The sequence below is a fragment of the Burkholderia sp. Bp8986 genome, from assembly GCF_003854225.1.
Taxonomy (GTDB): Bacteria; Pseudomonadota; Gammaproteobacteria; order Burkholderiales; family Burkholderiaceae; genus Burkholderia.
In genome coordinates this window covers 1-55198 of record NZ_QTQM01000021.1, presented here as the reverse complement: position 1 = coordinate 55198, position 55198 = coordinate 1, and the positions used below count along the sequence as shown (strand labels likewise).

Here is a 55198-nt window from a genome sequence, read left to right as displayed (position 1 = left end):
AAGCGGGTGTCGGAGTCGGTCGGCGCAGGTGGTGAAGGGGAGAAGGTTCGAAGGTGCGAAGGGGCGAAGGTGCGAAGGTGCGAAGGTGCGAAGGGGCGAAGGGGCGAGGCGGCCGCGTGTGGAAGATCGGCGACTTCGGCGGCGTGCTTCATGCGTTGCCGGGCGGCATGAGCGCCGCGCGCCGAAAAGCACAACGGCCAGATTTGCCGGTAGCGGCAAACCTGGCCGTTGGCGTGACTGCCGCCGAACGCGTGTTACTCGAACGTTTCGAGCGCGAGCAGTTCGTCGATCGTCTGCCGGCGGCGGATCAGCCGCGGCGTGCCGCGATCGACGAGCACTTCCGGCGCGAGCGGCCGGCTGTTGTAGTTCGAGGACATCGACGCGCCGTAGGCGCCGGCATCGTGCAGGAACAGCAGGTCGCCGATCTGCGGCTGCGCGAGCTTGCGGTGCGTGACCACGCCGCCCGCGTCCTGCGTGAACACGTCGCCGGACTCGCACAGCGGCCCCGCGATCGCGATGTCGACGAGCGGCCGGCCGGCCGGCAGCGCGCCGTCCTGCGTGTGGACGGACACCGCGTGGTAGCTGCCGTACATCGACGGACGCATCAGGTCGTTGAAGCCCGCGTCGATCAGCACGAAGTCGTGCTTCGGACGGCGGTTCACGGCCTGCACTTCGGTGACGAGCGTGCCGGCCTCGGCGACGAGGAAGCGGCCCGGTTCGATCTCGATGCGCACCGCGTGGCCGAGATGCCGTTCGATCCGCTTGCGCGCGGCATCCCACTGGCTGAAGTAGTGACCGACGTCGACGCGCGGCTCGCCGTCGCGATACGGAATCGACAGCCCGCCGCCGGCGGAGATCGCTTCGATGTCGTGGCCGAGCGACGTGACGAGGTCGACCATCGCATCGCACACCTGCGACAGGTGGCCGTAGTCGACGCCCGAGCCGATATGCATGTGGATGCCGACCAGCTTGAGCCCGTACTGGCGCACGATCTCGATCGCGCGCGGCACGTCGTCGATCCAGATCCCGTGCTTGCTCTGCGGGCCGCCGGTGTTGGTCTTGTTGCTGTGGCCGTGGCCGAAGCCGGGATTCACGCGCAGCCACACGCGATGGCCGGGCGCATGCTCGCCGACGCGCGCGAGCATGTCGAGCGAGCCGGCGTTCACGGTCACGCCGTGCTTCAGCACGGCCGCGAGCGTCGGACGGTCGATCAGGTCGGCCGTGAACACGACGCCTTCCGGCTCGCCCGCCGGACTGAACCCGGCCGCGAGGCTGCGCTCGATCTCGCCGAGCGACACGGCGTCGACGCACGCGCCTTCCTCGCGCATCAGCTTCAGGATATGCAGGTTCGAGTTCGCCTTCTGCGCATAGCGGATCACGTCGAACTGGCGCAGTTGGGCGATGCGGTCGCGGATGACGTCGGCGTCGTACACCCACAGCGGGGTGCCGTATTGCTGCGCGAGCGTCGCGAGCTGGCGGGAATCGAGGGACATGGCGGATGAATCGGATCGAATGAACGGACAGCGTGAATGATGCGCCTGAATGGCTATACAGTAAAATGCCTGTTTGTCGACATTCGATTCACTTTTGATATAGGCTGCCATGCTCACACACCGGCACATCGAGGTCTTCCGCGCGCTGATGGTCACCGGCAGCACGACGCGCGCGGCCGAGATGCTCTATACGTCGCAGCCCACGATCAGCCGCGAGCTCGCGCGGATGGAGCAGGTGGTCGGCTTCGCGCTGTTCGAGCGCTCGCACGGCCGGTTGCGGCCGACGATGGCCGCGCTCACGCTGTTCGACGACGTGCGGCTCGCGTATGTGGGGCTCGAGCGCGTCGCGGCGACGGCCGCGCGGCTGCGCGAGTTTCGCGACGGCCAGTTGTCGGTGATCGCGCTGCCGGCGTTTTCGCACGCGATCCTGCCCGGCGCATGCCGGCGTTTTCACGACGCGCATGCGGGCGTCAGCGTGTCGGTCGCGACGCAGGAGTCGCCGGTGCTCGAGGAGTGGCTGACCGCGCAGCGCTACGATCTCGGGCTGACCGAGCACGACGTCGCGCCGGCCGGCACCGTGCTCACGCCGCTGCTCGAAGTCGACGAGGTGTGCGTGCTGCCGGACGGCCATCCGCTGCTCGCGCAGCGCGCGATCGATCTCGCGGATCTCGCCGATCGCCCGTTCGTGAGCCTGTCGCTGAACGACCCGTACCGGATCCTGATCGACGAGGCGTTCGCGCAGCTCGGTGTCGCGCCGCGTTCGGTGGTCGAGACGCCGTCGGCCGTGTCGGTGTGCGCGTTCGTGCGGCAGGGGCTGGGCGCCGCGATCGTCAATCCGCTGACCGCGCTCGATTTCGTCGGGCGCGACCTGCACGTGCGGCCGCTCACGCGCTCGTTTCCCTACCGCGTCAGCGTGATCGTGCCCGAGCACCGGCCGAAGAGCCTGCTCGTCGACGCATTCGCCGAAGCGCTGCACGGCGAAGCGCAGGCGATTCGCGAGCGGCTCGCCGCGCTGCCCGGCTGACGACGGCCGTATGATGGGCGTTTCGCTGCGCGCAGCCTGCTTCTCTTCGTCATCTTCACGGAAACGGAACCCGTCATGACCGACGCTTCATCTTCCCCCGGACAACCGACGCTCACCGGCGAGCGCATCGCGCTGCGGCCGCTCGAAGCATCCGACCGGCAGGCTTTGCTCGATGCGGCGGCGGACGGCGAGCTGTGGAACCTGAAGGTCACGGTCGTGCCGGGCGAGGAGACGGTCGACGCCTATCTCGACACGGCGCTGCAAGGCCGCGTGGCCGGCACCGTGATGCCGTTCGTGATCGTCGAGCGTGCGTCGGGCCGCGTGATCGGCAGCACGCGTTTCTGGAAGATCGACCGCAAGAACCGCAAGCTCGAGATCGGTCATACGTGGCTGAGCGCATCGGCGCAGCGCACGCGCGCGAATACCGAAGCGAAATGGCTGCTGCTCGCGTATGCGTTCGACACGCTGCACTGTGTGCGCGTGCAGTTCACGACCGACGAGCTGAACGAGAAGTCACGCGCGGCGATTCTGCGGCTCGGTGCGAAGCAGGAAGGGATCGTGCGTCACGAGCGGATCATGCCCGATGGCCGCAAGCGCAATTCGGTACGCTTCAGCATCATCGACGACGAATGGCCGGAGGTGAGCGAGCGGTTGCGGGCGAAGCTCGCGACCTGACGCGAGGCGGGTGCCGCGTGCGTCGCGCCGCCGCAAAGGGGGCGGCGACGCGACGAGGGGGGAAGCCGCGTGCCGCGCGCGAGGCGCGGCGGGGCAGCGCGTTACTGCGCCGATGCGAGGTGATGACGCTGCGCGAGCTTCTGCGCGGCCGCGTAGTGCGCCTGCAGGATCGGCAGCGCCTGGCGTGCGACTTCCTTCAGCTTCGTGTCGCGGCCCGACGCGATTTCGGCCTGGAATGCCGAGATCGTCTTCTGCTGGCCGGCGAGCGCGACCTGCTCGATATACGCCTTGTCGAATTCCGCGCCGCGCAGGGTCTTGATGCTGTCCAGCACGGCCGTGTCGGGATCGTTGGCCGGCACGTCGACGCCGCGCGGGCTGGCCGCGCGCATCGCCTGGATGATCTTCTCATCGTCGGTCGACACGCGTTGCGCGAACGCCTTCACCTGGCTGTCCGACGTGCGCGAATCGGCGATGCGTGCGGCGTCGTGCTGGGTCGACACGGTTTTCGTGCCGTCGTTGATGAAGGCCTGGTCGGCTTCGTGGATGCGCGTCTGCGTGGCGGCGGCCGGTGCGGACGGCGCCGGTTGCGCGGTTTGCGCGGTCGCCGTCACGGCGACGAGAAGCAGGCCAGCGGCAGACAATGCAAGGCGCGAGACTTGGGGGAAGCGGTTCATGGGACCTCCTTTCGATCGGGGCTCTGATTAACGGACGGATCGCGTGATCCGCAGCTGTGCGAGAGACCGGGCGCGCCCGGGCCGGGCTCGATCGCCGCTCTGCCGCGGCGGCGTTCGAAGTGTTTCCCGGCCCGACTGATTCTAGGAGAGCGCTCAGGTAGCAGGTGCAACCGCGCTGTGGTTTGTGTAACGGTTGGTAAGACGAAACGATGGATGCGCGCGCGGCCAGGTAGGGCGTACCTGTTGCGTGCATCGTGGCGGCAATTTTTGCGTGCGCGGCGTGCGTGCGATCGCTGCAATGCGCGCGCATGTCATCTACGTTTCATCGTTTCGCGGGCGGGTTGTTTCGCGATTCGTCGAATCGAGCGCGCGATTCGTACGGCGTCCTCACACGCGATCGAGCAATGCGTCGAGACGCGGCAGCAACGGCGTCGCGCAATGCGCCTGCAGCGCGTCGGGCGCCGTGTAACCCCATGCGACACCTTGGAATGCGATACGCGCGCGGCGCGCCGCTTCGGCATCGCGGATCTCGTCGCCGACATACAGCACGTCGTCGGGCTGCATGCCGGCTTCACGCACGAGCGCGCGCAGCCGGCGCGCCTTGCCGAACAGCGGAATGCCGCACGCGAACGTGTCGACGCAGCGGCTCGCTTGCGGGCCGAGCCGGTCGCGCACGATGTCCTCGGTGTTCGACGTCGCGATCGCGATGCGGATGCCGCGTGCGGCGAGCGCGTCGAAGGTCGCGTCGACGCCGGGGAACAGCTTTACGTGCGCGATGCGCGGCCGCATCAGCCGGCGCATGTCGAGCGTCACACGCGGCACTTTCCACATCGGCACCTCGAGCGCGCGGATGATTTCGCGCGCCGACATGCCGCGCAGCGCCGGGCGCAGCTCGGGCGTCGCGTCGCGAAAGCCGTGCAGGCGCGATGCCTCCGTGAGCGCCGCGAGAAAGCAGTCGAGCGAATCGGCGAGGGTGCCGTCGAAGTCGAACGCGATGAGTCGATAAGGCATGAAGCGATGCCGCGAGTTGATCGAGCCGGTGACGATATCACCGAATCGGGACGCGTGGCCCGCGCGAGCGGTTGGGGCCGTAGCGAAGCGGGAGCGTTGGACAGCTTCCTTGCATCGACCGGAATGCCTCCCGCGAAACGCGGTGCATGACATAACGGGCATGAAAGCCCGGTATGCTGTCGACGCTATCGTTTCCCCCGTTTCCTTCGTCTGGACTTCCCTGAAATGAAAATCGCCCGTGCCCGTTCTGCGATGTGGATGCTCGGTGTGTTCGTCGCGTTGACGTCCGTGACGCCCGCGGCCGCCGCCGCGGAGAAGCGCTGCGGATGGCTCGAGAATCCGACGCCGGCCAACTGGTGGCTCGTCGACAAGGACAACAGCTGGACGCTGTCGACCCAGGGCAGCCCGCCGGTGCCGGGCCTCGACGAGATGCCGGACATGTCGACGCGCGGCTGGGTCGTCACCAATGCGGGGATGCACGGTTACGGTTGCGCGTGCCTCGACCTGGAAATCGACCCGCGCACCCGCGCGGTGACGCGGATCGTGGCGGCCCGGCCGCTGCCGCTGAAGCGTTGCAAGGCCGATCGGGCGTTGCCGGCGCCTTGAAGAGGCGGGGACGGCGGCGGGATTGGTGCTACGCGTAGTGGTAGCGGCAGGACACGATGCTGATTTGAAGATCGTCCGCTTCGTAGACGAGGCGGTTCGTATCGTCGATGCGGCGGGACCAGAACCCGGACAGATTGGCCTTCAGCGGTTCGGGTTTGCCGATGCCTTCAAACGGCGTCCGTTGGGCTTCGCGAATGAGCTGGTTGATGCGCTTGAGCGTCTTGCGGTCTTGCCCTTGCCAATAAACGTAGTCGTCCCGCGCGTCGGAAGTAAAGAGCACGCGGCGTACGCTCATTCATCGTCCCCCGCCAGCTTGTGCTCTTTCGTCTTGCCCTTGCGCAGTTGCGCGATCGAGCGTTCGAGGTGGGCAACGTTGGCCGGCGAGCGGAGCAGATGAACCGTCTCCATCAGGCTGTCATAGTATTCCTGCGACATGATGACCGCGTTCGGCGCATCGCGACGCGTGATGAGCGTCACGTCCGCGTCGTCGACGACCTGGTCGATGACCGTCTTCAGATTGCTGCGGGCATCCGAAAAGTGAATCGTGCGCATGATTCGCCTCACTTGTACTTTGAACTGTACAAGTATGGCATGGGCGTCCATTGTACGGAATGTTGTACATGTCGAGGCGGCATCGCTTGTCGCCCACCCCGCACCGCGCTATCGTTGCTGCTCCCCCAGCCGACCGGAGAGCCGACGTGCCCGCAGCCACCCCCGCCCCGCTGAGATTTTCCACCGACAAGCGCGAGCTCGACATCGATGCGATCTTCGATTTCCTGCATCGCGATGCGTACTGGTCGCAGGGCATTCCGCGCGACGTCGTCGAGCGCGCGATCGACGGCTCGCTGTGCTTCGGCGCGTATGTGGGCGACCGGCTCGTCGGATTCGCGCGGCTCGTGACCGACCACGCGACGTTCGCCTACCTGTGCGACGTATTCGTCTTGCCGGCCGAGCGCGGCAACGGCTATGGCCGCGCGCTGATCGACCACGTATTTGCGCAGCCGATGGTGCAGGGCCTGCGCCGCATCATGCTCGTGACGACCGACGCGCACGAACTGTACCGGCCGGTCGGTTTCGGGCCGTCCGCGAATCCCGAACGGCTGATGGAAATCCGCCGCCCCGATATCTACGCGAAACGCTGACGCGCGGCGAGCGCATACAATACGCGCTTTCGTTTTTGCCGAAGGGAAGCAGATCATGACCGAACAGGAAGCCGAACAGCTCGCCACGCATCGTCACTACAAGGGCGGGCTGTATCGCTACATTGGCGTCGCCCGTCATTCCGAAACCGAGGAGTCGGTGGTCGTGTACGAGCATCTGTGGCCGCATGCGCGCGGCTTGTGGGTGCGGCCGGAAGCGATGTTCAACGAGAACCTGCCGGACGGCACGCCGCGTTTTCGCAAGCTGCGCGACTGAACTGAGCACGCCCGCCGATCGCACGACGAGCGGTGCCGGCGCCCGGCCTAGCCGGCGGCGCCCGGCGTGTCGCGCGGCGCGGACTCCCGGTGCATCGCCAGCGCGAAGAAGCGCCGGATTTCGTCCATCAACTCCGCACGCGCCGATGCGAAATCGAAGGCGCGCCGGTTGTCGTGCGCGAAGCGCCGGCGCCACTCGTCCGCCGCATGCCGTGCTTCGCGTGCGCGCAGGTCGTCGAGTTCGGGCGTGCGCAGTGCGTGGTCGGCAATCAGCGTCACGCCGTCGCGGCTGACTTCCAGCAGGCCACCCGCGACGAGCAGCCGGCGGTGCTCGCCGCCCGGTGCGGCAACGAGCGTCACGACGCCGGGCCGCAGCCGCGTGAGCAGCGGCGCGTGATGCGGGTAGATGCCCAGCTCGCCGCTTTCCCCGGGCACGACGACGAAATGTGCGTCGCCCGAATACAGCACGTCTTCCACGCTGAGGATGTCGAGCTTCATCGACGTCGGCATGCGTGCCTCCTTCAGACCGCCGCCGCGCCGGCGACGATCTCGCACAGCTCGGTGGTGATCTGCGCCTGGCGCGTCTTCTGGTACAGGTGCCGCAGCTCGCGCAGCACGCGATCGGCGTTCTCCGTCGCGGTCTGCATGCTGAACATCCGCGCGCACTGCTCGCACGCGTAATTCTCGACGACGGCCTGGTAGAGCGTCGCCTCGACGTAGCGCAGCAGCAAGGTATCCACGGCCGGTTTCGGCGCGGGCTCGTACAGATAGTCGGATGTCGCGGTGTCGCCGGGCGGCGTGCCGGTGTCGAGGCCGGTGAGCGGCAGCACCGCGTCGATGCGCGGCGAATACGCGAGCGGGCTCGTCAACCGGTTGTACGCGATGTGCAGTTCGTCCAGTTCGCCGTTGACGAACGCGGTGAGCGGCACGAGCAGCGCGCCGAGCAGCTGCTCGAAGTGCGGCGAGGCGGCGAGGCCGCTCGCGCGGGCGGTGATGGTCGCGCCGTGGCGCATCAGCGGCGCAATGCCGCGTGCTCCGATCACGCTGAGTTCGCACGCGACGCCGGCGCGGTTCCAGCGTTCGAGCGCATCCACGCATTCGACCAGCAGCCGCGTATTGAGCGGGCCGCACAGCCCGCGATCGGTGCTGACGACGATCAGGCCGACGCGGCGCACGGGCGTGCGTCTCGCCATCAGCGCGGAGACGTGGCCGGACCGGTCGCGCAGCACGCGCTCGGCCATCTCCCGGATGCGCGCCGCATAGGGCCTGAAATCGCGCGCCCGCCGCTGCGCGCCCGCCATCTTGGTGCGAGCCATCATTTCCATCGCCTTCGTGATCTTGCGCGTGGACGAGGTACTGCTGATCTTCGAGCGGATTTCGCGGATGTGCATGTGAGGCGGGGAGGCAGGTCGCCCGGTGTCGCCGGTGCGCTGTGGCGACGCGATGTCGGCCGCGAGGCCGGCAGCGAGGTCGGCGGATATCGCGCCGCGGCCATCGAACTGTCATCGCGCGATTTCATGCTATCGGGATTTCACCTGAAACGATTGACGACGATCAAGCGATCGCTTCCGGTTACGGACCAGAATGGTTTCGCCGATCGTCGCACCGGGCGTTCGATGACCGATTGCCGTCTGCATCGGAAGATCGTTGCGAACGCATCGAAGGACGCAAACGTCATGCATACGACACGGTCGTGCGCGTGACGTGCGATTCGCCGCGGGTGCAGCGCGGACGATCGTCGCGCAGCCCGCGTACGGCTTTTTCCCTTCACGTTCCCAGTAGCCAGGAATTCGATGAATTCAATGAATTCGAGCGATACCGATACCGTCCCGCCTTCCGCGACGTCCGCCAGCGCGCCGGCGTTGCCGATCTTCTGGCCGATGGCCGCCGCCGCCGCGATGGTCCGGCTCGGCTCGGCACTCACCGCGCGCAACCTGCGTTTCGTCGCGGAAGAGGAGAGGCTGCATTGCGAGCCGCATCCGGCGCTGGCGTCGCCGAACCGCGCGCTGCTGGAACTGCGCACGATGACGTTCCGCGATTATTCGGTCGCGCCGGCGCACGGGCTGCCGACGATCGTCGAAGCGCCGTATGCGGGGCACAGGGCGATGATCGCCGACTATCAGCCGGGGCAGAGCCTGATGCAGACGCTGCGCGAGCACGGCGTGACGCGCGTGTACCTGACCGACTGGCGCTCGGCGACCGAAGACATGCGGGACCTCGAGATCGACCAGTACCTGGCCGAGCTGAACGTCTGCGTCGACGAGCTCGGCGGGCGCGTGAATCTCGTCGGTCTGTGCCAGGGCGGGTGGATGTCCGCGATGTATGCGGCGCGCTTTCCGCACAAGGTCGCGAGCCTCGTGCTCGCGGGCGCGCCGATCGACACGGATGCGGGCGACGGTCCGATCAAGCAGATGGCGCACACCTATCCGACGTCGTTCTACGAGGAACTGGTGACGATGGGCGGCGGCCTGATGCGCGGGCGTTTCATGCTGCGCGGCTGGAAGAACATGCATCCCGACCAGCACTATCTCGCCGAGCACGTCGACCTGTACGAGCACCTCGACGATGCAGACTACCTGCGCAAGCGCGAAGCATTCGCGAACTGGTACGAAAGTCCGATCGACCTGCCGGGGCGCTGGTATCTGCAGGCGATCGTGCAGATCTTCAAGGAGAACCGGCTCGCGAAGGGCACGTTCGTCGCGCTCGGGCGGATGCTCGACCTGAAGGCGATCACGTGCCCCGTTTATCTGCTTGCCGGCGCGGCCGACGACATCACGACGCAGGAGCAGGTGTTCGCCGCGCAGGACCTGGTGGGAACGCCCGCCTCGCAGGTGACGCGCCAGCTCGTGCCGGGCGGGCATATCGGGCTGTTCATGGGATCGCGCACGCTGAAGGACGTGTGGCCGGGCATTGCCCGCTGGATTGCCGCGAAGCGGTAGCGGTTGCAGCGGAGGCCCACCGCGCGGTGGGCATGCGCGGCAGCGACTCGATGCGTCGGCGCGTCGATGGGTCGATGCGGCAGTGCGTCGATACGGCAACGGTGCCGGCGCGCATGCATGCGGCGGGCGAGCGGTCGCGCCGCCGCGGCAGATCAGCCGCCGAGCAGTGCGTCCGCGAGCGCTGTCGGCGCGTGCCCGACCGTGACTTCCGGCGTGCCATGCCACGCCGCCAGCCGTTTCACGGCCTTCGCGACGTCGGCCGCGAGCCCCGTGCCGAACCGCACGCCCGGCTCGATATGCACCGTCTTCAACTCGAACGTGCCGAGCGCGCGATGCGCTTTCGCGTCGACGCGCCCGATCAGTCGGCCGCGATGCAGCACCGGCAGGCAGAAGTAGCCGTAGCGCCGCTTGTGCGCGGGCGTATAGCACTCGATCGTGTAGTCGAACCCGAACAGCGTCGAGGCGCGCCGCCGGTCCCATACCACCGGATCGAACGGCGACAGCAGCGTCGTGACCGTCGAGCGCAGCGTGTCTGCCGCGGCGGCCGGCAGCAGCGCGTCGAGCGAGCGATGCACGTAGGCCGGCTCCTTCCAGTCGGCGACCTCCACCGGGATCAGCTCGCCCGCTTCCGCGAGCCGCTCGAGTTCCGCGCGGTACGAACGGCGCGGCAGCCGGTAGTAATCGGCCACCCAGTCCGCGCGCACGATCCCGAGTGCGCGACACGTGTAGTCGAGCAGCGAGGGCAGCACCGCGTCGCGCGGCGGCAGGTCGCGCGCATCGTCCCAGTCGGGCAGCACGCGTTCGCGCACGTCGTAGATGCGCTGGAAATTGCGGCGCTCGGACACCATCAGGTGGCCGGTCGTGAACAGCACTTCCAGGTGTTTTTTCTCGGGCTTGCGGTCCCACCATCCGTTGCCTTTCACCCCGTCTTCCCGGATGAAATCGGCGGACCGCACGGGGCCTTCGTCGCGAATCCGCGCGAGCAGCCGCTCGATCTCGGCGCGGTTCTGCGCGTGCCAGTCGGCCGCGTATTTCCAGCCCATCCCTGACGGATCGAGCATCTTGTAGCGCATCAGCCCGAATTGCTCGACCGGCAGGAAGCACGCTTCGTGCGACCAGTATTCGAACAGGCGCGCCTCGGCGAGATGCTCGTCGAGCCACTGCGGGGCGAAGTCGCCGAGACGGCTGAACAGCACGAGATACGGACTGCGCGCGACGACATGAATCGTATCGATCTGTAACTGCGCCATCCGGCGGATCGTGTCGAGCACGTCGGCCTTGGTGGCCTTGCGGCGGGGCGGGGTCAGCAGGCCCTGCGCGGCGAGATGCAGCGCGCGGGCGGCGGCGGGCGAGAGCGTGAGCATCGGAGCGGCGGCTGAAGGTGGCGGTCGGGCACCACTTTATCGCGAAAGCGGCGCACGTGTGCGACGCGCGCACGCGCCGCGTCTGACAATGCTTGACAGATGCGCGGCGCGACTTTCCCTATAGTGCAGTCATGGCGCGACGAAATGTGCGCGCAACGATTCGGCTTCCGACGCACATATGTCCATGGCACGCAGGAAGCAGATCCGGGATTCTCAACCCCCAACGAGAGACCCGGAGCCCTGAGCGGACATCCATGCGGCTGTGCACCGGCCCCGTGTGGATGTCCGCTGATTTTTTTGTTGTTTCGCTTTTCCGCCGCCAGCCTTTTCCCGCCAGCCAGCCCGTTCATTGCCGCTTGCCGCGCGCGACCTCGTCGCCGGCGCCGGGCGGCAGCCGCCGCGTGATCGGAATCGATGCGAACGAACACAGCCCGACCACGACGAACGCGGGCCAGAAATCCGACCACACCATCGTCTGATGCCCCTGCAGCCAGTGCGACAGGTGCAGCACGAGGCCGGCGACCGTCACGCCGAGCCCGAGCGACATCTGCTGCACGACACTGCCGAGGCTCGTCGCGCGGCCTGCATCGGCCTGCGAAATATCCGCGTAGATCATCGAATTCAGGCTCGTGAACTGCAGTGCGGGGAAGATCCCGCCGACCAGCACGATCATCCAGATCGCCCAGGTCGCCATGCCCGGATGGAACACGCCGTAAGCGGCGATCGCGAGCCCGGCGAACGCGGCGTTGTAGATCAGCACCGTGCGAAAGCCGAAGCGGCGCAACGTATGGGTGGCCGTCGAGCGGCTCACCGCGCCGCCGAGTGCCGATGCGCAGGTGATCAGCCCGGAGTGGAACGCGCTCATGCCGAGGCCTTCCTGCAGCGCGAGCGGCAGCAGGAACGGCACGGCGCCGAGGCCGATGCGGAACAGCGACCCGCCGACCACGCTCGCGTGGTAAGTCGGGATCTTCAGGAAACTGAGGTCGAGCACGGGGCGCGCCTTGCGGCGCGCGTACGGCACGTAGAGCGCGAGCATCGCCGCGCCGGCCGCGCACATCAGGAGCGCGTTGCCGCGCGACGTGAGCGCGCCGTCGATCAGCGTGAGCCCCATCAGCAGCAGCGCGGCGCCGCTCGCCGACAGCAGGAAGCCGAACCAGTCGAGCGGGCCGGGATCGGCCTCGTGCGTGTTCGCGATGTGCTTGCTCGCGAGGTAGATCCCGTAGATGCCGATCGGCACGTTGATGAAGAAGATCATCCGCCAGTGCAGGTAGGTCGTGATGAAGCCGCCGACGAGCGGCCCGACCGTCGGCCCGAACAGCGCGGGAATCGCGAGGTAGTTCATCGCGCGCACGAGATCGGAGCGCGGCACCGCGCGGAAGATGATGATCCGGCCGACCGGCACCATCATCGCGCCGCCGACGCCCTGCACGAAGCGCGCGAACGTGAGCACGCCGAGGGAATTGGAGGCCGCGCACATCAGCGAGCCGGCGACGAAGATGCCGATCGCGGTGCGGAACACGGAGCGCGCGCTGAAGCGGTCGGCAAGCCATCCGCAGATCGGGATGAAGACGCCGAGGCCGACCACGTAGGCCGTGATCGCAATGTTCAGTGTGACGGGATTGTGCCCGAAGTCCCTCGCCATCGCGGGCAGGGCGGTGACGATGATGTTCGCGTCGACGCTTTCCATGAACAACGCACAGGCAACGATGAGCGGTGCTAGAAAGACGGGCGACATGGGCAGGGCGCGCGGTAAAGACGCCATTATGCCCACAATGTGGTCGTTGCGTCACGCGAGACAACGCTCGTTCCGCATGTTGCAACAGTCGTTCCTGTTAGCGCGCGTGGAAGAAGAGATGACCGCGCTGCCGGTGCGGTCCATGACATGACATATGACGCGCGCCCGCGGGGGCCGCCGCGAAACTTGCGTGCGATGCGCGTTTCGTGCGACAGTCGGAACTCATCCGCGGATGACAACGACGCGCATCGATCGACGGCCATCGAGACGAGCGCACGCGCGAACGAGACCCCTGCCGAACCATTCATCATCGAAAGGAGGGGACACGTCATGACGTCACGTCGCGCCGCATCGACCGCATCGCATCCTGCCTCGCATCCATCCGTGCCCGCGCCGCGTCTGCGCTGGGCCGCCGTGCTCGCCGTCGCTTACCTCGCGGTCGCCGGCTGCGCCGCGCAGGCCGACAGTGCGAACCAGGCCGCGATGCAGGCGGCCAGCCAGTCCGCCGCGCCCGCCACGGCGCCGGCTTCCGGCACGCTGCTGCCGCCGCCGAGCCAGCTCTACGGCGACTTGTTCGCCGCGGTGCAGACGGCGCAACTCTATCCCGACCAGAAGACCTTCGTCGACGCGACGCCCAACGCCGATCCGGCGACGATCGTACAGTTGTATCAGCAACAGAAGTCGCAGCCGGGCTTCTCGCTGAAGGCGTTCGTCGACCAGCACTTCACGCCGCCGCCGGAAGGCGGGGTCACGCCGCCCGCGAACCAGACGCTGCGCCAGCACATCGACTGGCTGTGGCCGCAGCTCACGCGAACCAGCACGACGGTGCCGCCGTACAGTTCGCTGATCGCGTTGCCGAAGCCGTATGTGGTGCCGGGCGGCCGCTTCCGCGAAGGCTACTACTGGGATACCTATTTCACGATGCTCGGGCTGCAGGTGTCGGGGCGCGAGGATCTCGTCGACGACATGCTCGACAACTTCGCATACCTGATCGACACGATCGGCCACATCCCGAACGGCAACCGCACGTACTACGCGAGCCGCTCGCAGCCGCCGTTCTTCGCGTACATGGTCACGCTCGCCGCGCAGGCCGAGGGCGACAAGGTCTACCAGAAATACCTGCCGGCGCTGCGCAAGGAGCATGCGTACTGGATGCAGGGCGAAACGACGACGCCGCGCGGGCAGGCCGCGCGCAACGTGGTCGCGATGCCGGACGGTGCGGTGCTGAACCGCTACTGGGACGCGAGCGACACGCCGCGCGACGAGTCGTATCTCGAGGACGTGACGACCGCGAAGGCCGTGCCGGATCGCCCCGCGAACGAGGTGTACCGCGACCTGCGTGCGGGTGCCGAGAGCGGCTGGGACTACAGTTCGCGCTGGTTCGGCGACGGCCGGACGCTCGCGACGATCCGCACGACGGCGATCGTGCCGGTCGACCTGAACAGCCTGATGTTCCATCTCGAGACGACGATCGTGAAGGGCTGCGCGGTCACGCGCGACTTCGCGTGTGTCGCGGATTTCTCCGGACGGGCGGCGCGGCGCGCGGCCGCGATCAACCACTATCTGTGGAACCGTCGCGGCTATTACGGCGACTACGACTGGCAGTTGCGCAAGCCGCGCGACGGCGTGACGGCGGCCGCGCTGTATCCGCTGTTCGCGGGCGTCGCGTGGCCCGAGCGTGCGAAGGCGACCGCGCGCGAGGTGCGCAAGACGCTGCTGCAGCCGGGCGGCCTCGCGACGACGACCGCGAACACGGGCCAGCAGTGGGACGCGCCGAACGGCTGGGCGCCGCTGCAGTGGATCGCGATCGACGGGCTGCGCCGCTACGGCGAGCCGGCGCTCGCGAAGGACATCGGCACGCGCTTTCTGACCGACGTGAAGCATGTGTATGCAACCGAAGGCAAGCTCGTCGAGAAGTACGTGGTCGAAGGGGCTGGCGCGGGCGGCGGCGGGGGCGGCGAATATCCGCTGCAGGACGGCTTCGGCTGGACCAACGGCGTCACGCTGAAGCTGCTCGGGCTGTATGGCGAGTGACAGGCCGCGTGCGTTGCATGCACGCACCTGAGCGAGCACGGGCCGGATCGCCGCGCGCGCGGCAGTCCGGTCCGCGCCGCATGCGCGGGTGTCAGAACGTGATCGTCGTGCGCACGCCGACCACCGTTTCGTCGCCGATGCGCGCGCCGGCCGCGTTCGGGTCCGGAATGCCGCCGCCCGGCCGGAAGAAGTGCTGCAGGTCGGCCTGCACCTGCCACCACGGTGCGACCTGGTACTGGTAGGTCGCCTCGATCACCGTTTCCGCGCGCCGCACCGGATAGCCGGGCGTCGTGAACCTGCCGGTGTCGCCGTCGAGCGCACGCGCATGCGAGCCGATCTTCACGTAGCCGACCGCGATGCCGGCCGTATCGTCGTCACGGCCCTTGAACGGCGCCTTGAGCGTCACGCCCGCATTCGCCGCGAAATCGACGACGTTGCGATCGCCCGGCGCACCCATCACGCGCGCGAACACGCCGACCGAGCGCGGGCTGTCCGCCGACGGCCGCCATACCATCTGATCCGCGACCGCATAGAAACCGTAGTTACCGCGATGCGTGGCGGGGATCCCGTTGCTGGCCGGATCCGCGAGCGACAGCCCGTCGGTGCCGACGCGCGGATCGTTCGCGTGCTGCGACTGATACCAGAAGCCGAGCTTGTACGTGCCGGGCAGGCCGGCCGGTTGCGGTGCCTTCGGGTCGGCGGGCGGCGCGTTCAGCGCGTACTGGAGTTCGCCGATCACGAACGCGCCGCTGCGCAGGTTGAAGTTGGTGCCGTGCGCGTTCAGCACCTGCGCGTCGCCGTCGCTGCGGCCGGCCGGATTGCCGTCGAACACGCCGACCATCGCGGTCCACGCGTCGGCCGGCTTCACGCGCAGCCGCACGCCGAGCGACGACAGCGGATAGGCAGCGCCGCCGGCCGGCAGGTCGGTCGCCGGAAGCACGGGCCAGCCGAACGTCGCGTTCATGAACGTCGCCGCGTACTGGCTGACCATGAATTCCTGGTCGACGCTTTGCTGGCCGATCTTCACGTCGGCCTTGCCGGCGAGGAACGCCTGCTGGTACCAGAGCTCCCACAGCCGCGTGGTCGAATTCGCCTCGATGCCGGTCGCGGTCTGCAGCGTCTGCAAATAGCGCTGCGTGAGGTTGGTGCCGTGGATCTGCAACCCGGACACGTTGAACGTGCCGCCCGGCAGGCCGATCGCCTTCTCCGTATCGACGTTGAAGCCGAATTGCGTGAGGCCTTGGTAGGCACCGCCGCGCTGCGTGCCGCCCGCGGCGTTGTACAGGTACTCGCTGGTTTCCTGCAGGTTCAGCGTGACGCCGTGATCGCCGAGCACGTCGCGCAGGCCGCCCATGTTGCCGAGCAGGTTCGACCGTTCCCAGAAACCGGTGGGGGCGGGCGCGGCGGCATCGGCGGCCGGTGCGGGGGCGGCGGCAGTGTCGCTGGCTCCGGCGGCCGGTGACGACGATTGCGCGAACGCAGGCGCGACCGCGAGCGACAGCAACAGCGCGGCGAGCGCGTCGAGGCGCGCTGTGCGCGGCGCGGATGCGAAGCGATTTTTCATGCGGGCTCCATGATTCGAGTGATTGGTTTGGCTGAAGCAGTGAAAACGTGAAGCGATGGCGCAGGTGCGGGCGGCGGCGCGCGGGCATGCTGCGCGTTGCGCGCGCGACCCGTTACGGCAGCCAGCCGCCGATCCGCCATACCTGCGTGAAGCCGAGGCGCGACGCGGTCGCACAGAGCAGCGCGACGAGCGCGACGGCGGCCGCCATCGCGCCGGCCAGCACGCAGTCGAGCGGGCGCGGTGCCGCCGGCAGGTGCGCGAGCGCGCTGCCGCGCCAGTTGCCGAACGTGTGGGCGAGCGGTGCAAGGGCCGAAGCGAACGAGCGGTCGGACACGACACGCGCGAGTTGCCTGAGTCTGCCCATGAGCGATTGAAACGACATGACGTGCCTCCGTCCGGTCCGGCGCCTGCCGGACGACGTGATCGAGCACGGGTGCATGACGCGACCGGCGCTCGGCGGTTGGAACGTAACGGAGCGTGCGACACGGACAATCCGGCGATGCCGGCCCGGGAGGAAGCGCGCTAACCCGACGATTGCGAGCTAGCGGCGAAAGACATGCGCCTGGCTGCTATCTCGCGATGGCTTGGCCGGCCTGGACCGGCATCGAACTGCAACTGGAGCATGCGTCCACGAAGGGACTCCCTTGATGAATTGGGGCGGATTGTAGTCGCGAGTTTTGCTGCGGTGCAAGCAAAAAAGGCGGCGACGTTGCGCATTTCGCACCGCGTGCGCCGCCCCACCGGGGCCGGTCGATGCCCGCTGCGACCGCCCGCCGGCGGCGCGCGGCGACTGTTGCTCGCACGCATCGGCGGCGCGTGCGCGCCGAGGCGCTGAAAGGTTGCGGCGCGTCATTTGGGGCGCGAATCTTTCAGTCCGCATGAACCCGAAAAAATATTCCGTCAAGCCTGTTCCAAAGGGTTGACTTCCGTTTCGGCCGGTCCATAGAATCCGCCATCTTCACTCTTGGGGCCGCCGCCTTGGACGCCTGCAGTAGTCGATCTTCGAACGAAGTTTCCGCCTGAGCGACCGACGTCCGCGCCTCATCGAAGCCGCCGTTTGTCCCCCAGGCAAACGGTGCGCGCAGCAGTATTTCGCAGTAACCCCCTCGTGCACCCTGATTCGCGCCGGTTAGCGTGATGCGTTTGCGCATGCGCCATCCGGTTTCGCCGCCGCCCGGCGCGCGGCCGCGTTCGCGCATGCGTTTCGCATGCACCCGAACGGCGGCCCGCGCGCCGGGCGGCGGCCAACCGTGTTCTCCGGAACACCGCACAGGAGCCGCCATGAACGACAGTGACAGTTGTCCCTTATGCCCGTTGCACCAACAGACCCTTTTGAACCCGGGTCGCAGGGACATGCCGGCCGACTAGCCTGACACGTCGTTCAGGCCCCGGACTGGCCCCGCACCCACCACGCGGCCGGCATGCATGCCGTTGCCGCCAGGAGCCAGACCATGAACTTCGGCCTTCTGCTGTCGAATCTTCCGCAAGTCACGCGATCGCATCCGCACTACGACGCGATGCCGATGCTCGACGCCCGTCCGCGGGTGTTTTCCCGGTTGTTCAACCGGTTGAAATCGCTGCTTCGCTGAACTGAAACACCGAGCGCGTCTCGGCATGCGCGCGCGGGCCCCGGGCCTGTTACGCGCGCGTATTCCAAGACCACACGCTTGACCGAAAAAAACCAGCCGTACGGAATTCATCATGTCCACGCCATCCAACGTCTCTCCACCGATCGCCGTCGAACGCAGTGCCGTGCTCGACGAAGCCCACCTGGGCGACATCCGCGGCGCGCTCGGCACCATCGCGCATCACGACACCGCCGCGCGCGGCACGTGGTGGGCGCGCCTGCGCACGCTGCTCGCGATCATCGGCCCCGGCCTCATCGTGATGGTCGGCGACAACGATGCGGGCGCCTTCGGCACCTATACGCAGGCCGGCCAGAACTACGGGACGACGCTGCTGTGGACGCTGCTGCTGCTCGTGCCGGTGCTGTACGTGAACCAGGAAATGGTGCTGCGCCTCGGCGCGGTCACGGGCGTCGGCCATGCGCGCCTGATCTTCGAGCGCTTCGGCAAGTTCTGGGGCGCGTTCAGCGTGATCGACCTGTTCCTGCTCAACGCGCTGACGATCGTCACCGAGTTCATCGGCATCACGTTCGTGCTGGCTTTCTTCGGGCTCCCGAAGATCGCGGGCGTGTGCGTGGCGGCCGCGCTGACGATGGCGGCCGTGAGTACCGGCGACTTCAGGCGCTTCGAGCGGTTCGCGATCGTGCTGTGCGTGCTGAGCCTGCTGCTCGTGCCGGTGCTCGTGTCGATCCACCCGCCGGTGGCGCAGATGTCGCGCGACTTCTTCGTGCCGAACTGGCCCACGCACGCGAAGCTGTCCGACGTGATGCTGCTCGTGATCGGCATCGTCGGCACGACGGTCGCGCCGTGGCAGCTGTTCTTCCAGCAGAGCTACGTGATCGACAAGCGCATCACGCCGCGCTTCATGAAGTACGAGAAGGTCGATCTGTGGATCGGCATCGCGTTCGTGCTGATCGGCGCGGTCGCGATGATCGGCTTCAGCGCGGCGCTGTTCGGCGGCCATTCGGAGGCGGGCAACTTCAGCGACGCGGGCGGCGTGATCGCGGGCCTCGAGAAGTATGCGGGCCGCACCAGCGCGACGCTGTTCGCGGTCGCGCTGCTCGACGCGTGCATCATCGGCGCGGCGGCGGTGTCGCTGTCGACCGCGTACGCGATCGGCGACGTGTTCAAGATCCGTCATTCGCTGCATCGCGGCGTGTCCGATGCGAAGGGCTTCTATCTCGTCTACTTCGGGATCGTCGCGGCCGCTGCCGCGCTCGTGCTGATCCCGGGCAGCCCGCTCGGCCTGCTGACCGAAGCGGTGCAGACGCTCGCGGGCGTGCTGCTGCCGAGCGCGACGGTGTTCCTGCTCGTGCTGTGCAACGATCGCCAGGTGCTCGGCCCGTGGGTCAACTCGACGAAGCTCAACATCTTCACGGGCGCGGTGATCTGGGTGCTCGTGCTGCTGTCGATCATCCTGACCGCGTCGGTGATGTATCCGGACATCAGCGGCGAAGCGATCATCGACGTGCTGGTCGGCGGCACCGTGCTCGCGATCACCGGCTATCTCGCGACGGTGCTGATCCGCCGCAACAAGCGCGTCGTCGAGCCGGGCATCGATCGCGCGCTGCGCGCCACCTGGCGCATGCCGCCGCTCGACACGCTCGAACCGCAGAACATGACGGTCGCGACGCGCGTCTGGATGGCCGTGCTGCGCGGCTATCTGGTGATCGCGGTCGGTCTCGTGATCGTCAAGGTCGTGCAGATGACGCTGCTGAAGTAACGCCGTTCGGCGTCATCTCCTGGTGTGCGCACATGCCGGCCCGCGAGGCCGGCATGTGCGTTTACGCGGGCAAAGCGCGCGCGTCAGATCAGCTCGAGCTTCGACGTCAGGTACGTGAGCTGGATCCGGTTCGCGACGCCGAAGCGCTTGCGCAGCTTGCGCAGGTGATAGTCGACGTTGTGCGCGCTGGTGTCGAGGCGCCGGCCGATCTCCTTGTCCGACGCGCCTTCCGCGATGCCCAGCAGCAGTTCCTGCTCGAACGGCGTGAGCCCGTTCACGGCGCGTTCGCGCGACGTCGCGATCAGTTGCGGCGACGCGAACTTGTGCACCGACAGCCCGATCGACAGCGCCTGCTCGATCGTCGCCGGCGTGATCCATTCGCGCGTGCGGCGCGGCGCGGTGAAGCTCATGAACGCGTGCAGCCGCGTGCCGGGCACGGCCATCGAATACATGATGCCGCTGCACATGCCGTCGTCCTGCATCGTCTGCAGGAAACCGTCGAGCGCGGCCGGGCTCACGCACGGGCCGCCGTCGCGCGCGCGGTGTTCGCGGCGCAGCTGCTGCAGGTCCCACACGATCGGCATGTTGCACACGCGCGCGTCGAGCGTGCGCGGATCGATGTCGTGATGGTTGTGCCGGACGTAGTCGCCGCGATAAGTGGGCGGCGTGAACGCCTCGTGCAGGTAGAGACTTTCGACACGCTCCCGCGAGAATTCGAGCGCGAAATACGCGAACGTCGAGAAGCCCGTCAGGTGCAGCAGGCTGGTGACGATCCGGTTGCGTTCGGCGGTGCTCTGCGCGTGCGCGAGCGTATCGGCGACGCCGAGCTTCGGCGCGTGCGGCTGCGCGATGTCGTCGCGCTTGACGTCGTCGCACCAGACGACCTGCACCGGGCGCGCTCTCGACGCGTCGGCACAGGCGACCGTCCGCCGCGGCGGACGGGGCAAGGTTGGGGCGACCGCTTCTTCTTGCAATGCAATATCGGACATGAGCCATCCCTCGGAATCGACGCGCATCGCGCAGCGGCAGCCGTGTCGTGCACGGTGCCCGCGACGATGCGATCGAGCATCTTTATGATATGCGCCGATCGTCATCCAGACGAAACGCGGGGGCATTGTACAAAAATGCCTGTATGCGCGTAATATGCCGTAATACTAATTCGGGCGAAAGGTTCATATTCGCACCGGTATAGAGTCGACCAGAAAATCATAAAGAAAAGACCAAATCGTGACGGGGCAGGTTCACATATTGGGAAAGGGTGGGCTCCTCATGACATATGCTGACGACGCGCCACGCGTCGAGTGGTTCTCGCAAGCCGATATCGCGGCCGCTGCCGCTTATTCGAAAGAAATTCATGCAATCGAGCGCGACGTTTTTACCGGCATTCAAATCGCGCCCGGTAAATCCGACCTCGCTTCCGTCGATTTCTCCCAATGCCATGCGCGATTGCGGCAAATCGGTTTCAGCACGCTCGGCTACGGCGCCTACGAGATGATCGGGCGGCGCATCCTGTGCGCGCATCTGCTGCGCGACCTCGCGCCCGCGACGTTCATGCAGCCGTATATCGAGGGCATGCTCTACGAGAGCGACCCGCGTTTCGCGCAGGTGCGCAGCAGCGGCTTCCCGGTCGCGTGGCGGCTCGACGAGATCGAGTCGGCCGCGCAGGGCAGCGGCGACCGCAAGGTGCTCGCGCTGGCCGGCCATCTGCGCGCGCATGCAATGAACAGCGGCGTGATCTTCAGCCTGTCGGCGCCGCGGCTCGACCTGCGCGTTGCCGTGAACGTGACGTCGGAAGCCCACGGCACCGAATGGATCGACGATCGCGTGATCGGCGGCGCGCTCTCGGTGAGCCTCGCCGTGCATCGCGTCGCGCTGCCGTTTCTCGAGGCGCGCATCGCGCGCATGCGCGGCTTCGCGCTCGGCGACGAACAGCAGCAGGTGCTCGACCGGCTCGTGCACGGGCTGTCCGACCAGGAGATCGCGAGCGCGCTGCGCACGTCGCTGCACAAGGTCGGTCACCATATCCGCTCGCTCGAAAAACTCTTCAACGTGCAGAACCGCGCGCAGCTCGCGTATCTCGCCGCGCGCCGTCTGGAGTCCTGACCCTGTCTCCCCGCGCGGCGCCAGCCGCGCGATGGAAGCGGTTCCGGCGATGCGCGCGCGCAGGCGCCGCCGGGTTTCGTAGTCCGATCCGATCGTCACCGGAAAACGGCTGCGACGCTACGAGGCGCATCCCTTTTTACGCGGTTGCGCGTCGCTACACTCGTCCCATTCAACGGTCCGCGCGACGCGGGGCATGACGGCCCGCGCCCGCCGGCGACAACGACAGGACGACGGCACGATGGCAGAACCGAAGGCGCTCCCTCGCGACTGGCAGCGGATCTTTTCCGCCGGCCGCAGCGTGTCCGGGCGACGTCTCGGGGCATCGCCGCGCGCCGACCTGTTTCTCGCCGCGTTCATCGTGTCGGTGGTCGCGCTGTTCATCCTGCCGCTGCCGCAAGCCGCGCTCGACGGGATGATCTCGCTGAACCTCGCCGCGAGCGTCGTGCTGCTGACGGTGTCGACCTACGTGCCGTCGGCGGTCAGCTTCTCGTCGTTTCCCGCGCTGCTGCTGTTCACCACGCTGTTCCGGCTCGCGCTGAACATCGCGTCGTGCAAGCTGATCCTGCTGCACGCGAACGCGGGCCACGTGATCGACGCGTTCGGCCGGCTCGTGGTCGGCAACAACGTCGTGGTGGGCGGCGTGGTGTTCCTCGTGATCGCCGTCGTGCAGTTCATCGTGATCGCGAAGGGTTCGGAGCGGGTCGCCGAAGTCGGCGCGCGCTTCTCGCTCGACGCGATGCCGGGCAAGCAGATGAGCATCGACGCGGACCTGCGCGCGGGCATCATCAGCGCCGACGAAGCGCGCGAGCGCCGGGAGAAGCTCGAACAGGAATCGCAGATGCACGGCGCGATGGACGGCGCGATGAAATTCGTGAAGGGCGATGCGATCGCGGGCCTCGTGATCGCGTTCATCAACATCGTCGCGGGCATCGCGGTCGGCACGCTGATGCACGGGATGGATATCGGCGAGGCGCTGCAGCGCTACGCGATCCTGACGGTCGGCGACGGGATGGCGTCGCAGATCCCGTCGCTGCTGGTGTCGATCGCGGCGGGCATCGTGACGACGCGCGTCGCGACGCGCGACACGCGACAGCGCCAGCTCGGCGAACAGCTGGGCGAGCAGCTCGGCGCGCATCCGCGCGCGCTGCTGATCGCGGCGCTGGTGCTGGCCGGGTTCCTCGTCGTGCCCGGTTTTCCGAAATGGTCGTTCGCGCTGATCGCGCTCGGCCTCGGCGCGTTCGCCTTCACGCAGCTCAAGCGCAAGACGACCGCGCCGAGCTTCAACCTGATTCATATCGCGGGCCGCATCGGCGCGACCGACGACGGCCAGCCCGCGAAGGTGTCGCATGCGGCAGGCGTCACGTCGCTGATCGCGGTGTCGCTGTCGGACGACCTGCGCACGACGCTGAACCTCGCGCAGCTGCAGACCGCGCTGTCGAGCGCGAAGGCGCGCGTCGACGCGGACATCGGCACGGTGTTTCCACGCATCACGCTGAACGACGACGAAGGGGCGGCACCCGGCACGTACCGGATCTATCTGCAGGACGTGCTCGCCGCGCAGGGCGCGCTGAAGCCGGGCTGGCTGCTGTGGGACGGCGTCGCGCCGCTGCCGGAGCGCGCGGAGCGCCAGCCGGCCGAGGCGTTCGGCCCGTTCGCGACCGCGCTGTGGATCAAGCCCGACGGCGCGGCGCCGGACGGCAAGTGGCTGACGAGCGAAGGCGCGCTCGCCGCGCACGTCGAGCAGATCGTGCGCCAGCATGCGGACGAGCTGCTCGGTATCCAGGAAACGCAGGCGCTCGTGCACCTGGTGCGCCGCGAGCATCCGGAACTCGTCGGCGAACTGACGCGGCTCGTGCCGCTGCAGCGCGTGACCGAGGTGCTGCGCCGGCTGCTGGCCGAGCAGGTGCCGATCCGCAACCTGCGCGTGATTTTCGAAAGCCTGATCACGTGGGCGCCGAACGAGCCGGACGACGTGATCGCGCTGGTCGAGCTGGTGCGCGTCGACCTGCGCCGGATGATCACCGATCGCCATGCGGGCGCGACGCGGCAGCTGCGCGTCGTGCTGTTCGAGCAGAACCTGCAGGAGCGGATCGAGAACGCGGTGATGCGCACGAAGCAGGGCAATTTCCTCGCGCTGTCGAGCGCGATCAAGCAGGACATCGGCGAACAGGTGCGCGCGATCGTGCAGGCCGCGACGGCGGCGCAGCCAGCAGGCGCAGGCGGTCACGGCAACCCGCCGGGCGCCGCGCGGCTCGCGGTGATGGTCGCGCTCGGCGCGCGCCGCTACGTGAAGACGATTTTGCAGCCGGTGCTGCCGGAACTCGCGGTGCTGTCGTACCAGGAGGTCGAGGAGGACGTGCAGCTGCATACGGTCGGCTGGGTGAAGAACCCGCCCGACGACGGCACGCTCGGCGCGGGCGCCGGCGTGCGTGCGCCGGGAGTCGTGCAATGACGAGCTCGACGATCCTCGACCTGACCCGGCAGGCGCTGATGCTGGTGCTGCTGCTGTCGCTGCCGATCGTGCTGATCGCCACCGTCACTGGCCTCGTCGTCGCGATCCTGCAGGCCGTCACGCAGGTGCAGGACGCCAACCTCGGCATCGCGGTGCGGCTGATCGCCGTGATGGTCGCGCTCGTGCTGCTGTCGGGCTGGCTCGGCAGCGAGGTGCTGCGCTTCGCGCAGCAGGCGCTGGAACGCATGTTCGTTTCTTCCACAGGAGTGTCTTGATGCGTCGACGCGTCGCCCCGATCCGGTTTCAACCGCGCCGCCTGCAACGGGCCGCGCTCGCCATGTGCGCGACCGCGCTGCTCGCGGCGTCGCTGTGCGTGACGGTCGCGCAGCCGGCGCGCGCGGCGGACCTGCGCTGGCGCAACAAGCCGTTCACGATCGTCGCGAACGGCAAGAAGATCGGCGACTTCATTCGCGAGCTCGCATCGTCGCAGGGCGTGACGGCCGTGGTCGACCCGAAGGTCGACGGCGTGATCAGCGGCCGCTTCTCGGGCACGCCGCAGCAGACGCTCGACACGATCTGCTCGACCTACGGGCTCACGTGGTACTACGACGGCTCGTTCCTGTACGTCGACCCGGCCGACCAGTCGCAGACGCAGATGATCCCGATCCCGCCGAACGCGGCCGGCGAGATCGGCCGCGCGCTGCAGGCGATGCAGATTCCCGACAAGCGCTACACGCTCGTGATCAACGATCGCGCGAACAGCGTGTACGTGGCCGGCCCGCGTCGTTACGTGGAGCTCGTGCGGCAGGCGGTCGGCTCGGTCGGCGATCCGTCGGCGAACGGCGCGCATGCGGACATCCGCGCGTTCCGGCTCCGGTACGGCTGGGCGTCCGACTTCACGATCAACCGCTCGGGCAAGGAAGTGACGGTGCCGGGCGTCGCGACGATCCTGCACCGGCTGTTCGGCAAGGGCGGCGGCACGAGCGAACTGCCGTCGAGCACGCCGCTCGGGCAGGCCGCGCGCCAGGTGAAGCTCGGCTCGGGGCTGACGATCGCGGTGCCGCGGCTCGACTTCCCGGACATTGCCGGCGGCCCGCGCCAGGCCGGCTATGGCGGTGGCGACACCGCTGCCGGCGGCGTCTCGCCGTTCTCGATCGGCGGCGGTGGCGACACGCTGCCGCAGATCGTCGCCGATCCGGCGATCAACGCGGTGATCGTGCGCGACCTGCCGGAGAACATGTACCGCTACCAGTCGCTGATCAACCAGCTCGACGAGCGGCCGCGCATCGTCGAGATCAACGTGACGATCATCGACATCAACGAGGATTCGCTCGACAGTCTCGGGATCGACTGGCGCCTGCACACGACGCACGGCGACGTGCAGATCGGCAACGGCGCGAATCCGCTGAACGGCAACACGCAGTACAACGGCGCCGGCAATCCGCCGCTGACGTTCGGCGTCGGCGCGTCGGAGACGGGGCAGACCGGCACCTTCATGCCGACCGGCATCGCGCTGACCGCGTCGATCGGCGGCTCGCTGCGCAACTACCTGCTCACGCGCGTGAACGCGCTCGCGCAAAAGGGGCAGGCGCAGCTGCGCTCGAAGCCGAAGGTGCTCGCGCTCGACAACACCGAGGCCATTCTCGAGAACCTCACGCAGTTCTACGTGCAGGTGCAGGGCTACCAGGATTCGTCGCTGTACAGCGTGACGACCGGCACCAGCATCAAGGTGACGCCGATGATCGTCGACGAGGCGATCCGCAACGCGGCCGCCGTGTCCGGCAACCCGCAGAGCGTGATGATGTCGATCGACATCCAGGACGGCAACATCGTGCCGGGCCAGGCCGTGTCGAACGTGCCGGTGATCCAGCAGCGCAACATCGTCACCAAGACGATGATCGACGAAGGCAAGAGCCTCCTGATCGCGGGTTTCAACGACGACGAGGTGCGGCTGAACAAGAGCGGCGTGCCGTGGCTGTCGGACATCCCGCTGATCGGCAACCTGTTCAAGTACACCGACAAGTCGGGCAACCACATGGAGCGGTTCTACCTGCTGACGCCGCGCGTGGTGACGACCGCGTCGATGTACGCGCCGGACGGCTCGCCGGTGAACCCGGGCGCGGACGGGCCGGCCGGTTCGAACGGCACGTCGATGTATCGCCCGCCGGACAACGACATCGCGGTGCCGCTCACGCCCGCGCCACTGCCCGGCACCAAGTTCGGCCCGCCCGCGCTGCCGCCGCCGAAGGATTCGGCGGCGCAGCCGGTGGCGACGACCGCAGGAGCGTCCACCCATGTCGACGACCATCATTGACCCGCACGGCGACGGCGCATTGCATGGCGGCACGGCGGGCGCCGCGGCCGGAGCGCTCGCGTCGCCGTGGAACCTGTGCTTCCTCAGCGGGCCGATGTACGGCCGCACGATGTCGCTCGCGCGCGGCGCGAACTGGGTCGGCACCGCGGCCGACTGCGAAGTGATCCTGCCCGATCGCGAGATCGGCGCGAAACAGGTATGCCTGCAGGTCGGCGCGCTCGCGGTGACGGTGCAGAACCACGGCGGCGACGGCGGCGCGCCGGTGCTGTTCAACGACGCGCCGCTCGGCGCGGGCCGCCGCTCGATGACGCCGCAGGATGTCGTGACGGTCGGCTCGATCAAGCTCGGCATCGCGCGTCATGCGCAGGCGAGCGTCGCGGTGCCCGACGAGGCCGACGCGCCGGACGCCGCGCGCGAGGCCGCGTGGCTCGGCTGGCTCACCGGCGGGCTGCGCCGCCTCGGCAGCCGGCGGCTCGTGATCGCGGTCGTCGCGCTGTGGATCGGCGTGCTGCTCGGCGCGCTCGGTTACGGCTTCGTCGCATGGTCGGGGCGCCTGCCGTGGCAGCACGAGTCGGTGCTCGCGCGCACGCACCGGCTGCAGCAGCTGCTGCACGCGTATCCGGAGCTCGCCGTCGCGCCGCGCGACGACGGCGTGATCGTGTCGGGTTACGTGAGCGATCCGGCCGCGCGCGAGCGCGTCGCGCAGATCGTCGCGGGCGTCGACAACGCGGCGCTCGGCAACCTCTACGTGGTCAGCGATCTCGTCGCGACCGCGCAGACGTATTTCAGCGACACGGCGCTGACGGTCACCTATCTCGGCCGCGGCCGGATCGAATTGGCGGGGGCGGCCGAGCGCGCGCAGATCGAGCCGCGTATCCGCAACTACATGAAGGACGCGCGCCCGGCGCTCGAGGTGGTCGACCACGTGCGCGACGCCGATGCGGCCGCGCCGCGCACCGCGACGACGCTCGGCGGCGTCGCGGGCATTCCGGAGATCACGACGGTGTTCGCGGGCGACGGCGACCAGCGCTACATCGAGACGGCCGACGGCAGCCGCTATTTCGAAGGCGCGCGGCTGAAGGAAGGGCCGACCGTGGTGTCGATCGGCCCCGACGAAGTGGTGTTCGAACGCAACGGCCAGCGCATCACGATGCCGCTCGGCGGTCCGTCCGCGAGCGCGCCCGAGCGGGCATCGGCGCCGCCCGTGCCGCCGCTCGCGAGCGGCGCGGCGGCCGGCGTCGCACAGCCGGTGCCCGGACCGGCGTTGTTGCCGGATGCGCCGGCGGTACCGGCGGTTGCTGCGGCCGGCGCATCGAAGGCGGCGGCGCGTTAGCGCCGCGACAGGACTTGCGCATCGCGTGTCGCGCGGTGCGCGCATTACGCGACACGCCGCGCATGCGGCGCGTCACGTCGCCGGTGGGGCATGGGGCCGCCGCCGGAACAGGGAAGCAGTTCAATGACGTACATGCAAAGGAGCGAAACATGAGTACCCCCCCGACTGGTGCCAACAACACGCAACAGGTCCAGCAGCAGGCGGACGACCTGACCAAGACGCAGCTCGAACTGACGAAGATCAACTTCCAGGTCCAGCAGTCGACCGCGACGTTCGAAACCAGCAACGCAGTGACCGCGCAGGAAGGGACGGCGAACGCCCAGGTTGCGCAACACCTGAGTTCCGCCGGCCGCGCATGACGCCGGTCGCCGGCCGTGCCGCGCGACGCCGGATGCCGGGGCCGCCCGTGACGGGCGCCCGGCGGGGCGCATGCGCGTGGCGGCCGGCCCGTTCCCGGCGCTGCCGGTCAAGGAGGACACGATCATGTCGGTAACAGGCGTAGGCGCGGCACCCCCGGGCGCGGCCGCGCTCGCGGGTGCCGTGCAGCAGGCGGGCACGGCCGATCCGGCGCAGGTGCGCCAGTTCGATGCGTTGATGCAGCCGGGTGCCGCGCCGGCCGCGACGTCGCCGTCGGCGTCGGGCGTCGCGATGATGTCGCGCGCGCCGGCCGATGCGGCGCCGGCCGTGCAGATGACGCCCGCGACACCCGCGCAGGCGAACCATTCGTCGCTCGTCGAGCGGTTGCGCACCTACGGCAACGATCTCGACACGCGGTACGCGAACATCGACAAGCATCGCACCGAGATGCTGACGTCGATGGCGGACAACCGCAGCGATCCGCTGATGACGATGGTGAAGGCGATGGATTTCCAGTGGACGGCGACCACCACGATTTCGGAATACCAGTTGAGCCTGTCGGTCGCGCAGGCGGCGAACGGCTTCACGCACACGGTGCTGAAGACCCAGGAGTAGCGAAAGCCGGTGCGTGCGCCTGAACCGGCCGCGCGCCCTGAAGCGGACAAACGATGACGACGATCGATTCGACGCCGCGCCTGCATGCGTGGCGCAGCCGGGCGGCGCGTGCGCTGCTCGCGGGACTGCTCGCGCTGCTGGCGGGCTGCCAGAAGGAGCTTTACTCCGGCCTGTCGGAGCGCGATGCGAACCAGATGGTTGCCGTGCTCGGCGACGCAGGGATCAGCGCGGCGAAGGACAACGACGCGCGCGACACGTCGGATCGCAACGCATGGCAGGTGAGCGTCGCGGACGGCGACATGCAGTCGGCGCTCACCGTGCTGCAGGCGAACGGGCTGCCGAAGCCGAGCTACGCGAGCCTCGGCGAGCTGTTCCAGAAGCAGGGGCTCGTGTCGACGCCGGCCGAGGAGCGCGTGCGCTACCTGTATGGCGTGTCGCAGGACCTGTCGCGCACGCTGCAGGACATCGAGGGCGTGGTGGTCGCGCGCGTGCAGGTCGTGATTCCGGAGAACGATCCGCTTGCGGACAAGATCAAGCCGTCGTCGGCGGCGGTGTACATCCGCTACCGGCCCGGCGTGGACCTGCGCGCGATGGCGCCGATGGTCAAGGATCTCGTCGCGCACAGCATCGAAGGGCTGCAGTACGACAACGTGTCGCTGTTCCTGCAGCCGGCCGCCGCGCGCACGGCGCGCGTGGACGGGATCGGCAGCGCGGTGTCGGACATCCTGCGGCTGCGCTCGCCGCTCGGCTGGCTGGTGTTCGCGCTGATCCTGCTGACCTGCGCGGTGATCGCGCTGTCGGCCGCGCGGCGCGGGATGTTCGGCGCGCGGCTGGCCGGGCTGGTCGGCGGCGCACCGCGCGGCGGCAACGGTGCAGGCGGCGCGTCCGCGCAGTCGGGCGGCAGCCTGCGCACGCCGGACGGCGCGCGCGACGGCGCATGAACGAGCCGCATGTGCTGCCGCCGGGCGTTGCGCCCGATGCCGTGTCGCTGCCGTGGCTGCAATCTCTCGCGGCGCCGCCCGCTGCGCGGCGCGCGGCGTTTCATGCGCTCGTCTGCGAATTCAACCTGAGGCCCGACCGTTATCTGCACGTGACGCGCGTGCCGGCCGACTGGCCCGCGCGTTACCGCTCGCCCGACGCGTTCGGCCCGGCCGGTCGCAAGCTGCTTGCGCGCCATCTGCTCGATGCGAACGGCGTGGCCGAACATCACGACTTCGACCTCGCGAATCCGTGCGCGCGGCTTGCGCTGCTGCCCGGCGCGGCGCTCGAACAGCTCGCATCGTATGCGGGCTTGCTGCTGCATCGCGGCTGGCTGCGCGATGCGCTGGCCGTGCGCCGCATTCGCGCGGAAGTCGCGGCGAAGCTCGGCGGCGATGCATTGGAGCTCGCGCTCGAGCGCGCGCCGGAATTCGGCGCGCTCGCGGACACGCTCGAACCGTGGCGCGCCGATCCGGCTGCGCTGCCGGTGGTGATCCGTGCGCGCGGCGGGCGGCTGCTCGCGGATTTCATCGGCGTGGCGGGCGATGCGGTCGCGCGGCGCGCGCGCCTGAAATTCAACCGCGCGATCGACGACGAAGCGCCGTACTGGCTGAACCGCGCGCAGCGCGACCAGTTCGGCGAATTGCTGTTCCTGTTTCTGATTCCCGAGAGGCTTGCGTCATGGGACTGGCTTTTCTGATCACGAGCGACAACCTGCAGCTGCTGTCGGAGCGCAAGGTGCTCAAGGAGCGCGAATACGCGGCGCTGCTCGACGCGTCCGCGGTGATCGCGACCGCGCGCGACGAGGCCGCGCGCATCGTCGCCGATGCGCAGCGCGAATTCGACCGGCGCCAGGCGGCCGGCTACGACGAAGGGATGCGCCGCGCGCAGCGCGAGCATGCGGCGCAGGCTTATACGCATGCGTTGGCCGCCGCGCGCACGATGGAGTCGATGAAGGATTCGATGGCCGACATCGTCGTGAAGGCCGTGCGCGCGATCGTCGGCGAGATGGCCACGCAGAAGCTGTACGAGGCCGCGCTCGCGCGGATTGCGCCGCTCGTGCGCGACGAGGCGTTCCTGATCGTGCGGGTCGCGCCGGGCCGCGAGGACGAGATGCGCGACGCGCTCGAGCGCGCGTTCGCCGGCCAGTCGAACCGGCAACGGATCCGCATCGTCGAGGATGCGCAGCTCGAACGCCACGCATGCACGGTCGAGACGCCGTCCGGGCGCATCGATGCGAGCCTCGACCTGCAGATCGACGCGCTGCGCCAGGCGATCCGCCGCGACGCGCTGAAGGGCTCGCCGCGATGAACGCGCCGCTCGACGATCCGCAACCGAACGGCCGCGAGAGCGACGACGATGCCGCGCCGTTCGATCGCGGTCGCCTCGTCGGCGATCTCGACGCGGGGCTCGCGTTCTTCTCGCCGGTGTCGGTGCAGGGCCGCGTCAATCACGCGGTCGGGCAGATCCTCAATGCGACGGGCATTCGCGCGCGGCTCGGCGAGATCTGCGAGCTGCGCACGCCGAACCAGCCGACGCTGCTCGCCGAAGTGGTCGGCTTCTCGCGGCAGACCACGCTGCTTACGCCGCTCGGCGACGTGGCCGGGCTGTCGCCGGAGACGAGCGTCGTGCCGTCCGGGCGCGAGCATGTGTTTCCGGTCGGCGAAGCGCTGTTCGGCCGCGTGCTCGACGGGCTCGGCCGGCCGCTCGACGATCGCGGGCCGGTGACGGGCGCCGCGTGGGTGTCGACGCAGCAGGACCCGCCGAACCCGCTCGCGCGCAAGCTGATCGACACGCCGTTTCCGACCGGCGTGCGCGTGATCGACGGCCTGATGACGCTCGGCATCGGCCAGCGCGTCGGCATCTTCGCGCCGTCCGGCGTCGGCAAGAGCACGCTGCTCGGGATGATCGCGCGCGGCGCGCAGGCCGACGTGAACGTGATCGCGCTGGTCGGCGAACGCGGCCGCGAAGTGCGCGAGTTCATCGAGCACAGCCTGTCGTCCGAGGTGCGCGCGCGCTCGATCGTCGTCGTGTCGACGTCCGATCGTCCGGCGATGGAGCGCGTGAAATCCGCGCTGGTCGCGACCGCGATCGCCGAGCACTTCCGCGATGCGGGCAAGCGCGTGCTGCTGCTGGTCGATTCGCTGACGCGTTTCGCTCGCGCGCAGCGCGAGGTCGGCCTCGCGAGCGGCGAGCCGCCGACGCGGCGCAGCTTCCCGCCGTCGACGTTCGCCGTGCTGCCGCGCCTGCTCGAACGCGCGGGGCAGGGCGCGACCGGCTCGATCACCGCGCTGTACACGGTGCTCGTTGAAGGCGATGAGGAATCCGATCCGATCGCCGAGGAAGTGCGCTCGATCCTCGACGGTCACATCGTGCTGTCGCGCAAGATCGCGCTCGCGAACCGCTATCCGGCGATCGACGTGCTCGCGAGCCTGTCGCGCGTGATGCCGCTCGTCGCGAGCCGCGCGCATCAGCAAGCGGCCGCGCGCGTGCGCGAGCTGATCGCGAAGTACCAGGAAATCGAGCTGCTCGTGCAGATCGGCGAGTACCGCGAAGGCAGCGACCGGCTCGGCGATCTCGCGCTGCGTGCGCGCGATGCGATCGGCGCGTTCTGCGCGCAGGCGTCGCACGAGGACGTGCGTTTCGACGCGCTGCTCGCGAAGCTGACGAAACTCGCGAACGACCATGTCTGAAGCCGACGACCGTCTCGTGCTCGCGACGCTCGCCCGCCTGAAGCGCGTGCGCGAGATGCGCAGCCAGATCGCGCGCGTGGCGGCCGCGCGCCAGCAGGGCATCGCCGCGCAGAGCCGGCGCGCGCTCGACGCCGCGCACGCGCAGCTTGCGCAGCAGGTCGCGGCGAAGGCCGCGATCCAGACGCGCCTCGCCGATGACGTGCGCGAGGCGCGCGCGTTGCAGAACGCGGCGGCCGATACGCGCACGTTCGACCGCCATATCGGTGTCGCGCACGCGTCGGTCAGCGAGGCCGCGCACGTGCACCGCGATCACGAGGCCACGCTCGCCGACCTGCAGCGCGCCGCGCGCAAGGCGAAGGCCGCCGAGGACAAGCTCGACAAGGCCGGCGAGAAGGCCCTGCAGGCGCGCGCCGCGCGGGTCGAGCGTGATGCCGACGAAGTCGCGGATGCGCATGCGGTGCGGCGCTTCGCGACGGCCGGCGTGTGGGCGGGCGACGCGCAGGGGCATGCATCGGGGCAGCGTGACATGGCGGCCGCGTTCGATGCGGAAATGGTGTCGCGACCGGCGGGGGTAGACGCGATGGACGCGACGGACACGGCAAACACGGCAAACACGCGCGCGGCGGCCGGCAACGCCGCGCCGGGCGGCGCAACTGTCCCGGCCGCCGCCGTCGACGATCCGGCGCCGCCCGCCGCCGCGGAGCGCCGATGCTAGACCACGCCGCGAACTTCAACGACATCGCCGGCACGCTGCGTCCGCTGCTCTACGTGATGCCGCGCCTGCTGCCGATCATGTTCGTCGTGCCGGTGTTCAACGAGCAGATCGTCACGGGCCTCGTGCGCAACGGCATCGCGGTCGTGATCGCCGCGTTCGTCGCGCCGGTGATCGACCCGGCACAGGTCGCCGCGCTGCCGTTCCTGATGTGGTGCCTGCTCGTCGCGAAGGAGGCGGTGATCGGCATGCTGCTCGCGGGCGCGTTCAGCGCGGTGCTGTTCGCGATCCAGGGCGTCGGCTACCTGATCGATTTCCAGACCGGCAGCGGCAGCGCCGCGTTCTTCGATCCGATGGGCGGGCACGAGGGCGGACCGACGTCAGGGTTCCTGAATTTCGTCGCGATCGCGCTGTTCGTCACCGCGGGCGGCCTGCAGGTGCTCGTGCAGCTGTTCGCACAGTCGTACGCGTGGTGGCCGATCGGCTCGCTCGGCCCCGATTTCTCGTCGATGCTGCAGACTTTCGTCGTGCGGCAGACCGACACGATCTTCGAATGGATGGTGAAGCTCGCCGCGCCGGTGATCATCGTGCTGGTGCTGGTTGAACTCGGCATCGGCCTCGTCGGGCGCGCGGTGCCGCAGCTGAACATCTTCGTGTTCGCGCAGCCGCTGAAGAGCGCGCTCGCGGTCCTGATGATGGTGCTGTTCCTGCCGGTGGTATACGCGTCGCTGCACGCGCTGCTGAGCCCCGATAGCGGGCTGATGGCGCTGCTGCGCGCGCTGTTCGCCGCGCACGGCGGCGCGTGACGGCCCCGCCGGAACCGGAGCGACGATGGCCGAAAAGAACCAGCAGCCGACCGCGAAGCGCCTGCGCGAGGCGCGGCAGAAAGGCGACGTGCCGAAGAGCGCGGAGACGATCTCGTCCGCGTTCTTCGTCGGCGTGTGCGTCGCGCTCGCGGTCGGGCTCGGCACGCTGTTCGCGCGGCTGCAGGCGCTGTTCCTGCTCGTGTTCGATGCGGCGGGCGCCAGCGATCCTTCCGCGCGGCTCGCGGTGCTGATCGACGGCGCCGCGCGCGACTGGGCGCTGCTGTCCGCGCAGATCGTCGCGGCCGGGCTGCTGGCCGGCCTGCTCGCCGGCTTCGTGCAGGTGGGCGCCGTGATGGCGTGGAGCCGGCTCGTGCCGCAGCTGTCGCGGCTCAATCCCGCCGAGGGGCTGAAGAACATGGTGTCGATGCGCAACCTCGTGAACCTCGCGAAGATGCTGCTGAAGACCGTGCTGCTGGTCGCGACGCTCGGCTGGCTGATCGTCGAGTCGCTCGACCCGGCGGTGCAGTCCGGCTTCACGCGGCCGATGTCGATTCTCGCGCTGATCGTGAAGCTGCTGATGCTGCTGTTCGGCTGGGCCGCGCTGATCTATATCGTGATGGCGCTGATCGACATCGTGCATCAGCGGCGCGAGTTCAATCAGAAGATGAAGATGTCGATCGAGGAAGTGCGGCGCGAGCACAAGGAAGACGAAGGCGACCCGCACATCGAGGCGAAGCGCCGGCAGCTCGCGCGCGAAGCGCAGTTCTCGTCGCTGCCCGACCGGATCGGCTTCGCGTCGGTGGTCGTCTATTCGTCGAGCGTCGCGGTCGCGCTCTATTACGGCGGCGTCGGCACGCTGCCATGGGTGCTCGCGCGCGGCGAGGGCGAGGCGGCCGAGCGGATCGTACGGCTCGCGCGCGACGCGCTGCGTCCGACGCTTGCGAACGCCGGCCTCGCGCAGGCGCTGTACGAGAGCACGCCTGAAAAGGGCACGATCCAGCAACGGCATTTCCGCGAAGTCGCGCAGTTGCTGAAGTGGGCGACCGGCGCGGCCTGACGTGCTCGAACTGTCGGGGCCGGAACATCGAAAGGCGCGCGGTTCAGCGATGCGTCGTGATGCGGACCCGTTTTCGCTTCGCCGGGCCGGTCGCACGCAGTGCTTGACGCCGGTTTTTTTCCGGGTTCATCCGAGATTCACCCATGAATTATTGCTGATTTATTTCTTCGTAATATGGCTCGACCGTCAGCCGGACGGCGGGCTGCGAGGTTGCGCCGCCGCTGACGGAACAGGTCAACAGAGGCAGACAAATCAATGTGCGGAATCGACGGCTTTCTGAATAGCGTCGCCTTCGATGAGGAGACAGCGCGCGGCACGCTCGCGCGAATGACGGCGAGCCTCGCGCATCGCGGCCCCGACGGGCAGGGCCTCTGGGTCGACCCGGAAGCCGGTATCGCGCTCGGCCACCGGCGGCTTGCGATCGTCGATCTGTCGGTCCACGGCCGGCAGCCGATGGCATCCGCGTGCGGCCGCTACGTCATGGTCTTCAACGGCGAAATCTATAACCATCGCGAGTTGCGCGCGGAGCTCGGGCGCGCGGGTCGCGCACCGGCGTGGCGCGGCCACTCCGACAGCGAGGTGCTGATCGCGGCGATCGCCGCATGGGGCGTCGAGGCGGCGCTGCGGCGCGCGACCGGCATGTTCGCGTTCGCGCTGTGGAATCGCGCGTCGCGGATGCTGACGCTCGCGCGCGACCGGATCGGCGAGAAGCCGCTCTACTACGGCCGGATCGGCGACGCACTGGTGTTCGCGTCGGAGCTGAAGGCGCTGCGCGGCTACCCGGGCTTCGACGGCACGATCGATCGCGACGCGTTGTGCCTGTACCTGCGCCAGTCGAGCGTGCCCGCGCCGCATACGATCTATCGCGGCATCAGCAAGCTGCCGCCGGGCACCTTCATCCAGTTCGAGCATGCGCGCGACACGCCGCGCCTGCGCGCGTACTGGACGCTCGAGCAAGCGATCGAAGCCGGCCGCGAGCAGCCGTTCGAGGGCAGCGCCGACGAGGCCGTCGATCAGCTCGACACGATCCTGCGCCAGGCCGTCGCGCGGCAGATGGAAGCCGACGTGCCGCTCGGCGCGTTCCTGTCGGGCGGCATCGATTCGTCGGCGATCGTCGCGCTGATGCAGGCACAGTCGGCGAAGCCGGTCGACACGTTCACGATCGGCTTTCACGAGGCCGGCTACGACGAGGCCGGCTATGCGAAGGCGGTCGCGCGTCACCTCGGCACGCGGCATACCGAGCTCTACGTGACGGCCGACCATGCGCTCGGCGTCGTGCCGAAACTGCCGACGATCTATGACGAGCCGTTCTCCGATGCGTCGCAGATTCCGACCTTCCTCGTGTCGGAGCTGACGCGCCGGCACGTGAAGGTGAGCCTGTCCGGCGACGGCGGCGACGAGCTGTTCGGCGGCTATACGCGCTACTTCCTGACGCCGCGCCTGTGGCGCAAGCTGCATCGCGTGCCGGCGGCGGTGCGCGCGCGGATCGCCGCCGCGCTGCATGCGCTGCGTCCCGATCATGCGGACCAGCTCGCGGCGGTCGCGCAGGGCGCATGGAGCGGCGTGGAAGCGCGCGACTCGGCGACCCGCATCGGCGACCGGCTGCACAAGCTCGGCCACGTGATGACGGCCGAGAGCCGCATCGCGCTGTACCGGCTGCTGATGTCGTCAGTGCATCATCCGGAGCGCATCGCGCTGGCCGGAAAGGAACCGCCGACCCCGCTCGATACGGTGTCCGCATGGCCCGCGAACCTGAGCTTCGCCGAGCAGGCGATGGCGATCGACACGCTCACGTACCTGCCGACCGACATCCTCGCGAAGGTCGACCGCGCGGCGATGGCGGTGAGCCTCGAGACGCGCATGCCGTTCCTCGATCATCACGTCGTCGAATTCGCATGGCGCGTGCCCGCGTCGGTGCGTTTGCCGGAAGGGCAGTCGAAGGCGCTGCTGCGCCGGCTGCTGGACCGGTACGTGCCGTCGGCGCTGATCGACCGGCCGAAGCAGGGCTTCTGCGCGCCCGTCGATCACTGGCTGCGCGGCGCGCTGCGCGACTGGGCCGACGCGTTGCTGCAGCCGTCGCGGCTGCGTGACGAGGGCTTCTTCGACGCGGCGGCGGTCGACCGGCTGTGGCGCCAGCACCAGACGGGCCGGATGAACTGGCAGCACCAGCTGTGGACGGTGCTGATGTTTCAGGCTTGGCTGGAGGCGCAGCGCGCTGCGTGAAGCGGGGCGGTGCCGAAGTTTCGCGCACGCTTGGAGGCACAGCGCGCTGCATGAAGCGGGATGACGCGGCGCGGTTCGGATGTGCCAGGCATGGCTGGAGGCACGGCGCGCCGCATGAAGCGGGGCGATGCGGCACGCCGCGTCATCCGATGCACGTCATGCCGGCGTCGCGTCGACGCTCACTGATCGAGACAGCGCACGCACAGCCGCTTCGCCTGGCTCGCCGGCAAGCCGCGGCACATCATCACGACCGGGCGCGCATGGCACGACGGCGCGTCGGCGGAGGCCGCGGGCGACGCGAGCCTGCGCGCGCGTTCGGGCGGCGTGGTCGCGGCCGCGTCCATGCGCCGTTGTCGCGCGGGCGGCGGCGTATCGCTCACCACCGGAATCGGCTCGACGCCGCCTTCGCGCGCATTGCGTTGCGCGCTCGCGACGACGCGGCTCACGTAGCCGCTCGAGAACCCGGTCGTGAAGTTGCCGCTGTAGTAGCACGACAGCGCCGCGCGCAACGCGGCCTGCGCGGGACGGCCGGTATTCGACGAGCGCGCGAAGCATTCGGTCAGGATCGCGCCGCCCGCCCGCAGGTTGCGGCACGGTTCGAACATCGTCGTGTCGTCGAGGCCGTATTTCGCGAAGTTTCGTTCGTTCACCTGAGCTAGGCCGACACTGTAGCTGAAGCCGCGCGCGGCCAGCTCGCTCGTGGTCGCGCGCGCTTCGTCGAGCGACGCGGGCTGGCGCGTCAGGTGGCCGCCGACCACGCCGATCGCATACGGGTTGAAACCGGATTCGGTGCGCACCAGCGCGGCGAGCGTGTCGGGATCGACGTTCGGCGCGCACGCGCGCGCGAGCTGCGCGAAGCCGGCGGCGCTGCCGGCCGCGTGCGCGCTGCGCGGCTGCAGGCCCGCGCAGGCGAGCGTCAACGCCAGCGCGATTAGCACGGCCGGCGCGATCACTGCGCGCAGGTTCGGCACGACGCTGCGCAACGCGCGCGCGTTCATCCCGCCCCCGCCACGCGATACGACAGCACGAGCCCGTGCACGAGCAGCGACCAGCCGTCGAGCGCGACGAACAGCAGCAGCTTGAACGGCACCGAGATCGTCGTCGGCGAGATCATCTGCATCCCGAGCGCGAGCAGGATGTTCGCGACCAGCAGGTCGACGACGATGAACACGATGTAGATCACGAAGCCGATCTGGAACGCCTTGGTCAGCTCGGCGAGCGTGAAGCTCGGCACCAGCACGAGCAGGTCGTCGTCCTTGATGCCGTCCGCGCGGTTCTTCGGCCAGACCGAGGTTGCCGTGCGCACGAAGAATTCGCGATCGCGCTGCCGCGTGTGCGACACCAGGAAATCCTTGACCGGCGGCAGCGCGGCATCGGCGAGCGCGCCGATATCGGCGGTCGACAGCTGCCCCGACGCGTCGAAGTGGCGTGCCTGCAGCGCGTCGCGGATCGACATCCCGACCGGCGCCATGATGAACAGCGACAGGATCAGCGCGATGCCGTTCAACACGAGGTTCGGCGGCACCTGCTGGATCCCGAGCGCGGAGCGCAGCAGGCCGAGCACGACCACGAGCTTCGTATAGCTCGTCACCATCAGCGCGGCGAACGGCGCGATGCCGAGCGCGGCGATCACCGCGATCAGCGCGACCGGATTCGGCAGGCTGCCCATCGTTCAGCGCTCGCGCGGCGCGGGCTGCGTCAGCGTGACGACGCGCACGCCGAGCTTCTGACCGACCGCGATCAGGTGGCCGGTGCCGATCAGCATCCCGTTCGCGACGAGATGGATCACGCTCTGGTTGATGCCTTGCTGCAGCTCGATCACCGCGCCCGGCTGCAGTGCGCCGAGTTCGCCGAGCGGGATCGATGTGGGCGGCAATTCGAAACGCAGGTCGACCGCGAGGCCGTCGAGCGAGCGCGGCGCATCGTCGGGCGGCGCATCGTGCGCGCTCGCGGGCGGGGTGTCGGTGCGGGTCGGTTCCAAAGGCATCTCCCTGATTCGTTCGACGGTCAGCCGGTTGCCCGACGGCCGTCCGGTAATCTCCCACGCCGGCGCGGCCGGCACCCGCGCGACGCACAGCAGGTTCTGCTCGTGCGCGCGCCAGCGCTCGATCGCGATGATGTCGCCGCCGACGACGTCGGCCAGCTCGGCCATCGTCAGCTCGGTCCGGCCGATCTCGAACACCAGCGGCACCGGCAGGCCCGCATACGCGGCGCGGGTGTCGGGCCGCGCGGCCGCCGGCGTCGGTGCTGCGAAGAACACCGCGAGCGCGTCCGGCGCATCGAACAGCAGCGCGCCGTGGCAGCGCCATGCGCCGTCGGCGCGACGCAGCTCGAAGCGCAGCGCGGCCGGCGCGGTGCGCCACGCGGGCACGCCCGCCGGCGGCGGCAGCAATTCCACGCGCTGCCGCGTCGCGGCCTGCAACACGGCCGAGAGCGGCGCGGCGAGGTCGGCGAGCAGCGCCGCGCGGATCACGGCCGGCACGGCCGGGTCGGCCGCGTCGCCGAGCCATGCGCTTTCCGCGACCGGATCGATCCACAGCGTGCCGGCGGCCGGGCCGATGACGAAGCGGTAGGCATGCGCGTCGGCGGCCGGTTCGGCATCGACGCGCCAGCGCACCTCGTACGCGTGTTCGCCGAGCGTGACCGGGACCGCGGCCGTCGCGCCGTACGCATGCGACAGCCCGCGCGCGGCGGCGGCGGACAGGCGCGGCAGCCAGGGCGACGCGTCGAGCGCGACCGCGGCCGCGGCCGGCGGGGGCGGGATGGCGGGCGCGGCGGCGGCCGGGGTGGCGGCGGCGGGCGGAGCCCGATTCGCGGCGTCGCCGGCGTCGGCATTCGTCAGGGACAGCGCAGGCACGGCGGGATCAGGGCGGATTCGGCGTTGGTTCGACGGGTTGTTGTGGCCGGCGGCGCAGGGGGCGCGCTGCTGCTGCGTCGATTGTAGGGACGCCGCCGGCCGCGTGCCGCGCCGGAATCCGTAGTCGTGTCCAGCGCGGGGCCGCGCGGGTGGCGGCGAGCTACGAAGCCTTTTGTCGGGGGCGTGGCGGGGCGGTGGTGGGTCGGCGCGGTGTCGCGGCGGCGTGGCGTGCGATAGCGCAGCCGCTAATCGACGGCACGCGCGCTTGCATGCGACTGCCGCAAACGCGGCCGCCGCCCGATGGCGGCGGTCGTGTCGCGGCGGGGAAGGCGTGCCCGGCCACGAGACGCTCCGGGTCGCGCGTGCAGCGCCGTGGAGGAGCCTTGCCGGCGCGCCTCGCTGCGGCGGCGCGCGGGTGAGCCGCTACGCGTTACGCGTAGTCGGCGGCCAGCGCCTGCTGGGGTGCGGCGCGCAGGATCGGCGCCACATCGTGGCGTTCGACGTGCGTCATGGCCGCGCCGAACAGCACCAGCCGATAGCCGACCGCATAGATCGGGATGATCCGCAGGTTCTTGTCGTGATCGAGCTGCAGCTTCGAACGGATGCGCGAGATATGGGTGTCGAGCGTGCGCGACGACACGCCGAGCTCGCGGCCCCAGACCGCTTCCTGGATCGCTTGCCGCGGCACGATCTTGTTCATGTTGTCGAGCAGGAATTCGACGACATCGAATTCACGCGGCGTGACGTCGACGACTTTGTTGTCGATTTCGATCGTGCGGCGCACGAAGTTGATTTTTATGTTGTCGATGTACAGGTATTTGCAATCCATGTTGGCCCTCGCATGTCCGTAAAGGAGTGTTTGCGGGTCATGTACCGCAACTTCCGGGCCAGGGGCTGACTGACAGGAATCGACGGGCGGTCGGAGCGGGGTGGGCGGCGCGCCAGCGTTGAATCTAAAAGAATTTTTAACGTGGGGCGTGTGGTGTGCTTCGAAAGGGTCGGAGCAACATTGAAGGATTGTTACGTAGCATCCGGCGGGAACGTTACGGGCGTTACGGACGTTACGGGCGGCGTAACGTGCGGAACGCGCGGTTCGCCCAGCGCGAACGGGTTTCGGGCGGATGGCGAACCCTACATCGAACCCTATCCGGGTTAGCCGTTTTTATAAGTGAATCAATGGTTTACAGGAGATTTTTGCCGACTTGGAACCCTACATTGGAAGCCGCAGGCTCGGCAATAAAAAACCGGCCGCGCAACGTTCCCGTCACGCGGCCGGCCCGGCGTCTCTTCGTTCCGCCCGTCAAGCCTTCGCCGTATCGCCCGAATCGAACGGCAGCACGTAATGCCGCTTGCCGGTCGCCGCGAAGATCGCGTTGGCGACCGCCGGCCCGACCGGAGCGACACCCGGCTCGCCGACGCCCGTCGGCGCCTCGGCCGACGGCACGATATGCACCTCGACCTTCGGCATCTCCGCCATCCGCAGCACGTGATAGCCGTCGAAGTTGCGCTGCTCGACATGGCCGTCCTTCAGCGTGATCGCGCTGTGCAGCGCCGCGCCGAGCCCGAAGCCGATGCCGCCTTCCATCTGCGCGGCGACGATGTCGGGATTGATCGCGATCCCGCAGTCGACCGCGCACACCACGCGCTCGACCTTCACCTTGCCGTCGGCGTCGACCGACACTTCCGCGACCTGCGCGACGTAGCTCTTGAACGCCTCGGCCACCGCGATCCCGCGCCCGCGGCCCTTCGGCAGCGGTTTCGCCGGATCCCAGCCGGCCTTCTGCGCGGCCAGCTCGAGCACCGCGCGCATCCGCGGCTCCTTCGCGAGCAGGTCGCGGCGGAACAGGTACGGATCCTTGCCCGCCGCGTGCGCGGCTTCGTCGATGAACGCCTCGACCGCGTAGGCCGTGTGCGAGCTGCCGACCACGCGCCACCACAGCACGGGCAGGCCGACCTTGGTGGTGGTCAGTTCGACCGACACGTTCGGCACCGCGTACGGCAGGTTCGCCGCACCCTCGACCGACGTCGCGTCGATTCCGTCCTTGACCATGAACGCCTCGAACGGCGTGCCGGCGAGGATCGACTGGCCGACGATCCGGTGGCGCCAGCCGACCAGCCGGCCGTCCGCGGTCAGCCCCGCGTCGAGCTTGTGGAAGTACATCGGGCGATAGAAGCCGCCCTGGATGTCGTCCTCGCGCGTCCACTGCAGCTTGACCGGCTTGCCGTCCGCGCCGAGCGCCTTCGCGATCGACACGGCCTCGACCACGTAGTCCGACCACGCGTTCGCGCGCCGGCCGAAGCTGCCGCCCGCATACAGCGTGTGGATCTGCACCTGCTCGGGCTTCAGGCCCGCGACCCTGGCGGCGTTGCCCTGGTCGACCGTCTGGAACTGGTCGCCGGCCCAGATCTCGCAGCTGTTGGCGCTCAGCTTGACGACCGCGTCGAGTGGCTCCATCGGCGCGTGCGCGAGATACGGAAATTCGTAGGTCGCGCTGACCTTGCGCGCGGCGCCCGCGATCGCCGCGTCGGCATCGCCGTCCTTGCGGGCCGACGCGCCGGGCTGCGCGGCGAGCTGCCGGTACTCGCGCATGAGCTGGTCCGAGCTGCGCTTTTCGGCGTTGGTTTCGTCCCAGTCGACCTTCAGCGCGTCGCGGCCCTGCTTCGCGGCCCAGAAACCGTTCGCGACGACCGCAACGCCGCCCGGCACCTGCACGACCGACACCACGCCCGGGACGGCTTTCGCGGCCGTCGCGTCGAACGACTTGACCGTCGCGCCGAAGCGCGGCGGGCGCTGCAGCAGCGCGACGCGCATGCCGGGGAAGGTCGTGTCGAGCGTGAAATGCGCGGTGCCGTTCGACTTGGCCGACCCGTCGACGCGCGCAATGCGATGGCCGATCAGCTTGAAGTCGGCCGGCTGCTTCAGCGTGACCTTGTCGGGCACCGGCAGTTTCGACGCGTCGGCGACGAGCGTGCCGTAGGCGGCCGTCTTGCCGCTCTTCGCATGCGTGACGACGCCGTTGGCGGTGGTCAGTTCGCCGGCCGGCACCTTCCAGCGCGCCGCCGCGGCCGACACGAGCATCGCGCGGGCCTTGCCGCCCGCTTCGCGCAATTGCTGCCACGAGTTCGACATGGCCGAGCTGCCGCCCGTGCCCTGCATCGTGCCGAACGCGAGGTTCGCATAGCGCTTCGCATCGGCCGGTGCGCTTTCGACGCGCACGCTCGACCAGTCCGCGTCGAGTTCCTCGGCGACGATCGTCGCGATGCCCGTGTACGCGCCCTGGCCCATTTCGACGTGCTTCGCGATGACCGTGACCGTGCCGTCGGGCGTGATGCGCAGGAATGCATTCGGCGCGAAGTCGGCGGCGGGCGCCGTCGCGGCGAGCGCGCGGCGGCCGAGGCCGGCCCATTCGAAGCCGATCGTCAGGCTGACGGCGGCCGCGGCACCCGCGGCCTTCAGGAACGTGCGGCGCGACGGTCGCACCGAGCCGGCGTTGTCGAGTTCGATCGTCATGGTCAGGCTCCCAGCGTCGCGGCCGCGTCGTGGATCGCGGCCCGGATCCGGGCGTAGGTCGCACATCGGCAGATGTTGCCGTTCATCGCGGCGTCGATGTCCGCGTCGGTCGGCTTCGGGTTCTGTTCGAGCAGGGCGGTTGCCGACATGATCTGGCCGGACTGGCAATAGCCGCACTGCGGCACCTGCAGCTTCACCCAGGCGGCCTGCACGGCCTGCGCGGGTTTGCTCTCGAGGCCTTCGATCGTCGTGATGTGCTTGCCCGCGATGCCGGCGAGCGGCAGCACGCACGAGCGCACGGCCTGGCCTTCGAGATGGACGGTGCACGCGCCGCACTGCGCCATGCCGCAGCCGAACTTCGTGCCGGTCAGCCCCGCGTGCTCGCGGATTGCCCAGAGGACGGGCATCGACGGATCGGCGTCGAGCGTGACACTCTTGCCGTTCAGGACAAACGTGGTGGGCATTTTTTGTCTCCGTGGGGAAAACCCGGCATGCGCCGGATCAGGTGGCAGTGTGCGCGAACGGCCGATTTTTACGTCTACCCAATCCTGCAAATTTATTGAACAATCCTGCAAATCCCCGGCGCGGTGGCGAGCGATTCGCTATGCTCCCGCGATTCAGGGAAATGAGGCGAGGAATCCGTCATGGACATGACCGATATCGCGGCGTCGCGCGAATCCGGGCGGCGCGAACTGGCGTCGCTGATCGGCCGTTTCGCGCCGACGGACGGCTCCCACTCCACGGCCGTGCCGGCGCTGATGCTGCATCGGCATGCGCATCCGGTCGATCTCGGCTGCGGCGTGTCGCGTGCTGCGCTCGTGATCGCCGCGCAGGGCGCGAAGCGCGTGATCGTGGCCGGCCAGGCCTACGAATACGACACGCGCAATTGCCTGATTACGTCGATCGACTTGCCGATCCTCTCGCGCGTCACGCAGGCGTCGCCCGACGCGCCTTACCTGTGCCTGTCGCTCACGCTCGATCTGCAGCGCATCGTCGAACTCGCGGCCGAGATGCGGCTGCCCGAGCCCGATGCGGGCCCGGAAGGCGAGGGCATCGCGCTCGCCGAGTTGACGCCGCCGCTGCTCGATGCCGCGCTGCGGCTGTTGCGGCTGCTCGATACGCCGGCCGACATTCCGGTGATCGCGCCGCTGATCGAAAAGGAACTGCTGTACCGGCTGATGACGAGCGGGCAGGGCACGCGGCTGCGGCACATGGCCGTCGCGAGCAGCCAGACGCACCGGATCGCGCGTGCGATCGAATGGATCCGCGATCACTACGCGGAGCCGATGCGCGTCGACACGCTCGCACAGGCGGTCAACATGAGCGTGTCGTCGCTGCACCATCACTTCAAGCACGTGACCACGCTGAGTCCGCTGCAGTACCAGAAGCAGCTGCGGCTGCACGAGGCGCGGCGTTTGCTGTTGCGGCAGGGCGGCGACGTCGGGTCGGTGGCGGCGACCGTCGGCTATGAAAGCGCGTCGCAGTTCAGCCGCGAATACAGCCGGCTGTTCGGCGCGCCGCCGATGCGCGATGTCGTGCATCTGCGCAAGAAGGAATTGCTCGGCACCTGACGGCGGTGCCGGTCGTGTCGACCGCATCCGGCCTGGCTTCGTCGCGCGATGCGCGGCTCGCCGGAACGGGATGACACGCAATCGATGTGCCATGGCCGCCGCACGCAGGCGCAACGGGACAGCGGAGCGTGCCGCCGCGCCGCGCACGAACTTCTGTTTCAAGCATGCATCCCGGAAACGGGCGAACCGATACGGAAAATGCCGGCAGGATGCGAACCGACGGGCCGAAACGCGCAATGACGCCGCTCCGCCCCGCACATTCTGCATGGATCGCGCGTTTCACGACCATGTTTCGCGCGATGAGATTAGCAGTCGAACTCGATTCGAAAATGTTTCTCGCGCGCAGCGCGTGTTCTCATCCCATCCGTTGGAGCACGATGGTTGCCGGTACTGGATGTCGGTGAATCGAAGGAAAACAGTAAAAATCGATAAAGTGTGTTCAAGGCCGCATGGCGCACCTGCCGTCGTTTTTTCCGATATGCGGCGTGAAAGCCATGTCGGCTTGCGTCGTATTTACCGGTTTTTGCCGCGCGTTCGCATCGCCGGCCGATGCTCGATATCGTCGGTATTTTCACGGATGAATCAATTGCGTTTCGCGGCGGCGCGTGCGCACGTCCGGAACGATAGCGATGTCGGCCGCGCGGGTCCCGCAGAACCGGTTGTCGCGCGTTTCGATTCACGATTTTTTCGCGTACGGGAAGGCTGCCGAACGGGCTGCGGCAGGCGGTTTGCCGGGGCCGAAATGTACATCGGCCGGGATATGCGACGGTGCAGTTCTCAAGTATGAAACATCCGTTCGACACCCCCTTGCGCGCGGCCCCGCGGGCCGCGTTCGTCCGCCTTTTCCGGCATTGCTTCGCGCCATTCGATGATCGGCGCGTGCTGCCGAGCGCTATCGCGATACATTCCTGAAACAAAAAATTCGATTCCCGGCGATATTGCGGGCGCCGCGAACGATACGCGACGCGCAACCATCGGTGGAATCACGCATGGCATGCCGTTTGCGATATTGGACGCACCGGCGAGCGGTCGACCTGATGCAACAAAGATGGGGGGGCGGCCCGTTCGTCAATAAGCAGTCGGGGAAATAGCGATGAAGACCAGAAGCAACAACTTGATGCGCGCATTCCTTGCGCAGCCGTGGGGTAGTCGGACAGCTCGGAACAGGACTCGCGATGCAGTGCCAGCTTCGCGGGTTCGTTGCCGGTTTCCCGGTATCCGCGCGTTGCGCGTGCTGGACCGCCTGTCGTTTCTCACGACAACCGGCCGACAGCCGTGCTCCCCTTCATTCAGCTCGTCCGGATGGGCCATGCTGTCCGTGCCGGACAGCTCGACGCCGAATCGTTTCCGCTCGTGCCGACCCGTATCCGCTGCGCCGGGCCGATGCCGGCGGTGGCTGGACTAGCTCGCATACCCGTCGGCCGGATTGCCCGGAAGATCTTTGATCGGTAGCCCAGGGAGAAGCGATGCCGCCTGACTGTAATGCAGGCCCGTTATCGCCGCGATAACGCGCATGTTTTCGATGGCACTGCATTCACGGTAGATAACTGTACTCACGCATTTTCGATCGCTGAAGCGGATGCCATGTGCCGGTATGCCGTGTAAGCAAATTTCGAAAACGACTGATCCCGAATGGCGAATGCCTGTTTCCGGGTGCGTGCGTCGATTCGTTTTCCGATTGATAAATGATCGATAACTCATATCGAGAATAAATATAAAAATTTCGGAAAACTAAAAAAATACGAAACCAGGATTCGGATCGCCGAAAAGTTGCGCGGCCATCGGATTCGAGATGAATAAATTCTTTGTAATTAGATAGTGATCCTTATGTTATGGGGATTGCTCAGGGCTGGAAAGTTGAAGGCGTGCAGCTTTCCTCGCTTGTTCCGTCCACGCCGTTATGGAGTCGACCATGAAGAAGCTTCTGATTGCAGCCGCAGTTCTGGCGGTTTCGGGTGCAGCATTCGCCGGCAGCGGCACGGTATCGACCAGCAATTCGTCGAGCGGCGGCTCGACGATTGCCGGGGTTGCCGGATTCGGCCATTTCACCGCGACCGATTCGGGTGCCGCACTCGGCGCAGCCGGTGCCACGGCTGGCGGCGGCAGCAGCGGTTCGATCTCGTACACGAGCCACGTCCAAACGTCGACGGTGGGCGGCTTCGGCTTCGGCGGCGCGCAAGCGGGCGGCAACAGCGGTGCGAATGCCGGCTCGATCGGCTGGACGTATCACCACTGAGCCGCGGCGCGCAGCGTTCGTCATTGGCTGGTGGCACGGACGCCGGGTTTCGTTTCGCGAGGGCGAGCCCGGCGACCTCGCCACCAAACTTTCTCACGGCAAGGAATTGCTATGAAAGCCAAAGTCATTTTAGCGACAGCGCTCACCGTCCTTTCGTCGGCCGTATTGGCCGCCGGTCCGTCCACGACCAACCAGACGCAATCCGTTGCAGCGGGTGTGTCCGGTTCGGTGCTGGTCGGCTCAGGCAGCTATACGAGCAATTCGAATTCGGTCGCGGGCGCAAGCGCAGGAAGTACCGTGACACCCGCTGGTTCCACCGGCACGGCATCGGCCTTCCACAACTCGACTTCGACGGCCAGCGGCTGGGGCTCGAACGGGGGCGCGTTCGCGGCAGGCGGCGGTATCGGTGCCGCAGGTTCGTACGGTGGAAACAGCAGCACGAACGAGAACGCGAATGCGCTGTCGGGAGGGGTGACCGCCACGATCGTCCTCGGCGCGAACCACTACACGGCCAGCGGCGGGAACGATCAGGGTATCGCCAACGCGGGTGCTGCCGGGTTGACGGGCAGCGGCGGGTCGGGCGCGCTCGCGGGTTCGAATCACTACAACGCGTCGACCGTGTGGAGTACCGGTCCGGCCGGTTCGCCGTCTGCATCGGGCGGAAGCCAGGGGAGTTCGAGCGCGACCGGGAGCAGTCACTAGTCGGGTGCGGGGGACCAGTTTCCCAGCGACGCTGGTCTCTTTTCCGCACTGTTGTTCAAGTAAGGAGTTGGCATGAAGCAGAACCTGATTGCCGCCGCTCTGATGCTCGCGTCTCTGACGGCATATTGCGCTGACCGCGCTGCCGAGGACGTGCAATCAAATTTGCAGACGTCGAACCCTGCAACCAATCCGTCAGAACAACACACGCTTTCGTCGGGCAGTGCCATCGGCGCACCGGATTCCCTGGCGTGGCCGGGAATGTCGGGCGGTTCGTGGTCCCAGCTGGGTAGCGGCTGGAAGCAGTTCGGGGAAGCGGGCAAAGCTGAAGGCATTCGGGGGAATTAGTGCGGTTGCCTGGGTCGGAGGTCAAACCTCGTCCGGAGAGTGAAATGAACAGCAACAAGATCAGGGCGGCATGTGCCGCAATGTTCGCGATGGCCGCGATCGGTGCCCAGGCGCAGACTGCCGACTCGACTTCAAGTTCGCAGTCCTCGACGTCGTCGACGGCGATCAGCCAGGGCGGCGGCTCGAGCATGAACACGAACGTCACCAGTTCGCGCGGCGGCAACGCCAGCAGTGCCAGCACGAGCGGCGTGCGCGGCAGCGGCAATTCGAGCGTGAACGTGAACGTTACGATGCCATCCGGCACGAGCGGCGGCTCGAACGTGACGCCGCAGAGCGTGAGTTCGCTCCAGTCGGCCGGCTCACCCGGCACCAACCCCTACAACACCCAGGCGTCGGAAAACGTCAACTATTCGGGCACCCAGACGATCAAGACGAACCCGTCGATCCAGGCGCCCGGCCTCACGACCACGCTGTCCGATACCTGCATGGGCTCGGTGAGCGTCGGCGTGTCGTTCCCGGGCTTCGGCGCGACGGGCGGCACGACCCTGGTCGACCAGGCGTGCGTGCGTCGTCTCGATGCGCGGGAATTCCGCGCGATGGGGCTGACCGACGTCGCGCTCGCGCTGCTCTGCCAGAGCGATGCGAACCGGCGCGCGGTGGAAGCGACCGGGCATCTGTGCCCGGGGACGACCACGCCGCTCGCGCGCTCGAATGTGGCGCCGTCCGCCGAAGCGACCGTTGCCGACGACGTGAAGTATCGCGATCCGCTCGTGCGAAACCGCATGGGCCTGCCGCCGCTCGATGCCGCCGCGCCCGTGCTGACGCGCCCGGTGGCGACGACCGCGGTCCAGGCGGCGCCGATTCCGGTTCCGGTGCCCGCGCCGTCGATGGTCGCGCCGGCGGTCAGCGCGGTGCCTGCCGGGACGCAGGCGGCCGCCGTGAAGGCATCGCAAGCGGCTGCCATCGTCACCGCGCCGGCTGCCGCGGCAGCACCGACCGTGAGTGCTGCGCCTGCCGTTGCACCGGCTGCGATGAGCGTGGTGCCGGGTGCCGCCATCGTTGCCGCGGGGGGCTTCGCGGACAAGGCGCCGGAATCTGCGCCAGCGGTTGCGGACAAGGCGCCGGAACCCGCGTCGACGGTCGCCGACAAGGCACCGGAACCGGCACCGATTGCAACCGACACCGCAGCGCAAGCCCCGGCAGCGCTTGCCGTCGACGCGAAGGTGCCGGACACCGCGCAAGCCGCACCGGCCCCGGCCTACGCTGCAGCGCCCGAGGCCGCGGTCGATGCGAAGGCTGCCGAGCCGGCAGCGCAGGCGGCAGCCGAAGCGCCCGCACCGGAGGCCGCGTCGCGCGCCACGGCGGCAGCCGCTGCCGACACGCCAGCCGTCGACGCAAAGGCGACCGGCTTGGTCGAATCCGCCGACATGCCGGCCGCGCCGGACCCAGCCCCGGCCGCGGCCGACCAGCAGGTCGCCCCGGCCGCGCCGGCGATGCCGGCTCCGACCGTCATCTCGACGAGCACATCGTCGTAAGCACGCGGGCGACGCTTCCGCGCGACCGGCAAGCCGGGCCGCACGGGAACGCCGGGATCCGCTGTGCGACGCACGGTGCAAGTTGGACGGGTGTTGATCCCTCCCCGAGGTCAACACCTCTTTTTGCCTGACGAGGGTACGAGGAGGCCTCAATCATGAGGATCTTTTGGGTCGCGCTGCTGCTGGTCGACACACAAGCCGCCGCACAGTCGGTTTTCCAGAACCCCGCGGTCTTTGTCATCCTGAGCGAGCAGACCCTCGCGAACGCCGCGAGCGTCCAGCAGGCGCTGACGACGCTCGGCCGCGCGGACAACACGGCATGCGTGCCGATGATGATGGTCGGCGATCCGCAGATGGTCTACATGATGCCGGAGGAGGGACACGCCCCGTCGTGGCAATCGCCGGTGTATGGCCGCGGCGCGCCGTTCGAAGCGCAGAACGGGCCGACCGCGACCGGCAAGACGGTCGGCGCGATGCAGCACGCGCAGGACATGCAGACACAGCCGTGGAGCGACAGCAGTGCGATCACGCAGAAGATCGCCGGCGAGTCGAACCTGTCCGCGTCGGCGCGGGTCAGCGACTGGCGGCGCAAAGGATTGAACACGATCGAGACGGCGCCCGCGACGCAAGTGACGGTGAACGGCAAGACCTACCGCACGTATCGCGAGGAACTCAACCAGGCCGCGCGGCCCGTCGTCGAACCGCAGATCTACACGCAGCGTGTCGTGTTCTGCCGATGACGAAACTTTCCGGAGCGGACATGCCGGTAGCGCCGCGTGCGAGCAGGGAGGCTCGCCGCGTACCGCTTCGCGCCGCCCGCTCCGTCAGACAACCCTATGCGGCGAGGCCATCGTGAACCATTGCTGCCAGATCAGCCTGTCAGGCCCGCACGAGGACGAACGGGCCGCATACGCACCGCCGTTCGTTGCGGCCCGGCGTCACCTAACCGTGCCGTCGCGCCCGCTCGTCTATCTGTCGCAGCATCCCGATGCGGGGCTCGTCGACTGTCTCGCGTCGCGCGGCTGGGAGCTGTGGCGTGCGAAATCCGTTGCGGACGCATTCAATCTCGTAAAGGCGAACCGCCTGCATGCGGGCATCGTCGATTTCGACGGATTCGCGTCGCCCGACGTCGCGTCGTTCGAGACGCTGCTGCGCGATCCGCGGATCGGCTGGGTCGCGCTCGCCGACGGCGAGCGGCTGCGCGATGCCACCATCGCGCGCCTGATTCGCCAGTGCTGCTTCGACTACGTGCGCAATGCGACGGCCTACACGACGATCGGTTATCTCGTCGGCCATGCATACGGGATGCTGAAACTGGCGGAAAGCGATCCGGCCGACGATGCCGCGCCGCCCGGCGGCGTGATGATCGGCGCGTGCGCCGCGATGCGCCGCCTGTTCGCGACGATCCGCAAGGTCGCGAACACCGAAGCCACCGTGTTCATCGCCGGCGAATCCGGCACCGGCAAGGAGTTGACCGCATCGGCGATCCACCAGCATTCGTCGCGCGCCGACGCGCCGTTCGTCGCCGTGAATTGCGCGGCGATTCCGTCGACGCTGCTGCAGGCCGAACTGTTCGGTCATGAGCGGGGCGCCTTCACCGGCGCGCATCAGCGCAATATCGGCCGCATCGAGGCCGCGCACGGCGGCACGCTGTTTCTCGACGAAATCGGCGACATGCCGTTCGAGAGCCAGGCGAGCCTGCTGCGGTTCCTGCAGGAGGGCAAGATCGAGCGGCTCGGCGGGCGCGCGTCGATTCCGGTCGACGTGCGGATCGTGTCCGCGACTCACGTCGATCTGGAGTCCGCGATGCAGGCGGGGCGGTTCCGCCCGGACCTGTACTACCGGCTGTGCGTGCTGCGCATCGACGAGCCGCCGCTGCGCGCGCGCGGCCGCGACATCATGCTGCTCGCCGATCATGTGTTGCGGCGCTATCGCGGCGAAAGTTCGCACCGGATTCGCGGCTTCATGCCGTGCGCGATCGAGGCGATCCACAACTATGCGTGGCCCGGCAACGTGCGCGAGCTGATCAACCGGATCCGTTTCGCGGTCGTGATGACGAACGGCCCGCTGATCTCGGCCGTCGATCTTCAACTGAACCAGTACACGTCGCATCGGCCGCCGACGCTGGCGGAATCGCGCCGGCAGGCCGAGCGGCGCACGATCGAGGAAACGCTGTTGCGGCATCGGCATCAGCATGCCGACGTCGCGGCGGAACTCGGCATCTCGCGCGCGACGCTGTACCGGCTGATGACCGCGCTCGGCCTGCACGGCTGACGCCGGTTGCGGCCGCGCGGCACGCGGCCCGACGTCGCGCGGCCCGCGGCGTCAGGCCGGCCGTTCGAAGCCCGATTCGACCCAGCGTGCGGCGCTGGCCTTGTTGAGCTTGAACCCGGCGGACACCTTCGCATCGGCCAGCAGTTCGCCGTACGGGTCGAACGCCTTCAGTTGCGCATACGGCTCGAACTCGTCCGGCACGATGTCGAGCGTGACCGACACATCCTGCCCGTCGCCGTCCTGCACCGTCACTTCCTTGTGCAGCATCGCGCGGCGCTGCTGCTCGTGACGCATCAGCACCTCGGTCGCGGTCTTCACCAGCGTGCGGAACGCGTTCGCATCCATCGGCTTCGGGTTCTTCTTGTCGCGACCCATGGTCCACGGGCCGACGAGCGCGGGCTCGGCTTCGCCGTCCTTGATCATCTCGACGGCCCAGCCGTCGTCGTCTTCGTTCTTGATGATGCGGGCCGTCCAGCCGTTGTCGCGCCAGAGGCCGTCTTCGTGGATGGTGGTGTCGTCGGATTGCAGATCGGATTCGGTCATGGAGGAAGCGGGGAGTACGGGCCGCCGGCGAACGGGCGGGGCGCGCGGCCGGCAACGGCGCGCTGCCCTGGCCGGTCACCCGGAATGGCATGCAAAGGCCGCAATTTTACCTCGCGGGCCGTCGGTGCGGCCCGTGCGACCTGTAACGTTGGCTGTCAGGACGAGAGCGACACCGGCCAAACGGTCGGGCCGGCGCCAAAAATCAAACTTGTACTACGTCCCCGCAGGCCGCTCTATTCACCGTCCGATATCCCGTCCAAGCGTCGCCTCATAGAATAACGATCGGGATAAAAATATCTCGCTCGTAAATTCAACGCCACGCCGGTCGTACGCGCATTCCGCGCCGCGCGCCCGGTGAACCTTCTGGAACCGCGCATGGGGAAATTCAATATTCGCACCATCTTTGCATACGACTGGCCGTTGACGCTCGCCGGCATGGAGCACATTGCCGGCGACGTGTGCGCAATCGATCTCGTCGGTGTCTGCCGGACGCCGGACGAACTCGTCGCGACCCTCGACACGCTCGATTGCGACATCGCGCTGGTCGATTATTCGGTCCGCGGCGATGCGCGGATGAACGGCTTCGCACTGTGCGAGTGGCTGCGACGCATGCGTCCGAACGTCGGGATCGTTGCGTTGGTCGGGAACGAGAACCCGGTGATCTTCCGCTCGATTCTCTCGCAAGTCGGCGCGAGCCTCGTGAGCAAGTTCGACGAGGTGGGCCATATCGTCACCGCGATTCACTCGAGCTATAGCGGCGGTCACTATCTGTCGCCGCTTGTGCGCCGCGCGCTCGATGCGTTGGCCGGACACGATACGCCGCCGGTGAAGCTTTCGACGCGCGAGATCGAGGTGATTCGCCTTTATCTGGCCGGCATGCCGATCAAGGCGATCGCGCAGCGGCTGAACAAGGGCAAGCAAACGGTCAGCGCGCAGAAGATCAGCGCGATGAAGAAACTCGGCGCGAGCAACGACATCGAGCTGGTTCAGCGAGCGGCCGCGCTGGGGCTCGACGGCGGCAAGGTTGCGGGCTGCCCGGACGGCGCGGAGCAGGCGGGGAGCCGAGAACAGGAATCACGAGCGCTATTTCGGTAGCAGTGACATTCCGGAATCTTTCTTAGGGCCGCGTCGACTGGAATAAGCGTTTGGTTGTCCTTGATATTGGAGAGGTGAGATGCGCGATTAGCCAGCACGTCGGCGCTTCGTCTCTTGCTGATGTTCGCGAAGGGCCGATGCAGGGAATTGACGGGGCACTGACTTGCGTGCCTCCCACGATCATCGGTCGGGGCGAAAGGAAGCGCGCGCCGATATCGCTCCGGCGCTATGTGCGGCATGGGGTTGCGCGTAAATGAAAGCGATCGGCGGCCGACGCAGACCGGTTCGGGAGACTGGCGACGAGGTTCATCAAGAAGAATGGTCAAGATATAAGAAGGAATGCAGATGAGTGATTCATTTCCAGATGCTCGTCCAGTAGCGGCCGCTCGAACGGCGGAGAGCTGCCCTGAAGCCGTAGCCCGAGACGGGCCGGCGCCGCGACCCGAACCGCCGCCGATCGTCGTCGGCCGCGTCGAAGGCGTGACGATGTTTGCGAAGAACACGCCGCTCATCTGTCTCAAGCAGATGCCATTGCCCGGTATCGTGATCTTCGTGCATGGGGTGAATTCCGAAGGCGAATGGTTCGAGGCGTCGGAGGAAGGGCTGTGCAAAGGGCTGAATCGCAGGCTCGGGCGTCTGGACGATCAGATGATGTATCACGGTATCGATGCCGGACAGCTGACGCCCGCGAAGTACACGGAGAGTGTGACGCCGGATGGGTTCTTGAACCCTGATTTGCTGGCAGACAATTACATCAAGCCCGATCCGTCGTTCTCACCCGTCATTCATTTCCGCTGGGGCTATCGCGCGACCGCTGCGGAATTGAAGGAGTACGGCGACAAGATCTTCCTGAACGAGAAGGACTATTGGGGCGGCGGGCCGTTCACCAATGGCTGCGCCAGTCTGCCCGATCTTTGGCACGGCGGTCTGGATGATCGAACGATGGGCTGGATGACCGTGCAAGGCATCAATCCGACCAATCGGCCGCTGTACCGCGCGCCGCC

General features: G+C 68.1%; 54 protein-coding genes and 1 pseudogene. 35 read left to right on the top strand and 20 right to left on the bottom strand.

What is annotated here, in order from left to right:
- Positions 1 to 254: 254 nt before the first annotated feature.
- On the bottom strand, positions 255 to 1493 hold the full coding sequence (gene lysA, locus DID99_RS19690; protein ID WP_124485349.1) for a diaminopimelate decarboxylase: 1239 nt from the start codon (positions 1491 to 1493) through the stop codon (positions 255 to 257).
- Positions 1494 to 1602: 109 nt separating this feature from the next.
- Between lysA and DID99_RS19685 the strand changes: the two genes are divergently transcribed.
- A complete protein-coding gene (locus DID99_RS19685) occupies positions 1603 to 2517 on the top strand; it encodes a LysR family transcriptional regulator (RefSeq protein ID WP_124667341.1) in 915 nt (304 codons plus the stop codon).
- Positions 2518 to 2592: 75 nt separating this feature from the next.
- Positions 2593 to 3192, top strand: coding sequence for a GNAT family N-acetyltransferase (locus DID99_RS19680; RefSeq protein WP_124667340.1), 600 nt, complete (start codon positions 2593 to 2595; stop codon positions 3190 to 3192).
- A 101-nt stretch (positions 3193 to 3293) separates the two neighbouring features.
- Here the strand turns inward: DID99_RS19680 and DID99_RS19675 are convergent, their stop codons facing one another.
- Together DID99_RS19675 and DID99_RS19670 are read right to left on the bottom strand one after the other, a co-directional pair.
- Positions 3294 to 3866, bottom strand: a complete 573-nt coding sequence (locus DID99_RS19675; RefSeq protein WP_124485352.1) for a DUF4142 domain-containing protein — start codon at positions 3864 to 3866, stop codon at positions 3294 to 3296.
- Positions 3867 to 4253: 387 nt separating this feature from the next.
- Complete coding sequence (locus tag DID99_RS19670) at positions 4254 to 4877, bottom strand: HAD hydrolase-like protein (RefSeq protein WP_124667339.1); 624 nt, start codon at positions 4875 to 4877, stop codon at positions 4254 to 4256.
- Positions 4878 to 5102: 225 nt separating this feature from the next.
- On the opposite strand from DID99_RS19670, the gene DID99_RS19665 reads away from it, so the two are divergent.
- Positions 5103 to 5483 carry a DUF4087 domain-containing protein gene (locus DID99_RS19665; protein ID WP_221623054.1) on the top strand — a complete coding sequence of 127 codons (381 nt, stop codon included), beginning with the start codon at positions 5103 to 5105 and terminating at the stop codon, positions 5481 to 5483.
- A gap of 28 nt (positions 5484 to 5511) precedes the next feature.
- Here DID99_RS19665 and DID99_RS19660 read toward each other — a convergent pair whose 3' ends face one another.
- Together DID99_RS19660 and DID99_RS19655 are read right to left on the bottom strand one after the other, a co-directional pair.
- Entirely contained in the window at positions 5512 to 5778 is a 267-nt protein-coding gene (locus DID99_RS19660) for a Txe/YoeB family addiction module toxin (RefSeq protein ID WP_105786791.1), read from the bottom strand.
- Positions 5775 to 6035: a type II toxin-antitoxin system Phd/YefM family antitoxin gene (locus DID99_RS19655; RefSeq protein WP_124485354.1), complete on the bottom strand. Its 261-nt coding sequence runs from the start codon at positions 6033 to 6035 to the stop codon at positions 5775 to 5777. Before DID99_RS19655 ends, DID99_RS19660 begins: the two co-directional genes overlap by 4 nt.
- A gap of 146 nt (positions 6036 to 6181) precedes the next feature.
- Here DID99_RS19655 and DID99_RS19650 point away from each other — a divergent pair, with 146 nt between their 5' ends.
- Together DID99_RS19650 and DID99_RS19645 are read left to right on the top strand one after the other, a co-directional pair.
- A complete protein-coding gene (locus tag DID99_RS19650; RefSeq protein WP_044847594.1) occupies positions 6182 to 6625 on the top strand; it encodes a GNAT family N-acetyltransferase in 444 nt (147 codons plus the stop codon).
- Positions 6626 to 6680: 55 nt separating this feature from the next.
- On the top strand, positions 6681 to 6899 hold the full coding sequence (locus DID99_RS19645) for a DUF1653 domain-containing protein (RefSeq protein ID WP_006751720.1): 219 nt from the start codon (positions 6681 to 6683) through the stop codon (positions 6897 to 6899).
- A gap of 47 nt (positions 6900 to 6946) precedes the next feature.
- Here DID99_RS19645 and atpC read toward each other — a convergent pair whose 3' ends face one another.
- Both atpC and atpG read right to left on the bottom strand, forming a co-directional pair.
- Positions 6947 to 7408, bottom strand: a complete 462-nt coding sequence (gene atpC, locus DID99_RS19640) for an ATP synthase F1 subunit epsilon (protein ID WP_044847595.1) — start codon at positions 7406 to 7408, stop codon at positions 6947 to 6949.
- 11 nt (positions 7409 to 7419) lie between these two features.
- Entirely contained in the window at positions 7420 to 8289 is an 870-nt protein-coding gene (gene atpG, locus DID99_RS19635; protein ID WP_124667338.1) for an ATP synthase F1 subunit gamma, read from the bottom strand.
- A gap of 489 nt (positions 8290 to 8778) precedes the next feature.
- Here atpG and DID99_RS19630 point away from each other — a divergent pair, with 489 nt between their 5' ends.
- Positions 8779 to 9837 carry an alpha/beta fold hydrolase gene (locus tag DID99_RS19630; RefSeq protein ID WP_409362704.1) on the top strand — a complete coding sequence of 353 codons (1059 nt, stop codon included), beginning with the start codon at positions 8779 to 8781 and terminating at the stop codon, positions 9835 to 9837.
- A gap of 152 nt (positions 9838 to 9989) precedes the next feature.
- Here DID99_RS19630 and DID99_RS19625 read toward each other — a convergent pair whose 3' ends face one another.
- Positions 9990 to 11201, bottom strand: coding sequence for a winged helix-turn-helix domain-containing protein (locus DID99_RS19625; RefSeq protein ID WP_124667337.1), 1212 nt, complete (start codon positions 11199 to 11201; stop codon positions 9990 to 9992).
- Between the two features lie 346 nt (positions 11202 to 11547).
- A complete protein-coding gene (locus DID99_RS19620; RefSeq protein ID WP_124485360.1) occupies positions 11548 to 12936 on the bottom strand; it encodes an MFS transporter in 1389 nt (462 codons plus the stop codon).
- Here DID99_RS19620 and DID99_RS37330 point away from each other — a divergent pair.
- Both DID99_RS37330 and treA read left to right on the top strand, forming a co-directional pair.
- Positions 12887 to 13087 carry a hypothetical protein gene (locus DID99_RS37330; protein ID WP_185733791.1) on the top strand — a complete coding sequence of 67 codons (201 nt, stop codon included), beginning with the start codon at positions 12887 to 12889 and terminating at the stop codon, positions 13085 to 13087. The two genes, DID99_RS19620 and DID99_RS37330, sit on opposite strands and share 50 nt — an antisense overlap.
- A gap of 179 nt (positions 13088 to 13266) precedes the next feature.
- Complete coding sequence (gene treA / locus DID99_RS19615; RefSeq protein WP_124667336.1) at positions 13267 to 14970, top strand: alpha,alpha-trehalase TreA; 1704 nt, start codon at positions 13267 to 13269, stop codon at positions 14968 to 14970.
- Between the two features lie 91 nt (positions 14971 to 15061).
- Here treA and DID99_RS19610 read toward each other — a convergent pair whose 3' ends face one another.
- The 3 genes from DID99_RS19610 to DID99_RS37325 all read right to left on the bottom strand — a co-directional run bounded on the left by DID99_RS19610 (position 15062) and on the right by DID99_RS37325 (position 17733).
- Complete coding sequence (locus tag DID99_RS19610; RefSeq protein WP_124667335.1) at positions 15062 to 16534, bottom strand: carbohydrate porin; 1473 nt, start codon at positions 16532 to 16534, stop codon at positions 15062 to 15064.
- Between the two features lie 112 nt (positions 16535 to 16646).
- Positions 16647 to 16916 (bottom strand): hypothetical protein, encoded by a 270-nt coding sequence (locus tag DID99_RS19605; RefSeq protein WP_124667334.1) that lies wholly within the window; start codon positions 16914 to 16916, stop codon positions 16647 to 16649.
- 487 nt (positions 16917 to 17403) lie between these two features.
- Positions 17404 to 17733 (bottom strand): hypothetical protein, encoded by a 330-nt coding sequence (locus tag DID99_RS37325; protein WP_185733790.1) that lies wholly within the window; start codon positions 17731 to 17733, stop codon positions 17404 to 17406.
- A 252-nt stretch (positions 17734 to 17985) separates the two neighbouring features.
- Here DID99_RS37325 and DID99_RS37320 point away from each other — a divergent pair, with 252 nt between their 5' ends.
- Together DID99_RS37320 and DID99_RS19600 are read left to right on the top strand one after the other, a co-directional pair.
- A complete protein-coding gene (locus tag DID99_RS37320) occupies positions 17986 to 18123 on the top strand; it encodes a hypothetical protein (protein ID WP_185500299.1) in 138 nt (45 codons plus the stop codon).
- A 112-nt stretch (positions 18124 to 18235) separates the two neighbouring features.
- Positions 18236 to 19882: an Nramp family divalent metal transporter gene (locus DID99_RS19600; protein WP_044847603.1), complete on the top strand. Its 1647-nt coding sequence runs from the start codon at positions 18236 to 18238 to the stop codon at positions 19880 to 19882.
- Positions 19883 to 19965: 83 nt separating this feature from the next.
- Here the strand turns inward: DID99_RS19600 and DID99_RS19595 are convergent, their stop codons facing one another.
- The gene (locus DID99_RS19595) at positions 19966 to 20871 is read right to left on the bottom strand and encodes a LuxR family transcriptional regulator (protein ID WP_124667333.1); all 906 of its coding nucleotides are present in this window, start codon (positions 20869 to 20871) and stop codon (positions 19966 to 19968) included.
- A gap of 280 nt (positions 20872 to 21151) precedes the next feature.
- On the opposite strand from DID99_RS19595, the gene DID99_RS19590 reads away from it, so the two are divergent.
- From DID99_RS19590 to asnB, 15 genes are all read left to right on the top strand, one after another.
- Positions 21152 to 21985, top strand: coding sequence for an autoinducer binding domain-containing protein (locus DID99_RS19590; protein ID WP_044847604.1), 834 nt, complete (start codon positions 21152 to 21154; stop codon positions 21983 to 21985).
- 238 nt (positions 21986 to 22223) lie between these two features.
- On the top strand, positions 22224 to 24437 hold the full coding sequence (gene sctV, locus DID99_RS19585; RefSeq protein WP_124485366.1) for a type III secretion system export apparatus subunit SctV: 2214 nt from the start codon (positions 22224 to 22226) through the stop codon (positions 24435 to 24437).
- A complete protein-coding gene (sctS, locus tag DID99_RS19580) occupies positions 24434 to 24712 on the top strand; it encodes a type III secretion system export apparatus subunit SctS (RefSeq protein ID WP_044847606.1) in 279 nt (92 codons plus the stop codon). The genes sctV and sctS overlap by 4 nt, the downstream gene beginning before the upstream one ends.
- Positions 24712 to 26751 carry a type III secretion system outer membrane ring subunit SctC gene (gene sctC / locus DID99_RS19575; RefSeq protein WP_124667332.1) on the top strand — a complete coding sequence of 680 codons (2040 nt, stop codon included), beginning with the start codon at positions 24712 to 24714 and terminating at the stop codon, positions 26749 to 26751. The genes sctS and sctC overlap by 1 nt, the downstream gene beginning before the upstream one ends.
- On the top strand, positions 26732 to 28084 hold the full coding sequence (gene sctD / locus DID99_RS19570; RefSeq protein ID WP_124667331.1) for a type III secretion system inner membrane ring subunit SctD: 1353 nt from the start codon (positions 26732 to 26734) through the stop codon (positions 28082 to 28084). The genes sctC and sctD overlap by 20 nt, the downstream gene beginning before the upstream one ends.
- Before the next feature lie 149 nt (positions 28085 to 28233).
- Positions 28234 to 28443 (top strand): hypothetical protein, encoded by a 210-nt coding sequence (locus DID99_RS19565; protein WP_044847609.1) that lies wholly within the window; start codon positions 28234 to 28236, stop codon positions 28441 to 28443.
- A gap of 124 nt (positions 28444 to 28567) precedes the next feature.
- Positions 28568 to 29056 (top strand): hypothetical protein, encoded by a 489-nt coding sequence (locus DID99_RS19560; protein ID WP_124667375.1) that lies wholly within the window; start codon positions 28568 to 28570, stop codon positions 29054 to 29056.
- A gap of 53 nt (positions 29057 to 29109) precedes the next feature.
- Positions 29110 to 29997: a type III secretion system inner membrane ring lipoprotein SctJ gene (sctJ, locus tag DID99_RS19555; RefSeq protein WP_044847610.1), complete on the top strand. Its 888-nt coding sequence runs from the start codon at positions 29110 to 29112 to the stop codon at positions 29995 to 29997.
- Entirely contained in the window at positions 29994 to 30734 is a 741-nt protein-coding gene (locus DID99_RS19550) for a SctK family type III secretion system sorting platform protein (protein WP_044847611.1), read from the top strand. The genes sctJ and DID99_RS19550 overlap by 4 nt, the downstream gene beginning before the upstream one ends.
- Positions 30716 to 31345, top strand: coding sequence for a type III secretion system stator protein SctL (gene sctL, locus DID99_RS19545; RefSeq protein WP_124667330.1), 630 nt, complete (start codon positions 30716 to 30718; stop codon positions 31343 to 31345). The genes DID99_RS19550 and sctL overlap by 19 nt, the downstream gene beginning before the upstream one ends.
- Positions 31342 to 32727, top strand: a complete 1386-nt coding sequence (gene sctN / locus DID99_RS19540; RefSeq protein ID WP_124667329.1) for a type III secretion system ATPase SctN — start codon at positions 31342 to 31344, stop codon at positions 32725 to 32727. Before sctL ends, sctN begins: the two co-directional genes overlap by 4 nt.
- Positions 32720 to 33442 (top strand): hypothetical protein, encoded by a 723-nt coding sequence (locus tag DID99_RS19535; protein ID WP_124667328.1) that lies wholly within the window; start codon positions 32720 to 32722, stop codon positions 33440 to 33442. Before sctN ends, DID99_RS19535 begins: the two co-directional genes overlap by 8 nt.
- Positions 33436 to 34245, top strand: a complete 810-nt coding sequence (gene sctT, locus DID99_RS19530; protein ID WP_124667327.1) for a type III secretion system export apparatus subunit SctT — start codon at positions 33436 to 33438, stop codon at positions 34243 to 34245. The genes DID99_RS19535 and sctT overlap by 7 nt, the downstream gene beginning before the upstream one ends.
- Positions 34246 to 34270: 25 nt before the next feature.
- Entirely contained in the window at positions 34271 to 35302 is a 1032-nt protein-coding gene (locus tag DID99_RS19525; RefSeq protein ID WP_124667326.1) for an EscU/YscU/HrcU family type III secretion system export apparatus switch protein, read from the top strand.
- 255 nt (positions 35303 to 35557) lie between these two features.
- On the top strand, positions 35558 to 37525 hold the full coding sequence (gene asnB / locus DID99_RS19520) for an asparagine synthase (glutamine-hydrolyzing) (RefSeq protein WP_124667325.1): 1968 nt from the start codon (positions 35558 to 35560) through the stop codon (positions 37523 to 37525).
- 179 nt (positions 37526 to 37704) lie between these two features.
- Here the strand turns inward: asnB and DID99_RS19515 are convergent, their stop codons facing one another.
- From DID99_RS19515 to DID99_RS19490, 6 genes are all read right to left on the bottom strand, one after another.
- On the bottom strand, positions 37705 to 38523 hold the full coding sequence (locus tag DID99_RS19515; protein WP_124667324.1) for a lytic transglycosylase domain-containing protein: 819 nt from the start codon (positions 38521 to 38523) through the stop codon (positions 37705 to 37707).
- Complete coding sequence (gene sctR / locus DID99_RS19510) at positions 38520 to 39194, bottom strand: type III secretion system export apparatus subunit SctR (protein ID WP_044847619.1); 675 nt, start codon at positions 39192 to 39194, stop codon at positions 38520 to 38522. The genes DID99_RS19515 and sctR overlap by 4 nt, the downstream gene beginning before the upstream one ends.
- A 3-nt stretch (positions 39195 to 39197) precedes the next feature.
- Positions 39198 to 40382 carry a type III secretion system cytoplasmic ring protein SctQ gene (gene sctQ / locus DID99_RS19505; RefSeq protein WP_124667323.1) on the bottom strand — a complete coding sequence of 395 codons (1185 nt, stop codon included), beginning with the start codon at positions 40380 to 40382 and terminating at the stop codon, positions 39198 to 39200.
- 430 nt (positions 40383 to 40812) lie between these two features.
- Entirely contained in the window at positions 40813 to 41211 is a 399-nt protein-coding gene (locus DID99_RS19500) for a winged helix-turn-helix domain-containing protein (RefSeq protein WP_044846633.1), read from the bottom strand.
- A 471-nt stretch (positions 41212 to 41682) separates the two neighbouring features.
- On the bottom strand, positions 41683 to 43893 hold the full coding sequence (locus DID99_RS19495) for a xanthine dehydrogenase family protein molybdopterin-binding subunit (RefSeq protein ID WP_124667322.1): 2211 nt from the start codon (positions 43891 to 43893) through the stop codon (positions 41683 to 41685).
- A gap of 2 nt (positions 43894 to 43895) precedes the next feature.
- The gene (locus DID99_RS19490; RefSeq protein ID WP_044846636.1) at positions 43896 to 44357 is read right to left on the bottom strand and encodes a (2Fe-2S)-binding protein; all 462 of its coding nucleotides are present in this window, start codon (positions 44355 to 44357) and stop codon (positions 43896 to 43898) included.
- A 180-nt stretch (positions 44358 to 44537) separates the two neighbouring features.
- Here DID99_RS19490 and DID99_RS19485 point away from each other — a divergent pair, with 180 nt between their 5' ends.
- The 8 genes from DID99_RS19485 (at position 44538) to DID99_RS19445 (ending at position 52556) form a co-directional block, all read left to right on the top strand.
- The gene (locus DID99_RS19485) at positions 44538 to 45464 is read left to right on the top strand and encodes an AraC family transcriptional regulator (RefSeq protein ID WP_044846637.1); all 927 of its coding nucleotides are present in this window, start codon (positions 44538 to 44540) and stop codon (positions 45462 to 45464) included.
- Between the two features lie 91 nt (positions 45465 to 45555).
- Positions 45556 to 46251, top strand: a complete 696-nt coding sequence (locus DID99_RS19480) for a hypothetical protein (protein WP_124667321.1) — start codon at positions 45556 to 45558, stop codon at positions 46249 to 46251.
- 1125 nt (positions 46252 to 47376) lie between these two features.
- Positions 47377 to 47700 carry a hypothetical protein gene (locus DID99_RS19470; protein WP_044846715.1) on the top strand — a complete coding sequence of 108 codons (324 nt, stop codon included), beginning with the start codon at positions 47377 to 47379 and terminating at the stop codon, positions 47698 to 47700.
- Positions 47701 to 47811: 111 nt separating this feature from the next.
- Positions 47812 to 48402, top strand: a complete 591-nt coding sequence (locus DID99_RS19465; RefSeq protein WP_124667320.1) for a hypothetical protein — start codon at positions 47812 to 47814, stop codon at positions 48400 to 48402.
- A 72-nt stretch (positions 48403 to 48474) separates the two neighbouring features.
- A complete protein-coding gene (locus DID99_RS19460; RefSeq protein ID WP_124522334.1) occupies positions 48475 to 48747 on the top strand; it encodes a hypothetical protein in 273 nt (90 codons plus the stop codon).
- 44 nt (positions 48748 to 48791) lie between these two features.
- Entirely contained in the window at positions 48792 to 50282 is a 1491-nt protein-coding gene (locus tag DID99_RS19455) for a chemotaxis protein CheA (protein ID WP_124667319.1), read from the top strand.
- A 155-nt stretch (positions 50283 to 50437) separates the two neighbouring features.
- Positions 50438 to 51022: a hypothetical protein gene (locus DID99_RS19450; protein ID WP_124522330.1), complete on the top strand. Its 585-nt coding sequence runs from the start codon at positions 50438 to 50440 to the stop codon at positions 51020 to 51022.
- 112 nt (positions 51023 to 51134) lie between these two features.
- Positions 51135 to 52556: a sigma-54 dependent transcriptional regulator gene (locus DID99_RS19445; RefSeq protein WP_124667318.1), complete on the top strand. Its 1422-nt coding sequence runs from the start codon at positions 51135 to 51137 to the stop codon at positions 52554 to 52556.
- Positions 52557 to 52607: 51 nt separating this feature from the next.
- On the opposite strand, the gene DID99_RS19440 is transcribed toward DID99_RS19445, so the two are convergent.
- Positions 52608 to 53099 carry a hypothetical protein gene (locus tag DID99_RS19440; protein ID WP_044846642.1) on the bottom strand — a complete coding sequence of 164 codons (492 nt, stop codon included), beginning with the start codon at positions 53097 to 53099 and terminating at the stop codon, positions 52608 to 52610.
- Positions 53100 to 53474: 375 nt separating this feature from the next.
- Between DID99_RS19440 and DID99_RS19435 the strand changes: the two genes are divergently transcribed.
- The gene (locus tag DID99_RS19435; RefSeq protein WP_124667317.1) at positions 53475 to 54194 is read left to right on the top strand and encodes a response regulator transcription factor; all 720 of its coding nucleotides are present in this window, start codon (positions 53475 to 53477) and stop codon (positions 54192 to 54194) included.
- A 345-nt stretch (positions 54195 to 54539) separates the two neighbouring features.
- Positions 54540 to 55198: pseudogene (locus tag DID99_RS19430) on the top strand (hypothetical protein); the annotation flags it as partial.

Bases quoted from the DNA above. Each gene is read 5' to 3' on its own strand.
- lysA (WP_124485349.1), bottom strand. From the start codon at position 1,493: ATGTCCCTCGATTCCCGCCAGCTCGCGACGCTCGCGCAGCAATACGGC.
- DID99_RS19685 (WP_124667341.1), top strand. From the start codon at position 1,603: ATGCTCACACACCGGCACATCGAGGTCTTCCGCGCGCTGATGGTCACC.
- DID99_RS19680 (WP_124667340.1), top strand. From the start codon at position 2,593: ATGACCGACGCTTCATCTTCCCCCGGACAACCGACGCTCACCGGCGAG.
- DID99_RS19675 (WP_124485352.1), bottom strand. From the start codon at position 3,866: ATGAACCGCTTCCCCCAAGTCTCGCGCCTTGCATTGTCTGCCGCTGGC.
- DID99_RS19670 (WP_124667339.1), bottom strand. From the start codon at position 4,877: ATGCCTTATCGACTCATCGCGTTCGACTTCGACGGCACCCTCGCCGAT.
- DID99_RS19665 (WP_221623054.1), top strand. From the start codon at position 5,103: ATGAAAATCGCCCGTGCCCGTTCTGCGATGTGGATGCTCGGTGTGTTC.
- DID99_RS19660 (WP_105786791.1), bottom strand. From the start codon at position 5,778: ATGAGCGTACGCCGCGTGCTCTTTACTTCCGACGCGCGGGACGACTAC.
- DID99_RS19655 (WP_124485354.1), bottom strand. From the start codon at position 6,035: ATGCGCACGATTCACTTTTCGGATGCCCGCAGCAATCTGAAGACGGTC.
- DID99_RS19645 (WP_006751720.1), top strand. From the start codon at position 6,681: ATGACCGAACAGGAAGCCGAACAGCTCGCCACGCATCGTCACTACAAG.
- atpC (WP_044847595.1), bottom strand. From the start codon at position 7,408: ATGCCGACGTCGATGAAGCTCGACATCCTCAGCGTGGAAGACGTGCTG.
- atpG (WP_124667338.1), bottom strand. From the start codon at position 8,289: ATGCACATCCGCGAAATCCGCTCGAAGATCAGCAGTACCTCGTCCACG.
- DID99_RS19630 (WP_409362704.1), top strand. From the start codon at position 8,779: ATGGCCGCCGCCGCCGCGATGGTCCGGCTCGGCTCGGCACTCACCGCG.
- DID99_RS19625 (WP_124667337.1), bottom strand. From the start codon at position 11,201: ATGCTCACGCTCTCGCCCGCCGCCGCCCGCGCGCTGCATCTCGCCGCG.
- DID99_RS37330 (WP_185733791.1), top strand. From the start codon at position 12,887: ATGAACAACGCACAGGCAACGATGAGCGGTGCTAGAAAGACGGGCGAC.
- DID99_RS19620 (WP_124485360.1), bottom strand. From the start codon at position 12,936: ATGTCGCCCGTCTTTCTAGCACCGCTCATCGTTGCCTGTGCGTTGTTC.
- treA (WP_124667336.1), top strand. From the start codon at position 13,267: ATGACGTCACGTCGCGCCGCATCGACCGCATCGCATCCTGCCTCGCAT.
- DID99_RS19610 (WP_124667335.1), bottom strand. From the start codon at position 16,534: ATGAAAAATCGCTTCGCATCCGCGCCGCGCACAGCGCGCCTCGACGCG.
- DID99_RS19605 (WP_124667334.1), bottom strand. From the start codon at position 16,916: ATGTCGTTTCAATCGCTCATGGGCAGACTCAGGCAACTCGCGCGTGTC.
- DID99_RS37325 (WP_185733790.1), bottom strand. From the start codon at position 17,733: ATGCGCGAACGCGGCCGCGCGCCGGGCGGCGGCGAAACCGGATGGCGC.
- DID99_RS37320 (WP_185500299.1), top strand. From the start codon at position 17,986: ATGAACTTCGGCCTTCTGCTGTCGAATCTTCCGCAAGTCACGCGATCG.
- DID99_RS19600 (WP_044847603.1), top strand. From the start codon at position 18,236: ATGTCCACGCCATCCAACGTCTCTCCACCGATCGCCGTCGAACGCAGT.
- DID99_RS19595 (WP_124667333.1), bottom strand. From the start codon at position 20,871: ATGTCCGATATTGCATTGCAAGAAGAAGCGGTCGCCCCAACCTTGCCC.
- DID99_RS19590 (WP_044847604.1), top strand. From the start codon at position 21,152: ATGACATATGCTGACGACGCGCCACGCGTCGAGTGGTTCTCGCAAGCC.
- sctV (WP_124485366.1), top strand. From the start codon at position 22,224: ATGGCAGAACCGAAGGCGCTCCCTCGCGACTGGCAGCGGATCTTTTCC.
- sctS (WP_044847606.1), top strand. From the start codon at position 24,434: ATGACGAGCTCGACGATCCTCGACCTGACCCGGCAGGCGCTGATGCTG.
- sctC (WP_124667332.1), top strand. From the start codon at position 24,712: ATGCGTCGACGCGTCGCCCCGATCCGGTTTCAACCGCGCCGCCTGCAA.
- sctD (WP_124667331.1), top strand. From the start codon at position 26,732: ATGTCGACGACCATCATTGACCCGCACGGCGACGGCGCATTGCATGGC.
- DID99_RS19565 (WP_044847609.1), top strand. From the start codon at position 28,234: ATGAGTACCCCCCCGACTGGTGCCAACAACACGCAACAGGTCCAGCAG.
- DID99_RS19560 (WP_124667375.1), top strand. From the start codon at position 28,568: ATGTCGGTAACAGGCGTAGGCGCGGCACCCCCGGGCGCGGCCGCGCTC.
- sctJ (WP_044847610.1), top strand. From the start codon at position 29,110: ATGACGACGATCGATTCGACGCCGCGCCTGCATGCGTGGCGCAGCCGG.
- DID99_RS19550 (WP_044847611.1), top strand. From the start codon at position 29,994: ATGAACGAGCCGCATGTGCTGCCGCCGGGCGTTGCGCCCGATGCCGTG.
- sctL (WP_124667330.1), top strand. From the start codon at position 30,716: ATGGGACTGGCTTTTCTGATCACGAGCGACAACCTGCAGCTGCTGTCG.
- sctN (WP_124667329.1), top strand. From the start codon at position 31,342: ATGAACGCGCCGCTCGACGATCCGCAACCGAACGGCCGCGAGAGCGAC.
- DID99_RS19535 (WP_124667328.1), top strand. From the start codon at position 32,720: ATGTCTGAAGCCGACGACCGTCTCGTGCTCGCGACGCTCGCCCGCCTG.
- sctT (WP_124667327.1), top strand. From the start codon at position 33,436: ATGCTAGACCACGCCGCGAACTTCAACGACATCGCCGGCACGCTGCGT.
- DID99_RS19525 (WP_124667326.1), top strand. From the start codon at position 34,271: ATGGCCGAAAAGAACCAGCAGCCGACCGCGAAGCGCCTGCGCGAGGCG.
- asnB (WP_124667325.1), top strand. From the start codon at position 35,558: ATGTGCGGAATCGACGGCTTTCTGAATAGCGTCGCCTTCGATGAGGAG.
- DID99_RS19515 (WP_124667324.1), bottom strand. From the start codon at position 38,523: ATGAACGCGCGCGCGTTGCGCAGCGTCGTGCCGAACCTGCGCGCAGTG.
- sctR (WP_044847619.1), bottom strand. From the start codon at position 39,194: ATGGGCAGCCTGCCGAATCCGGTCGCGCTGATCGCGGTGATCGCCGCG.
- DID99_RS19500 (WP_044846633.1), bottom strand. From the start codon at position 41,211: ATGGATTGCAAATACCTGTACATCGACAACATAAAAATCAACTTCGTG.
- DID99_RS19495 (WP_124667322.1), bottom strand. From the start codon at position 43,893: ATGACGATCGAACTCGACAACGCCGGCTCGGTGCGACCGTCGCGCCGC.
- DID99_RS19490 (WP_044846636.1), bottom strand. From the start codon at position 44,357: ATGCCCACCACGTTTGTCCTGAACGGCAAGAGTGTCACGCTCGACGCC.
- DID99_RS19485 (WP_044846637.1), top strand. From the start codon at position 44,538: ATGGACATGACCGATATCGCGGCGTCGCGCGAATCCGGGCGGCGCGAA.
- DID99_RS19480 (WP_124667321.1), top strand. From the start codon at position 45,556: ATGGCCGCCGCACGCAGGCGCAACGGGACAGCGGAGCGTGCCGCCGCG.
- DID99_RS19470 (WP_044846715.1), top strand. From the start codon at position 47,377: ATGAAGAAGCTTCTGATTGCAGCCGCAGTTCTGGCGGTTTCGGGTGCA.
- DID99_RS19465 (WP_124667320.1), top strand. From the start codon at position 47,812: ATGAAAGCCAAAGTCATTTTAGCGACAGCGCTCACCGTCCTTTCGTCG.
- DID99_RS19460 (WP_124522334.1), top strand. From the start codon at position 48,475: ATGAAGCAGAACCTGATTGCCGCCGCTCTGATGCTCGCGTCTCTGACG.
- DID99_RS19455 (WP_124667319.1), top strand. From the start codon at position 48,792: ATGAACAGCAACAAGATCAGGGCGGCATGTGCCGCAATGTTCGCGATG.
- DID99_RS19450 (WP_124522330.1), top strand. From the start codon at position 50,438: ATGAGGATCTTTTGGGTCGCGCTGCTGCTGGTCGACACACAAGCCGCC.
- DID99_RS19440 (WP_044846642.1), bottom strand. From the start codon at position 53,099: ATGACCGAATCCGATCTGCAATCCGACGACACCACCATCCACGAAGAC.
- DID99_RS19435 (WP_124667317.1), top strand. From the start codon at position 53,475: ATGGGGAAATTCAATATTCGCACCATCTTTGCATACGACTGGCCGTTG.